55 protein-coding genes and 1 pseudogene (1 of these 56 running past the window's edge) are annotated in these 56,246 nt (G+C 63.9%); 28 read left to right on the top strand and 28 right to left on the bottom strand.

Translation table 11 applies throughout. From position 1 onward, the window contains the following. Positions 1–484: ArdC-like ssDNA-binding domain-containing protein (locus EN850_RS25695; RefSeq protein WP_135916899.1), on the bottom strand; the 484-nt coding region annotated here is incomplete at its 3' end. 494 nt (positions 485–978) lie between these two features. Here EN850_RS25695 and EN850_RS25700 point away from each other — a divergent pair. The 3 genes from EN850_RS25700 to EN850_RS25710 all read left to right on the top strand — a co-directional run bounded on the left by EN850_RS25700 (position 979) and on the right by EN850_RS25710 (position 3,191). After that, on the top strand, positions 979–1,266 hold the full coding sequence (locus EN850_RS25700) for an AlpA family phage regulatory protein (protein WP_135880922.1): 288 nt from the start codon (positions 979–981) through the stop codon (positions 1,264–1,266). A gap of 199 nt (positions 1,267–1,465) precedes the next feature. Further along, positions 1,466–1,954, top strand: coding sequence for a helix-turn-helix domain-containing protein (locus EN850_RS25705; RefSeq protein WP_135916900.1), 489 nt, complete (start codon positions 1,466–1,468; stop codon positions 1,952–1,954). Further along, the gene (locus EN850_RS25710; RefSeq protein ID WP_135916901.1) at positions 1,932–3,191 is read left to right on the top strand and encodes a type II toxin-antitoxin system HipA family toxin; all 1,260 of its coding nucleotides are present in this window, start codon (positions 1,932–1,934) and stop codon (positions 3,189–3,191) included. The genes EN850_RS25705 and EN850_RS25710 overlap by 23 nt, the downstream gene beginning before the upstream one ends. 144 nt (positions 3,192–3,335) lie before the next feature. Here the strand turns inward: EN850_RS25710 and EN850_RS25715 are convergent, their stop codons facing one another. The 4 genes from EN850_RS25715 to EN850_RS25730 form a co-directional block, all read right to left on the bottom strand. Further along, positions 3,336–4,592 carry a tyrosine-type recombinase/integrase gene (locus EN850_RS25715; RefSeq protein WP_135906793.1) on the bottom strand — a complete coding sequence of 419 codons (1,257 nt, stop codon included), beginning with the start codon at positions 4,590–4,592 and terminating at the stop codon, positions 3,336–3,338. Positions 4,593–4,884: 292 nt separating this feature from the next. Next, complete coding sequence (gene guaA, locus EN850_RS25720) at positions 4,885–6,447, bottom strand: glutamine-hydrolyzing GMP synthase (RefSeq protein ID WP_136092545.1); 1,563 nt, start codon at positions 6,445–6,447, stop codon at positions 4,885–4,887. 55 nt (positions 6,448–6,502) lie between these two features. Continuing rightward, on the bottom strand, positions 6,503–7,168 hold the full coding sequence (locus EN850_RS25725; RefSeq protein ID WP_135880927.1) for a 5'-methylthioadenosine/S-adenosylhomocysteine nucleosidase: 666 nt from the start codon (positions 7,166–7,168) through the stop codon (positions 6,503–6,505). A gap of 4 nt (positions 7,169–7,172) precedes the next feature. Continuing rightward, on the bottom strand, positions 7,173–7,631 hold the full coding sequence (locus EN850_RS25730) for a PaaI family thioesterase (protein ID WP_023686843.1): 459 nt from the start codon (positions 7,629–7,631) through the stop codon (positions 7,173–7,175). A 275-nt stretch (positions 7,632–7,906) separates the two neighbouring features. Here EN850_RS25730 and EN850_RS25735 point away from each other — a divergent pair, with 275 nt between their 5' ends. Further along, on the top strand, positions 7,907–8,305 hold the full coding sequence (locus EN850_RS25735; RefSeq protein ID WP_127277875.1) for a GFA family protein: 399 nt from the start codon (positions 7,907–7,909) through the stop codon (positions 8,303–8,305). On the opposite strand, the pseudogene EN850_RS25740 reads toward EN850_RS25735, so the two are convergent. Next, positions 8,302–8,391: pseudogene (locus EN850_RS25740) on the bottom strand (tryptophan-rich sensory protein); the annotation flags it as partial. The gene EN850_RS25735 and the pseudogene EN850_RS25740 overlap by 4 nt on opposite strands. A gap of 83 nt (positions 8,392–8,474) precedes the next feature. Further along, positions 8,475–9,764: an RsmB/NOP family class I SAM-dependent RNA methyltransferase gene (locus tag EN850_RS25745; protein WP_136092546.1), complete on the bottom strand. Its 1,290-nt coding sequence runs from the start codon at positions 9,762–9,764 to the stop codon at positions 8,475–8,477. 323 nt (positions 9,765–10,087) lie between these two features. Between EN850_RS25745 and EN850_RS25750 the strand changes: the two genes are divergently transcribed. Beyond that, positions 10,088–10,765, top strand: coding sequence for an MIP family channel protein (locus EN850_RS25750; protein ID WP_136092547.1), 678 nt, complete (start codon positions 10,088–10,090; stop codon positions 10,763–10,765). A 69-nt stretch (positions 10,766–10,834) separates the two neighbouring features. Here EN850_RS25750 and katG read toward each other — a convergent pair whose 3' ends face one another. Then, positions 10,835–13,036 carry a catalase/peroxidase HPI gene (gene katG / locus EN850_RS25755; protein ID WP_136092548.1) on the bottom strand — a complete coding sequence of 734 codons (2,202 nt, stop codon included), beginning with the start codon at positions 13,034–13,036 and terminating at the stop codon, positions 10,835–10,837. A gap of 179 nt (positions 13,037–13,215) precedes the next feature. Between katG and EN850_RS25760 the strand changes: the two genes are divergently transcribed. After that, complete coding sequence (locus EN850_RS25760) at positions 13,216–14,124, top strand: hydrogen peroxide-inducible genes activator (protein ID WP_136092549.1); 909 nt, start codon at positions 13,216–13,218, stop codon at positions 14,122–14,124. A gap of 18 nt (positions 14,125–14,142) precedes the next feature. Here the strand turns inward: EN850_RS25760 and EN850_RS25765 are convergent, their stop codons facing one another. The 4 genes from EN850_RS25765 to EN850_RS25780 all read right to left on the bottom strand — a co-directional run bounded on the left by EN850_RS25765 (position 14,143) and on the right by EN850_RS25780 (position 17,887). After that, complete coding sequence (locus tag EN850_RS25765) at positions 14,143–14,949, bottom strand: amino acid ABC transporter ATP-binding protein (protein WP_136092550.1); 807 nt, start codon at positions 14,947–14,949, stop codon at positions 14,143–14,145. Beyond that, positions 14,946–15,887 (bottom strand): amino acid ABC transporter permease, encoded by a 942-nt coding sequence (locus tag EN850_RS25770; RefSeq protein ID WP_135930061.1) that lies wholly within the window; start codon positions 15,885–15,887, stop codon positions 14,946–14,948. The genes EN850_RS25765 and EN850_RS25770 overlap by 4 nt, the downstream gene beginning before the upstream one ends. Positions 15,888–15,943: 56 nt before the next feature. Then, complete coding sequence (locus EN850_RS25775) at positions 15,944–16,801, bottom strand: ABC transporter substrate-binding protein (RefSeq protein ID WP_127277882.1); 858 nt, start codon at positions 16,799–16,801, stop codon at positions 15,944–15,946. A 72-nt stretch (positions 16,802–16,873) separates the two neighbouring features. Beyond that, positions 16,874–17,887: a 2OG-Fe(II) oxygenase family protein gene (locus tag EN850_RS25780; RefSeq protein ID WP_135916902.1), complete on the bottom strand. Its 1,014-nt coding sequence runs from the start codon at positions 17,885–17,887 to the stop codon at positions 16,874–16,876. A gap of 103 nt (positions 17,888–17,990) precedes the next feature. Between EN850_RS25780 and EN850_RS25785 the strand changes: the two genes are divergently transcribed. Beyond that, the gene (locus EN850_RS25785; protein WP_136092551.1) at positions 17,991–18,935 is read left to right on the top strand and encodes a nucleoside hydrolase; all 945 of its coding nucleotides are present in this window, start codon (positions 17,991–17,993) and stop codon (positions 18,933–18,935) included. Positions 18,936–19,038: 103 nt separating this feature from the next. Then, positions 19,039–19,713: a TetR/AcrR family transcriptional regulator gene (locus tag EN850_RS25790; RefSeq protein ID WP_136092552.1), complete on the top strand. Its 675-nt coding sequence runs from the start codon at positions 19,039–19,041 to the stop codon at positions 19,711–19,713. A 15-nt stretch (positions 19,714–19,728) separates the two neighbouring features. Here the strand turns inward: EN850_RS25790 and EN850_RS25795 are convergent, their stop codons facing one another. Next, entirely contained in the window at positions 19,729–20,370 is a 642-nt protein-coding gene (locus EN850_RS25795) for a class I SAM-dependent methyltransferase (RefSeq protein WP_127280896.1), read from the bottom strand. 192 nt (positions 20,371–20,562) lie between these two features. Between EN850_RS25795 and EN850_RS25800 the strand changes: the two genes are divergently transcribed. Further along, on the top strand, positions 20,563–22,125 hold the full coding sequence (locus EN850_RS25800) for an alpha/beta hydrolase (protein WP_245511971.1): 1,563 nt from the start codon (positions 20,563–20,565) through the stop codon (positions 22,123–22,125). 7 nt (positions 22,126–22,132) lie between these two features. On the opposite strand, the gene EN850_RS25805 is transcribed toward EN850_RS25800, so the two are convergent. The 4 genes from EN850_RS25805 to hisS all read right to left on the bottom strand — a co-directional run bounded on the left by EN850_RS25805 (position 22,133) and on the right by hisS (position 27,497). Further along, positions 22,133–23,905, bottom strand: a complete 1,773-nt coding sequence (locus EN850_RS25805; protein ID WP_127280716.1) for an AMP-binding protein — start codon at positions 23,903–23,905, stop codon at positions 22,133–22,135. Positions 23,906–24,002: 97 nt separating this feature from the next. Then, the gene (gene hisG / locus EN850_RS25810; RefSeq protein ID WP_127280715.1) at positions 24,003–24,701 is read right to left on the bottom strand and encodes an ATP phosphoribosyltransferase; all 699 of its coding nucleotides are present in this window, start codon (positions 24,699–24,701) and stop codon (positions 24,003–24,005) included. Next, positions 24,698–25,819, bottom strand: coding sequence for an ATP phosphoribosyltransferase regulatory subunit (locus tag EN850_RS25815; RefSeq protein WP_135861804.1), 1,122 nt, complete (start codon positions 25,817–25,819; stop codon positions 24,698–24,700). The genes hisG and EN850_RS25815 overlap by 4 nt, the downstream gene beginning before the upstream one ends. 181 nt (positions 25,820–26,000) lie before the next feature. Continuing rightward, entirely contained in the window at positions 26,001–27,497 is a 1,497-nt protein-coding gene (hisS, locus tag EN850_RS25820; protein WP_136092553.1) for a histidine--tRNA ligase, read from the bottom strand. Between the two features lie 251 nt (positions 27,498–27,748). Between hisS and EN850_RS25825 the strand changes: the two genes are divergently transcribed. After that, positions 27,749–28,000: a hypothetical protein gene (locus EN850_RS25825; RefSeq protein WP_127278595.1), complete on the top strand. Its 252-nt coding sequence runs from the start codon at positions 27,749–27,751 to the stop codon at positions 27,998–28,000. Between the two features lie 51 nt (positions 28,001–28,051). After that, positions 28,052–28,441: a hypothetical protein gene (locus EN850_RS25830; RefSeq protein WP_127278594.1), complete on the top strand. Its 390-nt coding sequence runs from the start codon at positions 28,052–28,054 to the stop codon at positions 28,439–28,441. Positions 28,442–28,530: 89 nt separating this feature from the next. Here the strand turns inward: EN850_RS25830 and EN850_RS25835 are convergent, their stop codons facing one another. Further along, positions 28,531–29,169 (bottom strand): DNA-3-methyladenine glycosylase I, encoded by a 639-nt coding sequence (locus EN850_RS25835; protein WP_127278593.1) that lies wholly within the window; start codon positions 29,167–29,169, stop codon positions 28,531–28,533. Between the two features lie 212 nt (positions 29,170–29,381). Between EN850_RS25835 and EN850_RS25840 the strand changes: the two genes are divergently transcribed. Then, positions 29,382–30,110, top strand: a complete 729-nt coding sequence (locus tag EN850_RS25840; RefSeq protein WP_127278592.1) for a L,D-transpeptidase — start codon at positions 29,382–29,384, stop codon at positions 30,108–30,110. A gap of 289 nt (positions 30,111–30,399) precedes the next feature. Further along, positions 30,400–31,320, top strand: a complete 921-nt coding sequence (locus EN850_RS25845; protein WP_127278591.1) for a bifunctional 5,10-methylenetetrahydrofolate dehydrogenase/5,10-methenyltetrahydrofolate cyclohydrolase — start codon at positions 30,400–30,402, stop codon at positions 31,318–31,320. Positions 31,321–31,496: 176 nt separating this feature from the next. Here the strand turns inward: EN850_RS25845 and glcF are convergent, their stop codons facing one another. From glcF to EN850_RS25870, 4 genes are all read right to left on the bottom strand, one after another. Further along, complete coding sequence (glcF, locus tag EN850_RS25850; protein WP_136092554.1) at positions 31,497–32,822, bottom strand: glycolate oxidase subunit GlcF; 1,326 nt, start codon at positions 32,820–32,822, stop codon at positions 31,497–31,499. A gap of 10 nt (positions 32,823–32,832) precedes the next feature. Next, positions 32,833–34,038, bottom strand: coding sequence for an FAD-binding protein (locus EN850_RS25855; RefSeq protein WP_136092555.1), 1,206 nt, complete (start codon positions 34,036–34,038; stop codon positions 32,833–32,835). Positions 34,039–34,277: 239 nt separating this feature from the next. Next, positions 34,278–35,774, bottom strand: coding sequence for an FAD-linked oxidase C-terminal domain-containing protein (locus EN850_RS25865; protein WP_135930446.1), 1,497 nt, complete (start codon positions 35,772–35,774; stop codon positions 34,278–34,280). A 156-nt stretch (positions 35,775–35,930) separates the two neighbouring features. Further along, on the bottom strand, positions 35,931–37,253 hold the full coding sequence (locus tag EN850_RS25870; protein WP_135861811.1) for a DUF3422 family protein: 1,323 nt from the start codon (positions 37,251–37,253) through the stop codon (positions 35,931–35,933). A gap of 207 nt (positions 37,254–37,460) precedes the next feature. On the opposite strand from EN850_RS25870, the gene EN850_RS25875 reads away from it, so the two are divergent. The 3 genes from EN850_RS25875 to EN850_RS25885 are packed head-to-tail and all read left to right on the top strand — an operon-like array spanning position 37,461 to position 40,234. Continuing rightward, entirely contained in the window at positions 37,461–38,264 is an 804-nt protein-coding gene (locus EN850_RS25875) for an FCD domain-containing protein (RefSeq protein ID WP_127870930.1), read from the top strand. Positions 38,265–38,289: 25 nt separating this feature from the next. Then, positions 38,290–39,426 carry an alpha-hydroxy acid oxidase gene (locus EN850_RS25880; RefSeq protein ID WP_127279737.1) on the top strand — a complete coding sequence of 379 codons (1,137 nt, stop codon included), beginning with the start codon at positions 38,290–38,292 and terminating at the stop codon, positions 39,424–39,426. A 34-nt stretch (positions 39,427–39,460) separates the two neighbouring features. Then, the gene (locus EN850_RS25885) at positions 39,461–40,234 is read left to right on the top strand and encodes a metallophosphoesterase (RefSeq protein ID WP_136092556.1); all 774 of its coding nucleotides are present in this window, start codon (positions 39,461–39,463) and stop codon (positions 40,232–40,234) included. 52 nt (positions 40,235–40,286) lie between these two features. On the opposite strand, the gene EN850_RS25890 is transcribed toward EN850_RS25885, so the two are convergent. Together EN850_RS25890 and EN850_RS25900 are read right to left on the bottom strand one after the other, a co-directional pair. Continuing rightward, positions 40,287–40,427, bottom strand: coding sequence for a hypothetical protein (locus EN850_RS25890; RefSeq protein WP_023782442.1), 141 nt, complete (start codon positions 40,425–40,427; stop codon positions 40,287–40,289). A gap of 404 nt (positions 40,428–40,831) precedes the next feature. Beyond that, positions 40,832–41,530, bottom strand: coding sequence for a type 1 glutamine amidotransferase (locus EN850_RS25900; protein WP_136092557.1), 699 nt, complete (start codon positions 41,528–41,530; stop codon positions 40,832–40,834). Between the two features lie 88 nt (positions 41,531–41,618). Here EN850_RS25900 and EN850_RS25905 point away from each other — a divergent pair, with 88 nt between their 5' ends. From EN850_RS25905 to EN850_RS25920, 4 genes are all read left to right on the top strand, one after another. After that, the gene (locus EN850_RS25905; protein WP_135920410.1) at positions 41,619–42,266 is read left to right on the top strand and encodes a hypothetical protein; all 648 of its coding nucleotides are present in this window, start codon (positions 41,619–41,621) and stop codon (positions 42,264–42,266) included. Between the two features lie 31 nt (positions 42,267–42,297). Further along, on the top strand, positions 42,298–43,032 hold the full coding sequence (locus EN850_RS25910; RefSeq protein WP_135920412.1) for a 16S rRNA (uracil(1498)-N(3))-methyltransferase: 735 nt from the start codon (positions 42,298–42,300) through the stop codon (positions 43,030–43,032). Between the two features lie 145 nt (positions 43,033–43,177). Further along, a complete protein-coding gene (locus EN850_RS25915) occupies positions 43,178–44,551 on the top strand; it encodes a glutamate--cysteine ligase (RefSeq protein ID WP_135920415.1) in 1,374 nt (457 codons plus the stop codon). Positions 44,552–44,641: 90 nt separating this feature from the next. Then, positions 44,642–45,673 carry a DUF937 domain-containing protein gene (locus tag EN850_RS25920; RefSeq protein WP_135880948.1) on the top strand — a complete coding sequence of 344 codons (1,032 nt, stop codon included), beginning with the start codon at positions 44,642–44,644 and terminating at the stop codon, positions 45,671–45,673. A 171-nt stretch (positions 45,674–45,844) separates the two neighbouring features. On the opposite strand, the gene EN850_RS25925 is transcribed toward EN850_RS25920, so the two are convergent. Next, positions 45,845–46,135, bottom strand: a complete 291-nt coding sequence (locus EN850_RS25925; protein WP_127280520.1) for a DUF1127 domain-containing protein — start codon at positions 46,133–46,135, stop codon at positions 45,845–45,847. A gap of 177 nt (positions 46,136–46,312) precedes the next feature. On the opposite strand from EN850_RS25925, the gene EN850_RS25930 reads away from it, so the two are divergent. The 3 genes from EN850_RS25930 to EN850_RS25940 all read left to right on the top strand — a co-directional run bounded on the left by EN850_RS25930 (position 46,313) and on the right by EN850_RS25940 (position 50,111). After that, complete coding sequence (locus EN850_RS25930) at positions 46,313–47,269, top strand: LysR substrate-binding domain-containing protein (protein WP_127280522.1); 957 nt, start codon at positions 46,313–46,315, stop codon at positions 47,267–47,269. Positions 47,270–47,341: 72 nt separating this feature from the next. After that, positions 47,342–48,988: an exodeoxyribonuclease VII large subunit gene (xseA, locus tag EN850_RS25935; RefSeq protein ID WP_136092558.1), complete on the top strand. Its 1,647-nt coding sequence runs from the start codon at positions 47,342–47,344 to the stop codon at positions 48,986–48,988. Between the two features lie 4 nt (positions 48,989–48,992). Beyond that, positions 48,993–50,111 carry a P1 family peptidase gene (locus EN850_RS25940; protein WP_136092559.1) on the top strand — a complete coding sequence of 373 codons (1,119 nt, stop codon included), beginning with the start codon at positions 48,993–48,995 and terminating at the stop codon, positions 50,109–50,111. 55 nt (positions 50,112–50,166) lie between these two features. Here the strand turns inward: EN850_RS25940 and EN850_RS25945 are convergent, their stop codons facing one another. Both EN850_RS25945 and EN850_RS25950 read right to left on the bottom strand, forming a co-directional pair. Next, on the bottom strand, positions 50,167–50,418 hold the full coding sequence (locus EN850_RS25945) for a DUF768 domain-containing protein (protein ID WP_015316487.1): 252 nt from the start codon (positions 50,416–50,418) through the stop codon (positions 50,167–50,169). Between the two features lie 400 nt (positions 50,419–50,818). Next, a complete protein-coding gene (locus tag EN850_RS25950; RefSeq protein ID WP_136092560.1) occupies positions 50,819–51,508 on the bottom strand; it encodes an SDR family NAD(P)-dependent oxidoreductase in 690 nt (229 codons plus the stop codon). A gap of 32 nt (positions 51,509–51,540) precedes the next feature. Here EN850_RS25950 and EN850_RS36485 point away from each other — a divergent pair, with 32 nt between their 5' ends. Further along, complete coding sequence (locus tag EN850_RS36485; protein WP_167531258.1) at positions 51,541–51,708, top strand: hypothetical protein; 168 nt, start codon at positions 51,541–51,543, stop codon at positions 51,706–51,708. Positions 51,709–51,792: 84 nt separating this feature from the next. On the opposite strand, the gene EN850_RS25955 is transcribed toward EN850_RS36485, so the two are convergent. Beyond that, entirely contained in the window at positions 51,793–52,794 is a 1,002-nt protein-coding gene (locus tag EN850_RS25955) for an isopenicillin N synthase family oxygenase (protein WP_246689275.1), read from the bottom strand. Between EN850_RS25955 and EN850_RS37260 the strand changes: the two genes are divergently transcribed. The 4 genes from EN850_RS37260 to EN850_RS25975 form a co-directional block, all read left to right on the top strand. Beyond that, positions 52,687–53,163 (top strand): hypothetical protein, encoded by a 477-nt coding sequence (locus EN850_RS37260; RefSeq protein ID WP_246689282.1) that lies wholly within the window; start codon positions 52,687–52,689, stop codon positions 53,161–53,163. The two genes, EN850_RS25955 and EN850_RS37260, sit on opposite strands and share 108 nt — an antisense overlap. 189 nt (positions 53,164–53,352) lie before the next feature. Then, the gene (locus EN850_RS25965; RefSeq protein ID WP_135861824.1) at positions 53,353–54,414 is read left to right on the top strand and encodes a hypothetical protein; all 1,062 of its coding nucleotides are present in this window, start codon (positions 53,353–53,355) and stop codon (positions 54,412–54,414) included. 33 nt (positions 54,415–54,447) lie between these two features. Continuing rightward, on the top strand, positions 54,448–55,740 hold the full coding sequence (locus EN850_RS25970) for a hypothetical protein (RefSeq protein WP_136092562.1): 1,293 nt from the start codon (positions 54,448–54,450) through the stop codon (positions 55,738–55,740). Between the two features lie 11 nt (positions 55,741–55,751). Beyond that, positions 55,752–56,246: the start of a hypothetical protein gene (locus EN850_RS25975; RefSeq protein WP_246689276.1), read on the top strand. Its footprint extends 1,266 nt past the window's final position; the window shows 495 of its 1,761 coding nt (coding positions 1–495); it begins with the start codon at positions 55,752–55,754; the stop codon falls past the right edge of the window.

Raw genomic sequence — 56,246 nt, forward strand, 5'->3', positions numbered from 1 at the left:
AGCTAGCCACCGGCAGCGGAGCCGAAACCGCGACTTCATCAGGCAGTCCTTCACATTGCTCGATATTGAAAACGGTGAAGCGCTTGAGGAAAGGGATCGCCTGGGCATCCTCGCCTGTCTCGCGAGCGCGCTTCCTCTCATGATCCGGGACAAAACGATCGGCATAAACGACCGTTGTCCCACGTTCGCCTTTGCGGACGTTCCCGCCGAGCGCGACAGACTGTCGATAGGTTAGCCAACTCTGCGTTGGGAACCCGCGTTCGACGACGGCACCCCAGAGGATAAGCACGTTGATCCCGCTGTACGTACGATGCGTGCTGGCATTCTTAGGCAAGGAAAGCGACGCTTTTGCCGCGGAAGTCCCCCATGGCTGAACCCAAGGAAAACGACCCGCTTCCAGTTCGGCAATTATCTTGCCAGTGATGTCGTCGTAGAGATTGGACCGGTCGGCGACGGCATGGTTTCGATTGTTCCGGACAGACATCGCGGTTCTCCGCGACGGGCGCCGAAGGCCTTTCCTTCCGCTTTTAACCCGTCGTGAAAACCCGACCCTCCTCTCACTCTCCGTCGGGAGAGCCCTCTGCTCTCCCGACCAAATGCGAAAAAGGGCGTACAAGGCGGAAGCCCCGAAATGTCCGTGAGCGGGAATAAGTCAGTTCGGTGCTGGAGCAGGTTCGTGGGCCTGAGACCGGTTCAACAGGGCGGCCGAAGGAGCATCAGCATAGCGCCGCCGTGAGGCGGGATGCGGGACCGACAGCCCCCGGCGAAGGGCGCCATATGAAACTTTGCTCGCTAACTTCAGCGCAGATCAGGAAGCGAGCCGTCGGGCATGACGCATGGTCGATCCGGGCCACAGCTACTCCTCACCGGCCGATATCCACGAAATCACCGCCCGGCATACGCTTGCCGGCTTTCGCCCTTTCCACCCGTGAAGGCTATCGGCTTCAATTGTCTGCTTAGCGAAGGAGGAATGGCGTCATGACAGGTCCCAGGGAAAGTGAACTAAAGCGGACGATCCGCCGCAAGCAGCTGCGCGAAATCGTACCTCTGGCCGACAGCACAATCTATGAAATGGAACAACGCGGGCAATTTCCACGACGTTTCGCTCTCACTCCTCGGTGCGTGGTTTGGGATCTCGCCGAAGTAGAAGCCTGGCTCAAGGCCCGCAGGGCAGTTCCGATCTCCCGTGCGAGTCCTCCTGATGTGCGTTTACGGAAAACCTCTCCTGTCAGAGCGCGAGATCGGGCACAAATGCCGCAAGCATAGTGGGACGAGCGCCACGGTGAGGTCGATGATCAATCCGTTCGGGTAAATTTGCCGCTGCCGCGGACACATGGCGCCGCAAAGCCCCCTGGCCACGTCACTCCAATGCCTGAATGCAGCTCCCGGGTACGCGTCCAAGAAACCAGATTGAGCGGTCGCGAACGTCGAAAGCGCTGCTCACCCGACATCTGAGACATCTGTCATGACCATCCATCCTGCCGAAGATCAGCGATGGTCATGCCGGCACGATCACGTCGTCCCCATGATGCCGATGATGATCAGGATCAATAGCGCGTTCGGCTTGCTGCTTACGATCGGCATGATGCCGTCTCAAGTTACGAAGCGTCACACTCTTGAAAACAGCCATTATATGAGCTATTTTTTTCACAATGGCTCTAAACAGCTAATTTGTGAGGCGAAAATGATCGACCTGAACGATCTTGGCAATGAGATCAAGAATGCCAGAAAGCAGCGTAAGCTGACACGCGAAAAGCTCTCTGAACTCTCCGGCGTCAGTCGGGCGAGGATCGAAGCGCTTGAGAACGGCAGGGTATCCGACATGGGTTTCAAAGGCGTGCTCACGCTCATGAACATTGTAGGGCTCGATTTCCGACTGACGACCTTCAACAACAAGCGGCCCACACTCGAAGACATCTTGGAGGAAGACGATGCTGCGCGTTTGGGTGGGTAGCAAGCCAGTCGGCGTCCTGGACAGATCCGGCAAGCGTGGTTCGACTTTCGTGTACGATGTGAAGACCGATGGTCCTGACGCCGTGTCGCTCACAATGCCCAAGCGGACCGAATCATGGAATTCGGAGTTCGGGCTCCTTCCCATTTTCGACATGAACCTTCCCGAGGGGGCACTTGAAGGGAAGATCAGGGCGGCCTTCGCGAAGGCATTGGGCCGGTTCGATGACATCGACCTGCTGGCCGTTGTCGGCCGGTCGCAGATCGGCCGTATCCGCTTCACTGGAATGGAAGAGGAACTGGTGGAGGACGTCCCTTTCCGAAGCATTGACGACTTGCTGCGCGCTCGTCGGGCCGGCGATCTCTATAACGAGCTCCTGGAAACATACGCAGTCCATTCAGGGGTCGCCGGAGTGCAGCCGAAGGTCCTGGTGCGAGCCAGGGAGGATAGTCCGTTGGACGGACGCCAGTCGCTCAACGTCCGCGGAGCTACCCACATCGTCAAAATGTGGGATCCCGACGAGTATCCCGAATTGGCAGCAAATGAGTTCTTCTGCCTTATGGCAGCTCGGGAAGTTGGCCTCGAAGTGCCGGACTTCCGGCTATCCGAGGATGGTCTTGCCCTGGTGGTCGAGAGATTCGACCTGACCGACAGCTCGTACCTCGGATATGAGGACTTCTGTGTGCTGAACGGCGTGACCAGCAAGGACAAGTACAACGGAGGGTATGAAACAAAGCTCTTTAGGCGGATCAAGGAATTCGTCTCTCCCGAAAATGCCGTCGGGTCATTGGAAGCCGCTTTCCGCCTGTTTGTGATCAACTGCGCCATCCGCAATGGCGATGCACACCTGAAGAATTTCGGCGTCGTCTACAAAGACGCGGAAAGTCCGGTACGGCTGGCTCCCGTGTATGACCTCATCACGACTAGGGCCTACATCAAGAACGATGCCATGGCGCTTACGCTCGACGGCACCACTGCCTGGCCCGACCGAAAGAGGCTTGACCGGTTGGGCGTCACCCGCGCGAACCTCCGACCGGGGCGCGTAGCAGAGATCGTGGAGCAGACCTGCGACTCGCTCTCAGACGTTTCGGGAAGGGTGAAGGCCTATTTTGAAGGATCCCGCTTCCCTGAGGTCGGCGAAGACATGCTTAGGGAATGGCAGGCCGGAGTGCGCTCGCTTTGCGAGGGAAAGACGATCCACCTGATGGGGGTTTTGGACGAAACACGAGCAAACGACTAAAATATCAGCTCTTTCAGGGAAATCAGAATATAATAGCTAGTATTTAAGCTGTTCAGACCGAGGTGCGCTAGATTCCACCGCTGGCTTGCAGTCCATCGCCAAAACCAATTCTCCGCGCGTTCAGACCGGCACGGGCTCGTTCAGTCAAAGCGCCGGATCGGGCGCCAGGATCGGCAGCGACGGCGGAACGAGCGTCGGCAGGTACCTCTTGCCATCCACCCAGGCATCAATGATGTCCGACCATTCCTGCATCATATGGCGGCGCTGCACCTCATATTCGGCTTTGTTGTAAACGCCACGCGACGAGCGTCCGTCTTCGTGCGCCAAGCACTTTTCTATCCAGTCGCTGTTGAAACCAAGTTCGTTCAGCAGCGTCGAACCTGTCCGCCGCAGGTCGTGAACCGTAAACGGCTCAAGGGGCAGCCCCTCCATCTTGGCCCGTTCGACGACAGCATAGGTCACGCGGTTGAAGGTCGCGCGCGACATCGATGCATCCGCGTCATATCGAGACGGCAGCAGATATCTTGAATTGCCTGCACAGGTCTTCAAGGCGATCATGATGTCGAGCGTCTGGCGCGACAGATAGACGTTGTGCGCCTTCGAACGCTTCATCCTCTCCTTCGGGATCGTCCAGACTGCGTTCTCAAAATCGACTTCGTCCCAGACGGCGTCCTGCAGCTCGCTCTTGCGCACCATGGTCAGGAGGTAGAGGCGCATCCCCAAGCGGATGGTCGGAAGCGTTGCGACATGCTCGAGTTGCTTCAGCATCACTCGAATTTCTGAAGGGGTGAGTGAGCGATCCCGTGGAACGAAGTTGGCGATGGAGGCCGGCCCTACGTCGTCAGCCGGATTGGCGACCTTCTCGCCATGAAGAACCGCGAAGCTGTAGATCTGCTTGAGGATATCGCGCACGTGGATCGCTGTGGCAGGAGCACCACGATCAACGATCTTGCCGCAAAGTACCCTGAGGTCGTCAGGCGTGATTTCCGTCAGAAGGCGGTTCCTCCAGACCGGGAGCAGTTCACGTTCGAAGATTGAACGCCGCATCGCGCGAGTGCTGTCGGCCATGGGTCCGGCAGTCAACCACTTTTCACCGAACTCGCCGAAGCTCTTTGCCTCCTTGATACGGCGCTTCTCCCGCTGCTTCTCAATCGCAGGAGATCGGCCGTCGCGAATGTCTCGTCTTGCATCGAGGCACCGCTCTCGCGCCAGGGCAAGTGAGATGCCGTCGCGTCCGTATTTGCCCAGGTAGACAGTCTCCCGACGGCCGTTGAGCCTGTAATCCAGCCGGAATGAGATCGCGCCACTCGGCATGACGCGAATGTACATGCCATCGCGGTCCGCAATCTTGTAGATTTTATCTTTTGGTTTCAATGCCTTGAGGGCTGTGTCCGTCAGCATTCCTGCTGCCTCCTGAAAAGTACCGTCAGCGCAATTTCGGGGGCTCCTGGCAGGGATTTCCTATTGTCTTCAATAGGTTAAAACGAAAAAAGTACCGTCACGAGCCTCATTGGTCGTGACGGTACTTTGAAAAATTGGTGGGAGCAATATGGGCGAGGTCCGTCAGGCGGACCGCCAGCGCCAAAACCTGCCTGCCGATAGATGCCGAATGTCTTAGAGAGGATTTATTTTTGATTTCAATGGCTTGCGTCGAACTACAGCGTATTTTCGGCGGCGTTCGGATAGGCCTGAATCATTCCCACTCGATCGTCCCAGGCGGCTTTGAGGTGACGTCATAAACCACGCGGTTGATGCCGCGCACTTCGTTGATGATGCGGGTTGCGGCGGCACCCAGGAAGGCCATGTCGTAGTGGTAGAAATCGGCCGTCATGCCGTCGACCGAGGTGACGGCGCGCAGCGCACAGACGAATTCGTAGGTGCGGCCGTCGCCCATCACGCCGACGGTCTGCACCGGCAACAACACGGCGAAGGCTTGCCAGATGGCGTCATAGAGGCCGGCCTTGCGGATCTCGTCGAGATAGATGGCGTCGGCCTCGCGCAGGATCTCCAGCTTCTCGCGCGTGATGCCACCGGGACAGCGTATGGCAAGACCGGGGCCTGGAAACGGATGGCGGCCGATGAAGCTTTCGGGCAGGCCGAGCTCCTTGCCCAGCGCCCTCACCTCGTCCTTGAACAGTTCGCGCAGCGGCTCGACCAGTTGCATGTTCATGCGCTCGGGCAGGCCGCCGACATTGTGGTGCGACTTGATCGTCACCGACGGGCCGCCGGTGAAGGAGACGCTCTCGATGACGTCGGGATAGAGCGTGCCCTGTGCCAGGAAATCGGCACCGCCGAGCTTTTTCGCCTCTTCCTCGAACACCTCGATGAACAGCCGACCGATAGTCTTGCGCTTCTTTTCCGGATCCGACTCGCCCTCCAGCGCCGAGATGAATTTTTCCGAGGCGTCGACCAGGATCAGCGGCAGATTGTAGTGCTGGCGGAACATCGCCACCACACCGGCGGCCTCGTCCTTGCGCATCAGGCCGTGGTCGACGAGGATGCAGGTGAGCTGGTCGCCGATCGCCTCGTGGATCAGAAGGGCGGCGACCGAGGAATCCACGCCGCCCGACAGCGCGCAGATGACCTTGCCCTTGCCGACCTGCTTGCGGATCGCCTCGACCGCGTGCTCGCGGTAGGCGCGCATCGTCCAGTCGCCTTCGATGCCGGCGATGTTGTGGACGAAATTCCTCAGCAGCCTCGCGCCGTCCGGCGTGTGCACCACCTCCGGATGGAACATGATGCCGTACATCCTGCGCTCGACATTGCCGAAGATGGCGAAGGGCGAGCTTTCCGATTTGCCGAACACTTCGAAGCCCGGTGGCAGGGCGATGACGCGGTCGCCATGGCTCATCCATACCTGATGGCGCTGGCCGGTGGCCCACAGCCCCTCGAACAGCGGGCTGTCCTTCTCGATCTCGACGAAGGCGCGGCCGAATTCGCGATGGTTGGAGCTTTCTGCGACGCCGCCCATCTGCACGCACATGGCCATCTGGCCGTAGCAGATGCCAAGCACCGGAACGCCGGCGTCGAAGACGATCTGGGGCGCGCGCGGGCTGCCGATATCGGATGTCGAGGCCGGTCCGCCGGACAGGATCACCGCTTTCGGATTGATGCGCTTGAAGGCCGCCTCGGCCGACTGGAACGGCACGATCTCGGAAAACACGCCGGCCTCGCGGATGCGGCGGGCGATGAGCTGCGTAAACTGGCTGCCGAAATCGACAATCAGGACGGTGTCGGGGTGATTGGCTGTTGTCATGGCGAGCGTTTAGAGAAAGAAACGAGTCTGCGCAATGGGTTGCGTAGCCTGACTTTCAGACTGGTCTGGGCTGATCGTCGGATGAAGCCGCCCGCAGCAAACCCGAACCGATCGCCTGTTCGAGGCGCATGACGGCGTCGGCCAGCTTCTCGTCGATGACATGGAGATATTCGGTCCAGTCGCCGACGTGCCTCAGATCAGCCGCACCGTCGGAAATGCCGCGCAGCCCGATGAGAGGGATGTCGAACAGCTGGCAGGCACGCAAGCAGGCGAAGGTTTCCATGTCGACCATGTCGGCGGCGATCGCTTCGTACGCCGAGCCGGTAATGATGGCGCCGCCGGTCGACAGTGTCGCCTGCTTGATTTCGGGAATACGCAGCGGCAGCGGTACGGTCACCGGCAGGTCGAGAAACGGCGTGGCGCCCTTCTCGAAGCCCAGCGGCGAGGCATCGATGTCGCGATAGGCGGCCGAGACCGCCTGGTAGATTTCCGTCTGTTCCAGGGTCCGGCTGCCGGCCGAGCCGAGCGATACGACAAGGTCCGGCAATGCTTTTGCGGATTTCAACCAGGAAAGCTCGGCACCCAGCCGTACGCCGGCTTCGACCGGCCCGACACCCGTCATCAGCGGGGTGAACAGCCGCTGCAAATGCGGGCCGTATTCGGCCTTCGCCGCCATGACGAAGAGGACATCCTTGCCACCAATTCGCACGACGTTGCTCATCGGATCAGCCAGCTATCCCGTCACGCCCAACCACCGTCATCATCGTCCCGGTCATGGTGGCGATCAGCTTGGCCTCACCGTCGGCGGCGAAGGCATAGGCCTGGCCGTCGGCAACGATGATGGTGCGGCCCGGTTTGGTCACCGACCCGCGGAACAGAAAGCGCTCGCCCCGGCCCGGCGCCAAAAGGTTGACCTTGAACTCGATGGTCAGCACGCCGGAATTTTCCGGCATCAGCGAGAACGCCGCATAGCCGCAGGCCGAGTCCAGGGCCGTCGAGATGACCCCCGCATGCAGGAAGCCATGCTGCTGGGTCAGCGCCGCCGAATAGGGCATCTCGATCTCGATGATGCCGGGCGTCACCAATGTCAGTTCGGCGCCGATCGTCGCCATCGCCTGCTGGCGCGCGAAGGACGCCCTGACGCGATCCTCATAGTCCGGAGCCGGTACGATCTTCGCTGCCATCGCCATTGCCTTCACGTTTGCCGGGAAAGCTTATCGCAGAGGCATAAGCGGCAGGCAAATGCTTTTGCTGCACTGCAACAAAACGACATCGAGGCGTCCTGGGCTACGGACTCGTAAAAGCGAAGCTGATGGCCGCCAAGGCCATGCTCGCGCACGCGAGCACAATCGCTAACGCCGAATGTCGCATTTGAGCGCCAGCTCGGCGCATCTCATGGCGACCTCTCGCTACGCCCGGTACAAATTATTGGTCAGGTCAGTTGGCAGGGAGACCTTGCATGCGTGGTCATTGCTTATGTGGCGCTATTGCTTTTGAAGTCGACGGCCCGGCACAAGCATGCGTGGTCTGTCATTGTGAAAGTTGTCGGCGGCAATGTTCCGCGCCGATGACCGCCTACATTGGCGTCCTGGAAGGCCAATGGCGATGGCTAAGCAAGCCGCCAAAGGTGTTCAACTCTTCTCCCGGTGTGGAAAGAACATTTTGCGATCACTGTGGTACGCCGCTGTCCTTCCGCTCGAAGAAGATGTCCAATGTCATGCATTTTTTCTCGGCAGCGATGGAGGAGCCGGAAAAATTCGCACCGACGCTGCATGTCGCTTTTGAGGAGAAGCTCCCTTGGTTGAAACTCGCCGACGGCCTGCCGACACGGTTTGGGCCTGACTATACGAAAAACTAGTTCAACCAGAGAAGCGAAGCGTTGAGCAGAGTGGCGAACGCCACCCATGCCGCATACGGCGCGAACAGCCAGCCGGAAAGCCGATCGCCGTTGCTGGGCGCCCCAGATCTTCATCGCGATGCCCGCCGGGTCACGCAACCAGGGGCGTTGCCGGCACCTGTCAACGGCGTCAGTTCACCCGGCGCATGGCGCAGAAGTAAAATCCGTCAGTGCCACTCAGCGCCGGCGAGAGCGAAATGCCACCCAGGGCACCGATCCGCATCGCGGCGGCATGGCCTGGAAAGTGGCTGTCCCAAAGCTGGCGATGATCGACCGAGGCAAAGCCGCCGTGCCGCTCGCGAAACGCGGCGACCTGTTCGCCATTTTCCTCGTCGAACACGGAACAGGTGATGTAGACCAGCAGGCCGCCGGGTTTGACATAGGTTCTGGCGGCATCGAGGATCGTCGACTGCTCGCCTTTGCGGGCGTCGAGCTGTCTCTGCGTCAGCCGCCATTTGGCGTCGGGACGCCGCCGCCAGGTGCCGCTGCCGGTGCAGGGCGCGTCGACCAGAACGATGTCCATATGATTGGCGAGCGGGGCAAGCTCGGCCGGCTTGGTGGCGACCTGCACATTGCGGTTTTCCGAGCGGCGGATACGGTCGAAGATCGGCGCCAGCCGCGCCTTTTCGGCATCGTGAGCGAAGATCTGACCGTGATTGCCCATCGCAGCCGACAGCGCCAGCGTCTTGCCGCCGGCGCCGGCGCAAAAGTCGAGCACCTGCATGCCGGCCGTCGCGCCGGCAAGCGCTGCCGCAATCTGCGACCCCTCGTCCTGGACCTCGAACCAGCCCTTCTGGAAAGCTGGCTCGGCCTGCACGTTCGGATGCCTGCCGTCGCCGTCGATGGGCGGGATGCGGATGCCGCAGGGTGCGATCCGCGAGGCGCTGGCACCGGTCTGCGCCAGTTCGGCCAAGACTTTGGCGCGATCGGCCTGCAGCGTGTTGACCCGGATGTCGAGCGGCGGACGCGTGGCAAGTGCTGCGCCCTCCTTGACCCATGTCTCGCCGAAGGCCCGTTCGAAAAGCGGTTCGCACCAGTCGGGGATGTCGGCGCGAACCGCAGGCGGCGCATCGGCAAGCCGGCGGTCTGCGATTGCCTGGAGTTCCGTTGCGCTGAGCAGCGGCGGCGCGAACTTGTCACCTTCGAGCGCAGCGTTGAGCGACTGCCCCGTCTGGCTCCATTCGAGCAGCAGCGCCCCGAAGCCGATGGCGCGCGGCGTGTCTTCGCCCAGCAACCAGCCGGCGGAGCGTTTGTGGCGCAGCGCGTCGTAGACGATGTTGCCGATCGCGGCGCGATCACCACCGCCGGCGAAGCGATGTGACAGGCCCCAATCCTTCAGCGCATCGGCCACCGGCCGGTGACGCCGACCAATGTCCTCCAGCACTTCGATGGCCGCAGCCAGCCGTCCGCCCAGTCGCATTCGTCATTCCATCAAATCGAGCACATGAATCCCAGGGCCTGCTCTTAGAGCCTTTCACGTCCGGATTGAACCCCGCTCCATCGAGCACCGCCGAGACACTGCCGACCAGGCCCAGCGGATCTAGCCGACCAATAAATCTCCCCGGCCCGCGAAAGCAGATCGATCAATAGATGAAAGGTCTCTAATGTTCGCAACTGGCGACTGCAAGCACGGCTTGTGGCGCAACCGCTCTGCTTTCCAAGTTTTTCGGTTGGGAATACTCTTGCCGCCATGATTCGCGGCGCGGAAACCGTGGACCGGCGGATCGTCACGAGGAGAGGGCAATGAAGACTTATCTGGCGGAAGTTCTAGGCACATTTCTGTTGGTGTTCATCGGTACGGCGTCCGTGGTGACGGGCGGCTTCGGCGGCGCGCTGCCGCTTGGTCAGGAGGGCATCGGCCTGGCATTCGGCATCGGCCTCATCGCAGCGGCCTATGCGATCGGCCCGATTTCGGGCGCGCATCTCAATCCGGCGGTGACGCTCGGGGTCTTCCTTGCCGGCCGGCTGCCCGCCAAGGACGTCATCCCCTATTGGATCGCGCAGATCATCGGGGCCATCATCGCCTCGCTGGCGTTGTGGATCATCGTTTCCGGCCAGACCGGCGGCCACACCGGCGGCTTCGGCGCCAATGGCTGGGACGAGACGAAATGGGGCATGAGCTCGGCGTTCCTGTGGGAGCTGATCGGCACCTTCACCTTCGTCACGGTGATCCTCGGCGTCACCGCTGAAAAGCACTCGACGGCTTTTGCCGGTCTGGTCATCGGCCTGACGCTGGCGGGCATTCACTTCGCCATGATCCCGGTCACCGGCACCTCGGTCAATCCGGCGCGCTCGATCGGCCCGGCGCTGTTTACCGGCGGTGCCGCGCTCAGCCAGCTCTGGCTGTTCATCGTCGCGCCGTTGATCGGTGGCGCCATTGCCGGCTTCGTCGCCAAGGCGCGTGTCTTCGAGAAGGATTGATTTCCAAAGCCCGAATGCAAAAGGCGCGGGCCATGGCCCGCGCCTTTTTTGTAGGTCCTTAAGTTCGGATCAGGCAGCGATATCAAAGCGATCGGCGTTCATCACCTTGGTCCATGCCGCAACGAAATCCCGGGCGAATTTCTGCCCGGCATCCCCGGATCCATAGACTTCGGCCAATGCACGCAATTGTGCGTGCGAGCCGAAGATCAGATCGGCACGGGTGCCGGTCCACCTGACCGCCTTGGTCTTGCGGTCGCGCGCCTCGTAGACCTCTTCCGAGCCCGGCTCGGAGCCGGCAGCCGGATCCCACACCGTGCTCATGCTGAGCAGGTTGACGAAGAAGTCGTTGGTCAGCGTACCCGGCCTGTCGGTGAACACGCCGTGCTTTGACTGCCCGGTGTTGGCACCAAGCACCCTCAGACCGCCGACAAGCACCGTCAGCTCCGGCGCCGTCAGGCCCAGCAACTGCGCCCGGTCGACCAGCATGGCTTCGACCGACATGGGCTGCTTGCCCCTGACATAGTTGCGGAAGCCGTCGACTTTCGGCTCCAGCGGGGCAAAGGAGTGGACGTCCGTCTGCTCCTGCGAGGCATCCATGCGGCCTGGCGTGAACGGCACCTTCACGTCGTTGCCGCCATCCTTCGCGGCCTTCTCGACCGCGGCAACGCCACCGAGCACGATCAGGTCGGCCAGCGAGACCTTCTTGCCACCGGCATTGAACTCCTTCTGGATGGCTTCGAGCTTGGCCAGCACCTTCGACAATTGGGCCGGCTCATTGACGGCCCAGTCCTTCTGCGGTGCCAACCGGATGCGGGCGCCGTTGGCGCCGCCGCGCTTGTCGGAGTTGCGGAAGGTCGAAGCCGAGGCCCAGGCTGTCGAGACCAGTTCGGAAACCGACAGGCCGGAGGCCAGGATCTTGGCCTTCAGCGATGCGATGTCCTGGTCGCTGACCAGTTCATGATCGATCGCGGGGATCGGGTCCTGCCAGATCAGCTCTTCCTTCGGCACCAACGGGCCGAGATAGCGCACGACCGGACCCATGTCGCGGTGGGTCAGCTTGAACCAGGCGCGGGCGAAGGCATCGGCGAACTGGTCCGGATGCTCGTGGAAACGACGCGAGATCTTCTCGTAGGCCGGGTCCGCCCGCAGCGCGAGGTCGGTGGTCAGCATGGCCGGCGCGTGACGCTTCGAGGGATTGTGCGCATCCGGCACCGTGCCGGCACCGGCGCCAGCCTTCGGCGTCCACTGATGGGCGCCGGCCGGACTCTTGGTCAGTTCCCATTCATAGTTGAACAAATTGTCGAAGAAGTTGTTGCTCCACTTGGTCGGCGTCGTCGTCCAGGTGACTTCGAGGCCCGAGGTGATGGCGTCGCCGGCAATGCCTGAGGCATGCTTGCTCGACCAGCCGAGACCCTGCGCCTCGATGCCGGCGCCTTCGGGTTCGGCACCGACCAGCGAGGCGTCGCCGGCGCCATGGGTCTTGCCGAAAGTGTGACCGCCGGCGATCAGCGCCACGGTTTCCTCGTCGTTCATGGCCATGCGCGCGAAGGTTTCCCGGATGTCGCGGGCCGAGGCCAGCGGATCGGGCTTGCCGTTCGGGCCTTCCGGATTGACGTAGATCAGGCCCATCTGCACGGCGCCGAGATGGCCGCGAAGCTCACGGTCGCCCGAATAGCGCTCGTCGCCGAGCCACTTGGTTTCGGAACCCCAGTCCACGTCCTGCTCTGGCTCCCAGACATCGGCGCGGCCGCCGGCGAAGCCGAAGGTCTTGAAGCCCATCGATTCCAGGGCGACGTTGCCGGTGAGGATCAACAGGTCGGCCCAGGAAATCTTGCGGCCATATTTCTGCTTGACCGGCCAGAGCAGGCGGCGCGCCTTGTCGAGATTGGCATTATCCGGCCAGCTGTTGAGCGGCGCGAAACGCTGCTGGCCCGCTCCGGCGCCGCCGCGGCCGTCGCCAATGCGGTAGGTTCCGGCGCTGTGCCAGGCCATGCGGATGAACAGCGGCCCGTAATGGCCAAAGTCAGCCGGCCACCAATCCTGCGAGTCCGTCATCACATGGTGCAGATCCTTGATGACCGCATCGAGATCGAGGCTTGCGAATTCCTTGGCATAGTCGAAGTCCTCGCCCATCGGGTCGGACAGGTTCGACTGCTGGTGGAGAACGCCGAGGTCAAGCTGGTTCGGCCACCAGTCACGGTTGGTCCGGCCGGAGGATCCATGCGCCACGGGGCATTTGCCCGCGCTGTTATCGTCGGTTTTCGCGTCCATCTCTCACTCCAATTTTGCCGAGGTTTGATTTTGCCGAGGTTGATTTTTGCCGAGATTTTGGGGGCGGCCGGCGGCCCGCGCCAATCTGGAACGGTTCCAGACTAGGCCACACTGGCGATAAAAACAAATTGCCTTTCCTGTTTATTTCGATAGGATTTTCTTATGACAGGCTTGACTGCATGATCGGATTGACAGTTCGCCAGATGCACTATTTCGACGCGCTGGCGCAAACGCTGCATTTCGGGCGCGCGGCGAAACTTGCCGGCGTCAGCCAGCCGGCGCTGTCTTCCCAGATCGCCGAAATGGAGCAACGGCTGAACTGCCGGCTGTTCGAACGCGGGGGCAGGTCGGTGCGCATGACGGACGAAGCGATCACTCTGTTGCCGCGCATCGAGCGCATCCTGGCTGACATACGTGACGTGGAAACGACGGCCCGGCGCGGCCGCACGGCGATGGAGGGACGCTTCCGGCTGGGCATCATCCCGACCGTCGCGCCCTATCTTCTGCCGCGCGCCCTGCCCGAACTGAAGAAACATTTCCCGGCCTTGCTGCTCGAATTGCGCGAGGCGGTCACCACCTCCCTGGTCGAGGACACCGCATCGCGAAAACTCGATGCCTTCATCGCCGCACTTCCGCTCGACCATCCTGGGCTGATCACCGAGGCGCTGTTTCCCGACCGGTTCTTCCTGGCCGTGCCATCAGGCGATCCAGCCTTTGCCTCGCCGCCGGTTCCACCCGAGAGCCCGGCGCTGGAGAGACTGATGCTGCTGGAAGAAGGCCATTGCCTGCGCGAACAGGCGCTGGCCGTCTGCGGCAATGTGCGGCCGGTGGCGATGGCAAGCTACGGCGCCACCAGCCTGACGACGCTCCTGCAGATGGTGGCGCACGGGCTCGGCGTCACACTCATCCCCGAAATGGCGGTCGGCCCCGCCGGCACTATCCCCGACCTCAAGATCGTGCCGTTCCAGGAGCCGATGCCGCAGCGCATGATCTGCCTTGTCTGGCGGCGCAACAATGCGCGGCATGGCGAATGCGTCGAGCTGGCGAAGATCATCCGGGGCCTCGGCGCGGCGGTGCTGGCTGGCTGAGAGCCGGTCTAACCGGCGCTACAGAACCCTGGACAGGAACTCGCGGGTGCGCGGCGATGTCGGATTGGCGATCATCTCGCGCGGCGCGCCGCGTTCGACGATCACGCCGCCGTCCATGAAAACGAGCTGGTCGCCGATCTCACGGGCGAAGCCGATCTCATGGGTGACGACGACCATCGTCATGCCGCTCTCGGCAAGGTCGCGCATGACCTGCAGAACTTCGCCGACCAGTTCCGGATCGAGCGCCGAGGTCGGCTCGTCGAAGAGCAGCACCTTGGGCTTCATCGCCATGGCGCGCGCGATCGCGACACGCTGCTGCTGACCGCCGGACAGTTCGCGCGGATAGCGGTCGACCTTGTCGGCGAGGCCGACACGCCGCAGCAGCACCTCCGCCTCGGCCTTCGCCTGGTCCAGCGAGATTCGCCGCACCTGCGTCGGCGCCTCGATCAGGTTCTCCATCACGGTCATGTGCGAGAACAGGTTCAACGACTGGAACAGCATGCCGATCTCGGCGCGGCGCCGGCACAGAAGATCGTCCTTCACCTCATAGAGCTTGTCGCCCTGGAGGTCGTAGCCGACGAACTGGCTGTCGACGAGCAGGATGCCGCCGCTGAGCTTTTCCAAATGGTTGATGCAGCGCAGGAACGTGCTCTTGCCGGATCCCGACGGGCCGATGATGCAGGCGACCGAACCCTCCGGCACATCGAGGTCGACGCCTTTGAGAACTTCAAGCTGGCCATAGGTTTTGCGCACGCCGCGCGCGAACACCATGGAATCGGCCGGCACGCCGAAGCGGGCACGATTTTCGGATTTCACATCGCTCATCGGGCAAGGCCGCGCAGGCTGATGGCGTTGAGCAAGGCGCGCATCGTCAGGGGGTCGCGGCGGATATCGCTGCGGCCGAAATGGCGCTCCAGGAAATGCTGCCCGACCGACATGATGCTGACCACGGCGAGATACCAGAAGGCGACCACGATCAGCAGCGGGATCGTCTCGAAGGTGCGCGCGTAGATGCTCTGCGCGGTGTAGAACAGGTCATCGACGGCGATGAACGTCACCAGCGAGGTCATCTTCAGGAGGTTGATCGCTTCATTGCCGGTCGGCGGCAGCACGAAGCGCATGGCTTGCGGCAAGGTGATGCGCTTCAGGATCATGCGATAAGGCATGCCGAGCGCGCTCGCCGCTTCCGACTGGCCGGACGGGACCGACTTGATGCCGGCGCGGATGATCTCGGCCATGTAGCCGGCCTCGCACAGCGAAAGCGCGACGACGGCAGAGAAGAACGGGGTCATGAAATCATTGGTGCGCACGGAAAACAGCGTGCCCAGGAACGGCAGCGTCAGCGAGATCTCGCGCACCAGCAGCGACAGGTTGAACCAGAAGATCAGCTGGATCAGCGCGGGCACGCCGCGGAAGAACCAGACATAGACGCCGGAAAAGGCGCGCAGCACCGGGCTCGGCGACACCCGCATGATGGCGATGACGGTGCCGACCACGATCGCCAGCACCATGATGATGACGGTAAGCATCAGCGTGTTGCCGAGGCCGCGCATGATCGAGGGATGGAACAGGTAGCCGGCTGCCGTGCCCCAGGCAAAGGCCGGGTTGCTGGCGAAAGCGCGAATGATCAGGAAGGCCAGCAGCAGGGCGAACGCCGTGCCGATCCAGATGCCATAGCGGCGCTGCGGCACGACGATCAGCCGTGACACGGCGGCGGCGGCGCCCGGCTCGATGCCGATCTCGGTCGGGTGGGCCACGCCCATCGGATGTCTCCAGGTTGCGGGCCGGCGCCTGATGAAGCATCAGACGCCGGTAGTCTCTATTCGGCGCGAAGCGCGTCCATGGAGCCAACGAAATACGGTTCCTTGATCGCGTAGGCACCCATGCCGTACTTCTCCAGGATAGCCTTGTACGTGCCGTTCTTGAACAGCTCGGCAAGTGCCGCCACCATCATGCCGGCGGTCTCCTTGTCGTCCTTGGCGATCGCCATGCCGAGTGGCGCGACTTCATAAAGCGTCGGCAGGACCACCAGTTGCCCTTTGCTCGTCACCTCGAAATAGCTCGATGCCGTGGCATCGTCCATACGCCCGTCGACGCGGTCCGAAAGCACAGCCTGGACGATATCGGTAGAGGAATTGAACACCGACTTTTCGATCGCCTTCTGGCCCTTGTCGGTGCATTCCTTGCCGAGCTTGTCGACCAGGAAATCCGAAGCACTGCCGGCCGAGACGCCTATGCGCTTGCCACAAAGCGGCGTGTCGCCGCTGAAGCTCGCCTTCTTGTCGGGTGACGTCGATACGGCGAGGCCCGCTTTCAGGAACATGACGAAATCGACCTGCTTCAGGCGCTCCGGCGTGGCCGAGAAGGTCTCCCAGGCGATCTTGAAGCGGCCGGCCGCGAGGCCCGGGATCATCGACGGGAACGGCGTGCGCTGGATATCGAGCCTGGCGTCGACGAGCTTGGCCACCTCGCCGGCGAGTTCGATGATGATGCCGGTCTGCTTGCCGTCGGCGTCGAGATATTCGAACGGCGCGAAGTCCAGCGTGTTGGCGACGGCGAGCGTTCCGCTCTGCTTCACCTCAGCCGATTTCGGCACATCGGCGGCTTTGGAAACCCCGCCCCAGACGGTGGCGGAGACCGCCAGCGCGAGACTGGTCATTCGCAGATATCTGTTCATTGCTGTTCCCCTTTCTTGTGCTTGTTTACGATCTTTGTGGCAGAGCCCGGGCCGGCGCGGGCTCGGCATTCCTTACGAAGCAGCGGCTTCGGCCGCCTTCTTCTTGCGGTAGTGATAATTCTTGTCGATGCGCTCCATCAGGTAATCGCCATAGAGCACCGGCTCGTATTTCGGCCGTGTGCCGGCCGGCACGCAGACCGGAAGTGCGGCGATCGTTTCATCCATGGACGGATCGAAGAAGAAGGGCTGCGAATAGCGCTCGCGTCCGGAGCGGTTGATGACGCGGTGCGGCGTCGAGACGAACTGGTCGTTGGACCAGCGCGCCAGGATGTCGCCGACATTCATGACGAAGGAATCCGGAACCGGAGGTGCTGGAACCCAGTCACCGGCCTTGTTCTTGACCTCGAGGCCGCCGACATTGTCCTGCGCCAACAGGGTGATGAAGCCATAGTCGGTGTGGGGGGCCGAGCCGAACAGGCCCTCTTCCTGGGGCTGCGTCGGATAGTGCAGCAGCCGCAGGAAGGTCGTCGGCTGCTCGAAATAGCGGTCGAGGCTGTCGGAGGGCAGCCCGAGCGAGAGCGCGATGGCACGCACCATCTTGCGGGCGAGCGTGCCCATCTCCTGGACATAGCGCTCGATGGTCTCCCTGAAGCCGGCAAGAGCGGCCTCGTCAGGCCACTGGTTGGGGCCTTGCAGCGGCTTGCCGGCCAAAGCCCGGGGATCGTCGGCGCCGACCTCGTGCATGAAGAAGATCGATTCGCTCTGGTTCGGCTTGCTGACCGCCGCCACGGACGAGGTCACGATGGTCGAGCCGGCAAAGGGCAGGAAGCCGCGGAAATTCTTGTCGATCTTCAGCTTGGCCTTCTCCTCCTCGGGCAAGGCGAAGAAACGCTTGGAGGCCTCGCGGACCGCTTCGACATCGGCGCGCGGAATGGGGTGGCCGGTGACATAGAGGAAGCCGATCGTCTCGAGATAGCGGCGCAGTGTCGCTGCCGTCGCCCGGATCGCCGCTTCGTCGTCGCCATAGAGCGCCGAGACGTCGAGGATCGGAATTTCGGAAAAATCGCCGCGCTCTTGTCCATCCATTTTCGAACACCCTGTCTTGAACATAAGATACAGTACTGTATTTCTACACATCCGAACGGCCTCATCAATAGGCTTTCGATCGCAAAACGAAGGACGCGGCATCATGGCACCACGCAAGATCATCATCGACACCGATCCCGGCCAGGATGACGCCTTCGCCATCCTCTTCGCACTGGGGTCGCCCGATGAACTCGACGTGGTCGGCATCACCACGGTCGGCGGCAACGTGCCGCTTGCACTGACCTCGAAGAATGCGCTCAAGGTCGTCGAGCTTTCTGGGCGGCCCGATGTGCCCGTTTATGCCGGCTGCCCGGCGCCGATGGTGCGCAAGTTGATCACCGCCGAATATGTCCACGGCGAAACCGGCCTCGACGGCGCCGACCTTCCCGAGCCAGTGACGCCGCTGCAGGACGAACATGCGGTCAACTACATGGTGCGCGCGATCATGGACGCGCCTGAAGGCGAATTGACCGTCTGCACGCTCGGGCCGATGACCAATCTGGCCATGGCGATGACCATGGAGCCGAGGATCGTGCCTCGGCTGCGCGAAGTGGTGCTGATGGGCGGCGGCTTCTTCCAGGGCGGCAACGCCACGCCGGCCGCCGAGTTCAACATCTTCGTCGACCCGCACGCCGCGCACAAGGTGTTCGACAGCGGCGTGCCGGTGACCATGGCGGGCATCGACTGCACCTACACAGCGCTGATGACGCCCGAATGGCTGGACCGCCTGCGCGCCACCGGCAGCCGCGCCGCGATCGAGGCCGCGAACCTGGCCGACTTCTACCGCCAGTACGGCACCCACAAATTCGAGACGCCGGCGCGCCCCATCCACGATGCCTGCGTGACAGGTTATCTCCTGGCGCCGCAAATCTATGAACAGCGCCAGTGCGCGGTGACGGTCGACATCGTTTCGCCGGAGACGATCGGCATGACCGTCGTCGACTGGTGGCACGTCACCGGCCGGCGCAAGAACTGCAATGTGCTGCGGCGCATCGATCCGGCGCCGTTCTTCGAACTCATGCTGGAGCGGATAAGCGCATTGCCCTGAGTTGCGCCTTCCGCGATAGATGGACACTTGTTGAGTCGCCAAGCGCATCGGAGCCGGCAAACGGATTGCAGGCGTTGAGCATGGCGATGAAGGTCTTGACCACATGAAAGCCGACAGCGCCCGGACCACAGGCAAGAGACCGCCCAAAGCCGCCGCGCCCGCGAAGGCGGCGCGGCAGACGTTGAGCCGCGAGGCATGGATATCGGCGGCGCGCAAGGTGCTGGAGAAGCACGGCATCGGCGAGGTCAAGATCGACCGCCTCGCCAAGCAGTTCAAGGTGACTCGCGGCAGCTTTTATTTCCATTTCACCAGCCTGGCCGATCTTCGCGACGGACTGCTGCAAGAATGGCGGGACATCAATTGCCAGCCCTTCTGGGCGATGCGCGAGCTACGCGACATAGACGGCCTGCAGTTCTTCACCGACATCGTGCATGTCTGGGTCGACGAGGCCCCCTTCAGCCCCCTGCTCGACCTCGCCGTGCGCGACTGGTCGCGAACTTCGAAAAAGCTGGCGCGGGAAGTCAAGGATATCGACGACCTGCGCATCGAGCTCCTGATCCGCTCCTTCCGCGCCATGGGTTATCCCGAGGACGAGAGCCTGGTCAGGGCCCGCATCACCTATTTCCACCAGATCGGCCAATACGCTCTGTCCTTCAAGGAGGACCCGGCGGTGCGCCGGAGCTACCAGCCGCTGTTCGGCGAAGTGCTGCTCGGCCCGCTGGTCCAGGAGCCGGGTTCGGCGCCGAGGCCGGTGGAAATACGTGGTGGGCGGCGATAGCAGGGCGAAGGCGCATCAGCCCGTTGGGGGTATCGCGATGCCGGCATGGTGACTTCCCAACTGCCAGAAGGGTAGCCGGAACCGTTCACGCTCCGCTTCGACGACATGGAAGCCCGCCGCCCGGATCAGGTGCAATGGATCGCGGTTGAGGTGGCAGCCGCCGGCGAGTCGGCCCCAGGACCGGTTCAGACGCTCCTGCCATTTGCGGCAGCGCGGCCCCTCGGCCTGGCCATGCTCTATGAAGATCAGCCGGCCCGTGGGCTTCAGGATGCGCCGGATCTCGGTCAGCGCCGCCTCGGGATCCGGAATGGTGCAGAAGGCGTAGGTGACGACGACCGTGTCGGCGAAGCTGTCGATCAACGGCAGTCTTTCACCGCTGGCCCGGATACAGTCGACCTTGAATGGCAAGGAACGGCTCTTCGGTTCGGCCAGGCCGAGCATCGTGCCGTCGGGATCGACGCCGACCAGCCGCTTCACCCTGCCGGCGTCGTAATAGGGAAGGTTCAGGCCGGACCCGAAACCGACCTCGACGACAACGCCATCTGCCCGTGGGATCAGGCGCCGTCGCATATGCGTGAAAGTGCGGGCTGAACAGCCGACGTGGACGAAGTAGGGAGCCATGCAGCGCGCGTACCAGGAGAGACAGGATTGGCACATGTCTCAGCCTCCCTGCCCTGCGCCGGCAGCGCCAACAGGGGCGCCACCGCCGGCAACAGGCCCTGCTGTGCAATGGTGGATGAGAGTATTGACCAGTGACATTTCTCGCTCCAAGGGAGTCTCATGATCGGGCCCGATCGGCCCGATGTCGTGGGAATGGATAGAAGGCCGGCGTCCCCTCAGCGTCCCCGCATGGCCGTGGTCGGATCGATGGAGCGATTGGAATTCCGATTTCTGGGTTTTCCGGAGTTCCGCTTGAGCGGCCGGCGGGTGGAACTTGCCTTGCGCAAGGCGGCGGCGCTCCTCATCTACCTGGCCGAGGCCGGCGGACCGGTGGCGCGCGATGTCGTCGCCACGCTTCTGTGGCCCGAGACCGACGAACAGCTCGCTCGCGCCCGCCTTCGGCGGACACTCTATAAAATCCGCATCGCGTTCGACAGAGAGATCATCGCCGCCACAGGCGCCTCGCTGAGCCTGCACCCGGCCTTGTCCGCCGAGATCGACACCAGGGTTTTCGAGCAGGCCTGCAATTCCCGCTCTCTCGACGAGGCAGCCGACATCTACAACGACGATTATCTCGCCGGCTTCTCGCTGCCGGACAGTCCGGAATTCGAGGAATGGATCTTCTTCCGGCGAGAGACCTTGCGCGGCCGGCTGGTGCAGGCGCTGGAGCGGCTCGTCGAAGCCAAGATCGCCGGCGGCGAGCCGCGCGGCGCGGTCGTTCATGCGACACGGTTGACGGCGCTCGACCCTTTGAGCGAAAGCGCGCACCGCCACCTGATCCATGTCCACCTGGCCGCCGGGGACAGGGCCGCGGCCGAGCGCAAGATTGAGACGTGCATCCGGCTCTTGCGGGACGAACTCGGCGTAGCGCCGGACCCCGCCACGCTAGCCATGCTGCGCGAGCCAACTCAGGACGCTACCGTGGACGTGCCCAGGACGTGCTACGTCGCAGTGGACGGCATTCACATCGCGTACCAGATCGTCGGTAGCGGCCCGACGGACATCGTGCTTGTTCCCGGCTTCATTTCGCATGTCGAGCGTATCTGGGAAGACCCGGGCTGCCGCGCCTGGCTGACCGCGGTTTCGCGCCTGGGTCGCCTGATCCTCTTCGACCGGCGCGGCATGGGGCTTTCAGACCGCGTCGGCGCCCGCCCCACGGTCGAGGCGACGGCGCAGGATATTCTGGCGGTCATGAACGCGGCCGGCAGCGGCCGGGCCTTGCTGGTCGGTGCGTCGGAGGGCGGGCCGGGCTGCATCCGTTTTGCAGTCGAGCATAGCGACCGGCTGAGCGGCCTTGTTCTCTGGGGCTCGCTGGCGAAGGGCAGCCGCGCCCCCGACTATCCCTACGCCTTGACCGTCGCGCAGTATGATCTGTGGAAGCAACGCCTGCTCGCGGGTTGGGGTGGCCCAGCGGAAATCGAAACCTTCGCCCCAAGCCTCACTGGCGACCGTCAGGCGAGGACCTGGTGGGCCGGATTGCTCAGGGCAGCCTCCAGCCCGGGCGCGGTCGCGGGCCTGCTCGAGGCATTACGGGATGCAGATGTCCGTCACCTCCTGGCAAAAGTCTCCGCCCCGACGATGGTCCTCCACCGTTCAGGCGACCGCGCCGTGCGCATCGAGGCCGGGCGGTTCCTCGCGTCCAGGATTCCGGGCGCCCGGTTCATCGAGGTCGACGGCGACGACCACTGGTTCTGGGTCGGCGACCGGCAGTCCCTGCTCGACAGCATCAGTGCCTTCGTACGACGCGGCTGATCCCGCCTCACGCCGTTTTCTGCGCCTCCAGCCCCAACTCTTCCACCATCGCCTGACGCATCAGGAATTTCTGCGGCTTGCCGGTCACCGTCATCGGCAATTCGGTGCGGAAGCGAATGTGGCGCGGTATCTTGTAATGGGCGATCTGGCCCGCACAGAAGGCCTTGATTTCCTGTTCGGTGGCGACCTGGCCGGGTTTGAGCACGATCCAGGCGCACAACTCCTCGCCATATTTGGCATCCGGGATGCCGAAGACCTGCACTTCCCGCACCTTGGGATGACGGTAGAGGAATTCCTCGACCTCCCTGGGATAGACGTTCTCACCGCCGCGGATGACCATGTCCTTGACGCGGCCGACAATGTTGCAATAGCCCTCGGCGTCGATGGTGGCGAGGTCGCCAGTGTGCATCCAGCCGTCGGTGTCGATTGCCTCACGGGTCTTTTCGTCGTCGTCCCAATAGCCTTTCATCACCGAGTAGCCGCGCGTGCAAAGCTCGCCCGGCGCGCCGACGGCAACGGTGGCGCCATCGGCATCGACCGCCTTGACCTCGACATGCGGATGGATGCGCCCGACGGTCGACACGCGCTTTTCCAGCGGATCGTCGGTGCTGCTCTGGAACGAGACCGGACTGGTCTCGGTCATGCCGTAGGCGATGGTCACCTCCGACATATGCATCAGCGACACCACCTTCTTCATCACCTCGATCGGGCATGGCGAGCCGGCCATGATGCCGGTGCGCAGGCTGGAGAGATCGAAGGATGAGAAATCCGGATGGTCGAGCATGCCGACGAACATGGTCGGAACGCCGTAGAGGCCCGTGCAGCGCTCCTGCGCGATCGCTTTCAGCGTCAGGCCGGGATCAAAACCCTCGCAAGGGAAAACCATGGTCGCGCCTTTCGACACACAACCCATCGTGCCCATCGACATGCCGAAGCAATGATAGAGCGGCACCGGGATGCAGAGCCGGTCGTCGACAGTGAGCTTGATGGCCGAAGTGACGAAGTTGCCGTTGTTGACGATGTTCAGATGAGTGAGCGTCGCGCCCTTGGGAGCGCCTGTCGTGCCTGAGGTGAACTGGATGTTGATCGCGTCGCCCGGCTTCAGACCCTCGGAGATGCGGTCGAGGCTGTCATGCTCGTCGCGGCCGGCCATGGCCAGCACGTCGCCGAAATTGAACATGCCTGGCGAGTTCTCCTCGCCCATGCGGATGACGATCCTCAGCGCCGGCAATTTGGCGGCCTTCAGCTTGCCCGGCGTCGCCGTGGCGATTTCCGGCGCCAGCGTCTCGATCATGCCGAGATAGTCCGAGGTCTTGAAGCTCGCCGCCGTCACCAGAGCCTTGCAGCTGACCTTGTTCAGGGCATATTCCAGCTCGGTCAGCCGATAGGCCGGGTTGATGTTGACCAGAATCAGGCCGATGCGGGCGGTGGCGAATTGCGTCACCAGCCATTCCCAGCGGTTGGGCGACCAGATGCCGACGCGATCGCCCTTGCGCAGGCCGAGCGCCAGGAAGCCGGCGGCCAGCGCATCGACGGTGTCCGACAGTTCGCTCCAGGTGAAGCGCTTGTCCTGGCCGACGAAGATTGCGGCATCGAGCGTGCCGTATTTGCTGACGGTATCGGAGAACAGGGCCGGAATGGTCTCCTCCAGCAACGGCACCTTGCGCTCGCCCGAGACATGCGCCTTGCCGTCGACGGGCGCGACAAAGACAATGCCGGAGCGCGCGCCGCGTCCGCGCAGATTGGTGGCGTTCTTCAGCTCGTCGAGATTGACCGGCATCGCTCTCTCCTCCCAGCACGGACCGAGCCTATCAGCCTGCCGGAACGGTGGAAATCCCGCCGATGGTAGTGACACCCCTCCCGCCAGGGAAAGCAGGCTATCCGACCGTCGCCGTCATTTTCGCGGCTATATCCCGGAAGATGGCCTCATCGGCGGCGGAACGATCTTTCTTCGAGGCCACCAGGCAGGCCTGCGACTTCAGCAGGACGCCATCGCCCAGCACCTTGAGATGGTTGGCGCGCAGCGTCGAGCCCGTGGTGGTTATGTCGACGATGACGTCGGCAAGGCCGGCCGCCGGCGCGCCTTCGGTGGCGCCGAGGCTTTCGACGATGCGATAGACCTGGATGCCGTGCTTGAGCGAAAAGAACTGCTGCGTCAGCCGCCAGTATTTGGTGGCGATCCTGAGCCGCCGGCCATGGCGCTGGCGGAAATCTGCGGCGACGTCATCGAGATCGGCCATGGTGTCGACATCGAGCCAGATCTCGGGCACCGCGACCACGACATCGGCATGGCCGAAGCCGAGACGGGCGACGATCTCGGCCCGCGCTTCCCAGTCGGCGAGATTTTCCCGCACAAGGTCCTCGCCGGTGATGCCGAGATCGACCGCGCCCTGCCCTATTTCGCCCGATATTTCGGAAGCCGACAGGAAGACCACTTCGACATTGTCCAGGCCCTCGACGCGGGCGTGATATTTGCGCTCGTCGCCGGGCAGGCTGACGGCGAGGCCGGCCTTGGCCAGCACCTCCAGCGCCTGCTCCTTGAGCCGGCCCTTGGACGGGATCGCCAGCGTGATCATGGTGCCGTCTCCCGCAACGCCTCGATGCGGTCGAGCCACACCGAGAAGCCGACACCGGGGATCGCGGTCTTGGCGCCGAGCAGCGTCAGCAATCTGTCATAGCGGCCGCCACCGGCCAGGGGACGCTCGCCACTTGCGGCCGCGACTTCGAAGACCACACCGGTGTAATAATCGAGCGGACGGCCGAAGGCGGCGTCGTAGCGGATTTTTCCCGACGGCAAGCCATGCGCCTCGATCGCCTTGGCGCGGGCCGCGAATTTTTCCAGCGCCGCACCCAATGAAAGTCCGGCGCCGGCGGCGAAGGTTTCCAATGCCTGGGCCGCGCCATCGAGCGGCACGTCGATGGCCAGAAAACCTTTCAGCGCCGCGAAGGCCTCGTTCGACAGCCGCACGCTGCGCAACTCGGCCTTCTCGATGAGCCGCCGCGCGATGTCCGACGGCGCGCGGCCGGCCGATGCCGAGAGGCCGGCCTCCTCCATGCCGCCGGCAATGTGCTGGGAAAGGCCGTCCAGATCACCGTCGAGGACAAGCGCTGCGACCGGGCCGGAGAGCTGGCCGTTGCGCGGCGGGTTGGCGAGATCGGCGAGTGCCGCCTCCAGCATCGGCGCCGAGCCGAAGGCGCGCGCCAGCCGCATGCGCCAGCCGCGCGGCAGGCCGAGTGCCGCCAGCACCGCCTCGAAGATGCCCTGATCACCGAGCGTGACCACCAGCGGCCTGCCGGGCAGCACCAGCGAAAGCAGTGCGTGCGCGTCAGCGACAGAGCGGGCATCCGCTTCAGCCGTGTCGCGGTCGCCGAGATCCTCGATGCCGGCCTGAAAGAACTCGTTGCCGCCCTCGCGGCGCTGGCGAAACACCTCGCCGAGATAGGAATAGCGGCGCGGCGTGCCGGCCTGGCTGGTTATGTGGTCGAGACAGACCGGAATGGTGAATTCGGGCCGCAGGCAGAGCGTCTGCCCAGTCTCGCTCTCCGTAAGGAAAATGCGCCGGCGCAGATCCTCGCCGGCCATGTCGAGGAACGGATCGGCCGGCTGCAGCACGGCAACTTCCACCGCATGCGTGTTGCGGGTTGCGAAGAGCGCGATGATGTCGGCTGATATGGCGGGGTAGCGGGAGGTCATATGCCGCGCCCTTCCCTTCTCCCCCTGTGGGAGAAGGTGGATCGGCGCGCAGCGCCGAGACGGTTGAGGGGTGCGTGTCGGAATGAAGCGTTTGCGTTCCCTGGAACACCCCTCATCCGACCTCGCTTCGCGAGGCCACCTTCTCCCACAAGGGGAGAAGGACAAGAGCGCGCGGCGCTCGTCACTTGGTCCGCTCCTGGGCCTGCGCCGCCAAGATCTTCTTCACTTCGGCGACCAGCTCGCTTTCCGCCACCGTCACCTGCGCCGGGCGCGCGGCGCGCCATTCGGCATTGTCGGTGATTTTGGCGGACATGCGCGCGCCTTCGATCAGGTCCTTGATCTGCAGTTCACCCTTGGCGCGCTCGTCGCCGCCCTGAATGATGGCGACCGGACAGCCGCGACGGTCGGCATATTTGAGCTGCGCCTTCATGCCGGCGCCGCCGAGGTACATTTCGGAGCGGATGCCGGCGGCGCGCAGTTCCGCCACCATCTTCTGGTAGCGGCCGAGGCTTTCCGTGTCCTTGTCCATGACCAGCACGACAACCGGCGCGATCACGTCGGCGCTTCCGAGCTTGCCAAGGTTCTTCAGCGCCGTCATCAGCCTGGAGACGCCGATGGAAAAGCCCGTCGCCGGCACCGGCTCACCGCGGAAGCGTGAGACCAATCCGTCATAGCGGCCGCCGCCACCGACCGAGCCGAAGCGTACGATCTGGCCGTCCTCATTGGGGATCTCGGCCAGCAGTTCGGCCTCGAAGACGGGACCCGTGTAATATTCCAGGCCGCGCACGACGGAACGGTCCATGGCGATGCGGTCCTCGCCGTATCCGGCGGCCCTGACCAAGGCTTCGATCGTCGCGAGTTCGCCGACGCCCTCCTGGTAGACCGTGTTGCCGCTGACGCTGGCATCCTGGCCGGCCTGCGCATTGCGCGCCGTCGCCAGAAGGACGGCTTGGGCTTGAGTATCGTTCAGCCCGGCGCCCTTGGCGAAGTCGCCCTCGCCTTCCTTGCCGCCATCCCAACGCCCTGGGCCAAGCAGAAGCCGGACACCTTCCGCGCCGAGCTTGTCCAGCTTGTCGATGGCACGCAGCACGGTCAGCCGACGACCGGCATTCTCCTCGCCGCCAAGGCCGATTGCTTCCAGCACGCCGTCCAGCACCTTGCGGTTGTTGACGCGGATGACATAGTCGCCGCGCTTGATGCCGAGCGCTTCCATGACGTCGGCCATCATCATCGCCATCTCTGCATCCGCCGCAACGCCCGGCGTGCCGATCGTATCGGCGTCGAACTGCATGAACTGGCGGAAGCGGCCGGGGCCGGGCTTTTCGTTGCGGAACACCCAGCCGGACCGGTAGCTGCGGTATGGCTTGGGCAGGCGTTCGAAATTCTCGGCGACGAAGCGTGCCGTCGGCGCTGTTAGGTCGTAGCGCAGCGACAGCCACTGGTCGTCATCGTCCTGGAAGGAGAACACGCCTTCGTTCGGCCGGTCCTGGTCGGGCAGGAATTTGCCGAGCGCATCGGTGTATTCGATCAGCGGCTGGTCGGCCGGCTCGAAGCCATAGAGCTCATAGACCGAGCGGATCGTCGCCATCATCTTCTCGACGGCGCGGATGTCCTCGGCGCCGCGGTCGGCAAACCCGCGCGGCAGCCGCGCTTTCGTCTTTTCCGATTTGTCGGCCATAATCTGGGCACCCGATGGTTCATGACTTCGTGGCGCGGTAAATCTACCGCGTTCCACAGCGCGCGTTTCCTAACCGATGAAGCCGGGAGCGGCAAGGGTTGGCGCCCCGCGGCGCACCCGACGAGATCAGGAAAAATCGAAACCCTCTGAAACAAAAACACGCCAGAAGTGAAACAATGCCGCCATGAGCGCGGCATCGTGCCGACACAATCGCGGCCGATACAGCGCATCGAAACGAAGGGGTTCAGGACATGACCAGTGCAACGGAATTCCAGGCCAACGGCGAGGCCGGTGAACTGCCCACACGCTTGCGCCCTGCGGGCACCCATGCACCGAAAATGGCTGGCCAGGCGGCCGGGCCGTTCGATGTACCCGCCGACACCGGCAAGGGATCTTCCCTGCGCGACGCCCTGGTGACCGGCCTGCTGGTGATCTATCCGACAGTGGCCACCGTGGCGGCAATCGTCGCCGGGCTGTTCCTGGCCGGCGCCAACGGCACCTGAAACCGTCCGTTTCGCTGGATGCGATTTTCATTCTTGATCAGGGGATTGAGCATGCGACTGGGCTACGCATACGCGCTTGGCTGCGCGTTTTTACTTGGGGCGGCCAATCCGGCCAGCGCCGCAGGCTGCAAGCCGGGGGACGCGGGCCTTGCCGGCCATTACTACCTGCGCGGCGTCATGGAGGTCGGCTCCGAACTGCTGCTGAAGAAGGACGGCAGCTTCGAGTTCATGCTCGCCTATGGCGCCAATGACCAGTACGGTAAGGGCTGTTGGGTGAAAAAGGGCTCGACGGTCGAGGTCATCCCCGCCGGACGCAGTTCGGCATCGACGCATCATACGCCCGACGACAGCGGTTTCAGCGGCCTTGTGCTGAGCATTTCAGGCCGCAGCCTGGTGTGGGACATCAATGGCAGCGGGCACAAGGGACGTTTCGAGAAGTGAGGGCAGTGCGACACCTGGCAAGGTCGGCGCCGCCCCTCATCCGGCCTTCGGCCACCTTCTCCCCGTGAACGGGGAGAAGGAAAAAGCAGCTATTTCGGCCGCTTGAAAGCCTTCCGCTGCTTCTCGACCTGCTTGCGGCATACACAGCCTTCGAGATGGTCGTTGACCAGCCCCATGGCCTGCATGAAGGCGTAGACCGTGGTCGGGCCGACGAAGCTCCAGCCTCGCTTCTTCAGGTCCTTCGAAATCCGCACGGAAACCGCGGTGGTCGGGTTGGCGCGCAGATGGGCGAGATCGACGGTTTGCGGCCGTTCCTCCTTGCCGGGTTCGAACCTCCAGAACCAGGCGGCCAGCGAGCCGAACTCGTCGACCATTTCGCGGGCGCGTTTGGCGTTGTTGATGGTCGAGACGATCTTGCCGCGATGGCGGATGATACCGGCATTGCCGAGCAGGCGTTCCACATCCTTGTCGGTGAAGGCGGCGACCTTGTCGAAGTCGAAGCCGGCGAAGGCCTCGCGAAAATTCTCCCGCTTGCGCAAAATGGTCAGCCATGAGAGGCCCGACTGAAACCCTTCGAGGCAGATCTTCTCGAACAGCCTACGGTCGTCGGCCACCGGCCGGCCCCATTCATGGTCGTGGTAGTGCAGATAGTCGGGCAGATTGCCATGCCAGAAGCAGCGCACGACACCGTCAGGACCGGCAAGCAGGCCGGTGTTTTCATTGCTCATCTCAAGAGATCCATCCGTTAACGCGCTTCCGCGCTGCTTTTACCGTGGCTTTACCAGATTCCTGAACCCGGCGGTAACCACACCAAAAGGTTTACTGACAGAACCGCATTTTACGCATTCCGATTCATGTTTCGGTTGCTGCTCGCCGCCAATGATCGCGCAAACCGGGAGCGTTCTTGCCCGGCGTATCAGGCTATCAAGGTGCGTTCCCGATGAAATTCCTGCTTCCGTTGTTCAGCGCGGCGGTGCTTGCCGCAAGCGTCATGCCCTCCCTTGCCGACGACCGCTATGCCGACAGGCCGCCGGTGATGGTGAGCCCCGACCTTTCCGCGCCCTGGGTGCTGCAGCTTGGCCATGCGCCGGGCATCGTGCGGCAGAACCGACAGGCCGTGCAGCAGCCGCGCCAGCGCACCGCGCAGCCCGACCGTGTGCAGACGGCGGGCGTGCAGGCGCCGGCCAAGCGCATGGTCATGCGCCCGCAGATCAACCCGGTCTACCTGCCGCAGGAAGTCGCTTATGACGGAGGCCAGAAGCCAGGCACCATCGTCATCGATACCACGCAGAATTTCCTCTATCTGGTCGAGAAGAACGGCAAGGCGCGGCGTTACGGCGTCGGCACCGGCAAGCCCGGCTTCGAATGGTCGGGCACCCACAAGATCACCAACAAGCGCGTCTGGCCGGACTGGCGTCCGCCTGCGGAGATGATCAAGCGCGAGGCGGCCAAGGGCCGCTACCTGCCGACTTATCTGGCCGGCGGGATGGAAAACCCGCTCGGCGCGCGCGCGCTCTATATCGGCACGACGGAGTACCGCATCCACGGCACCAACCAGCCCTGGACGATCGGCGGCGCGGTGTCGTCGGGCTGCATCCGCATGCGCAACGAGGACGTGGTCGACCTTTATGAGCGGGTCAATGTCGGAACCACGGTCGAGGTGATATAATGATAGCGAATCAGCCGGTTAAGCAGTGCTGAGCAGGTTTTTGCGCGCTGTTGCCCTCAAGCCATAGCGCGCTTCTGGAAGACGTGCTTAGACTGGCGGCGAGTTAACGGGGGACGGGCCGTGTGGGGATACGGCCAGTCACGAGAGGGCAGCACGGGTAACCGGGCTGCCCTTTTCGTTTCACGGTGCGACAGGTCGCCCCGGAGGCACGGTGTTTCGCTTTCAGGGCTGATTTCCGGGCCATGCTCTGCTATTGCAGTGCACAATCTTCCCACCAAAGGTTCGAGCTATGTCCCTCTCCGACGACAGCCGCTATCTCAAGGGCGGCCCGGTCGCCCAGCGCATCATCGCCGCCGTGCGCGAGGACGCGGCCATTGCCAAAGCCGAGGGTTTCCCGCCCAAGCTGATCTCGATCACCGTCGGCGATACCGACGCGGTCGATGTCTATGTACGCAACCAGCGCGCCAAGGCTCAGCTCGCCGGCATCGATTTCGAGGAGCGGCGCTTTCCCGCCACCATCACCTCGGGTGAGCTGGAAGCAGCCATCCACGGGCTGAACGCCGATCCGCGCGTCACCGGCATCATCATCCAGCGGCCGGTTCCCGCGCATATCCCGGTCAAGACGCTGCAGGCAGCGGTGCATCCGCTGAAGGATGTCGAGGGCATGCACCCGGCCTCGATCGGCAACATCGTCTACAACCAGCTCGACCTCGCGCCCTGCACGGCCGCGGCCTCGGTCGAACTGCTCAAGGAAACCGGCCTCGACCTCAAGGGACTGGAAGTGGTCGTCGTCGGCCATTCGGAAATCGTCGGCAAGCCGATCGCCTTCCTGTTGATGAGCGAAGGCGCGACCGTGACGGTCTGCCATCACATGACCCGGTCGGTCGCCGCCCATGCGCGGCGCGCCGACGCGCTGTTCGTCGCCGTCGGCAAGCCAAGGCTGATCAAGGCCGACATGGTGAAGCCAGGTGCGGCCGTCATCGACATCGGCATCAATTCCGAAATCGGGCCTGATGGCACCAGCCGCGTCGTCGGCGACGTCGACACCGACAGCGTCAAGCACGTGGCCTCCTGGATCACCCCGGTTCCAGGCGGCGTCGGCCCGATCACGGTGGCCATCTTGCTGCGCAACACGATGGTCGCGCTCAGCCGCCAGCGCGCGCTCTACGAGGCGACCTACGGCACGGCCGACAGGCTGGCGGCGGAATAAGACAGGGCGGCGTCACCCCCCTCACCCAGCCTCCGCTTTGCTCGGCTGACCTCTCCCCGAGGGGAGAGGAGACTATCACCGCCGGCGTCAACCTCTTCTCCCCGACGGGGAGAAGGTGGCCGCGAAGCGGCCGGATGAGGGGGATTTGCCGTAACTCTGACAGGGGCAACGCCGCGCTACTCAGCCGCAACCAGCCTTTCCTCGGAGACGCCTTCCGGTCGCGGCCCGCCATAGGCCCAGTCGAGCAGCTTGACCGTGTGCACCACCGGCATCCTGGCAGCGGACGCGATCTGCGTGATGCAGCCGATATTGCCCGTGGCGACGATCGCGGCGCCCGTCGCCTCGATGTTTTTCACCTTGCGGTCGCGCAGCCTGGCCGAAATCTCGGGCTGCAGAATGTTGTAGGTGCCGGCCGAGCCACAACAGAGATGGCCCTCGCGCGGCTCGCGCACGATGAAACCGGCCCTGGCGAGCAGTTCCTTCGGCTGACGCGTGATCTTCTGGCCGTGCTGCATCGAGCAGGCCGAGTGATAGGCGACGACCGCGCCCGGCTTGCGCACCGGTTCGGGCAGATCGATGGCGGACAGATACTCGGTGATGTCCTTGGCCAGCGCCGACACGCGCGCGGCCTTGTCGGCATAGGCCGGATCGAGCCGCAGCATGAAGCCGTAATCCTTGATCGTCGTGCCGCAGCCCGACGCGGTGATGATGATGGCGTCGAGCCCGCCCTCATCGATGGCACGGGTCCAGGCATCGACATTCTGCCTGGCCGAAGCAAGAGCGGCTTCCTCCCGTCCCATATGATGAACCAGTGCGCCGCAGCAGCCCTCGCCCGGCGGCACCACAACCTCGACGCCGAGCCGTGTCAGCAGCGAGATGGCCGTATCGTTGATGCCGGGATCCAGCACCGATTGCGCGCAGCCGGTCAGGATGGCCACGCGTCCTCTTTTCGCTAACTGTACGGCATGGATGCCCGGCAAGGCCATCGGCGAGGCCGCCGGGATTGATGCCGGCGCAAGCCTGAGCATCGCGCCGAGCGGCTTCAGCGCCGGGATTTTTTCGAACAGGCCGATGAACGGCTTGCCTAGCTTCGCCAGCTTGAGCGCCGCGCGGAAGCGACGGGGATAGGGCAGCACGAAGGCGAGCATGGCGCGGGTCAACCGGTCGAGCAGCGGCCGCTTGTAGGTTTGCTGGATATGGGCGCGGGCATGGTCGACCAGATGCATATAATTGACGCCCGATGGGCAGGTGGTCATGCAGGCGAGGCACGACAGGCAGCGGTCGATATGGGTGACGATTTCCTTGTCGGCGGGACGGCCGTTCTCCAGCATGTCCTTGATCAGGTAGATGCGCCCGCGCGGCGAATCGAGCTCGTTGCCAAGCGTCACATAGGTCGGGCAGGTGGCGGTGCAGAAGCCGCAATGCACGCATTTGCGCAGGATCTTTTCCGATTCCGCGACATGCGGATCGGCAAGCTGTGCGGGCGAAAAATTGGTCTGCATCTCTGATGTCCTAGGCCATGCGGCCGGGATTGAGGATGTTCTTCGGGTCGAATTCCTGCCTCAGCCGCTGGCTGAGCGCCGCCAGCGCCGGCGGCTGAGGCTCGAACACCGGCAGCGCGGCGCGATGGGCAGGCGCGGCGCGCACCAGCGTCGCGTGGCCGCCGCCATGTTTTCTCAAGAGGCCGCGCAGCAAAGCGGGTTCCGGATCGCCCTCCTCCATGCGCAGCCAAACCAGCCCACCTTGCCAGTCATAGAAGGCGCTGACGGCGGCCTGCATGCGCAGCGTCAGGACCATCTGGTGGCCCTGGGCAGGCGTCATCGAGACCCGCCAGACCGGCTTCCCGCTGCCGTTCGCGAAGGGCCTGATATCCCTGATATCACGCCAGATAGCCTTGGAGGTCTCACCGGCAATCTCCTCCAGTGGCCCAGCCTTGCCGAGCAGTGTTTTCAGCGCTGCAATGCGATAGTCAACGGACGGGCCAAAGCCTTCGACGCGCAGCAGCGTGGCGGCTTCAGTGCCGAGCGCTCCGCCCGCGACGCGCGCGGCAATGCGCTCCGGCAAATGGGCGGCACTCGATACTTCGGCGCTGGAGCCGAGCGCCAGGGCCATGGCGGCGCAGGCGGCATCGTCGAGCAGGCCACGGACGGCGAGCGTGACTTCGGTCTCGGCGGCTGGCAGCACCTTGAAGGTGACGTCGGTGAACACGGCCAATGTACCCCAGCTGTTGGCCATCAGCTTCGACAGATCGTAGCCGGTGACGTTCTTGACCACGCGGCCGCCCGACTTGAACGCTTCGCCCCGACCGGAGACGACGTTGATGCCGAGAATATGATCGCGCGCGGCGCCCGCCTTCAGCCGGCGCGGACCGGAAAGGTTGGCTCCGAGCACGCCGCCAATGGTGCCTTTGCCTGGCTCGCCGCCAAGCAGCGGACCATAGTCCATCGGCTCGAAAGCGAACTGCTGACCGTTGTCCGCCAGCAGCCTTTCGATATCGGCCAGCGGCGTGCCGGCCTTTGCCGACAGCACCAGTTCGGCAGGTTCGTAGAGGGTCACGCCCGAGAGTTTCGACAGGTCGAGCGTGTGCTCGGTCTGCAGCGGACGGCCGATGCCGCGCTTGGAGCCGTGGCCGAGGATTTCGAGCGACGTTTCCTCCGCCGCCGCCCAGGCAATGGTGGAGAGGACTTCGGCTGGGGTAAGTGGGGTGAAGGTGGTCATGAGTTCGCGCCTTTCCTCGCCCCCGCGAAGCGGGGGAGACAGGATAGGCCGAGTTCCGTCGCGCCCCCCTCTGTCCTGCCGGACATCTCCCCCTCAAGGGGGGCGATCAGATGTCGCGCAGGGTTTCGCCAATCTTCTGCGTTGAAGAAAAGCCGAAGCGCACAAACAGCCAATCTCCCCCCTTGAGGGGGAGATGTCCGGCAGGACAGAGGGGGGTGTTCGCGCGCCGACATATCCGCTCAAAACCTCGGAATGTCCGGGAACGCCACTTGGCCCCGATGCACGTGCATGCGGCCCAGTTCGGCGCAGCGGCGCAGCTGCGGGAAGACCTTGCCGGGATTGAGAAGATGGTTGGGGTCGAAAGCGCATTTGACGCGCATTTGCTGGTCGAGGTCGACCTGGTTGAACATTTCCGGCATCAGGTCGCGCTTCTCGACCCCCACGCCATGCTCGCCGGTGAGCACGCCACCGACCTTGACGCAGAGCCGCAAAATGTCGGCGCCGAAGCTTTCGGCCTTGTCGAGTTCGCCCGGCACGTTGGCATCGTAGAGAATGAGCGGATGCAGATTGCCGTCGCCGGCGTGGAAAACATTGGCGACGCCGAGACCGTATTTTTCCGACAGCTCGCGCATGCCGGCCAACACGCGCGGCAGTTCCTTGCGCGGGATGGTGCCGTCCATGCAGTAGTAATCGGGCGAGATGCGGCCAACGGCGGGGAAGGCCGCCTTGCGACCGGCCCAGAAACTCAGCCGCTCCTGCTCGGACTGCGAGATGCGGCACGTGGTCGAGCCGTTGGCGATGGCGATCGCCTCGACCGCCGTGATCAGATGATCGACCTCGACGCCGGGGCCATCGAGCTCGACGATCAGCAGCGCCTCGACGTCGAGGGGATAGCCGGCATGGACGAAATCCTCGGCGGCATGGATCGCCGGCCGGTCCATCATTTCCATGCCGCCCGGAATGATGCCGGCGCCGATGATGTCGGCGACGCACTGGCCGCCCTGCTCGCTGGTCGGAAAGCCGATCAGCAGGGCGCGCGCCGTCTCCGGCTTCTTCAGGATGCGCACGGTGACCTCGGTGACGACGCCGAGCAGACCTTCCGAGCCGGTCATGACGCCGAGCAGGTCATAGCCCTCCGCGTCGAGGTGACCGCCGCCGAGCCGCACCACCTCGCCATTCATCAGAACCATCTCGATGCCGAGCACATTGTTGGCGGTGAGGCCGTATTTCAGGCAGTGCACGCCGCCGGAGTTCTCCGCCACGTTGCCGCCGATCGAGCAGGCGATCTGGGAGGATGGATCGGGGGCGTAGTAAAACCCCTCCTGCTCGACGGCTGACGTGATGCCGAGATTGGTGACGCCGGGCTGGACGACGACGATGCGGTCGGGAAAATCGATCTCGAGGATGCGGTTGAACCGGCTCATGACGAGCAGCACCGCGTCCTCCAGCGGCAGCGCGCCGCCCGACAGCGAGGTGCCCGATCCGCGCGGCACGACGCGGATGTTGCGGTCGTTGCAGTATCTCAGCACGCGCGAAACCTGCGCCACCGTCTCGGGCAGCACCACGACCAGCGGCAGTTGCCGGTAGGCGGTCAGGCCATCGCTTTCGAAGGCACGCATTTCATTGGCCGCGTCGACCACGCCCTCGCCCGGCACGATGATGCGCATGTCGGCGACGATTTCGCTGCGCCGGCGCAGCGTCTCTGCGTCTGGCTTGGGCATGGCAAGGCCGGACATCGGCGCTTCCTCCACTCGACTGGTAAAAATGATTTACCAGCTAGCGGCATTTGTTGCAAATCTTGCTTTGGTGGCGTCAGGGCGGCGGATGCAGGCAAAGCTTCCGCAGCGGCAATCTGCCGCTGCACATCCGTTGCGTCCGAAGCATGGCGCGGACTATTCGCCCGGATGTTTCGCCGGCTCGGAATGCATCCGTCGCACGCGGCGCACGCCCCACCAGACCAGCAGGATGGCGAACGGCACCGAGGCGGCGGTGACGACCTCGGGCGCGAAGGCGTGGCCAAAGACCGACGCGCCCTTGGCGACATAGCCGATGAGGCCGACAACGTAATAGGAGACGGCGGCGACCGAAAGGCCTTCGACGGTCTGCTGCAGCCGCAGTTGCAGGCGGGCGCGGTTGTTCATCGAGGCGAGCAGGTCGCGGTTCTGCTTCTCGACCTCGACGTCGACCCAGGTCCGCAGCAGCGTGGTGGCACGGGTCAGCTTGCGCGACAAATTGGCCTGGCGCTCCTCGACCGAGCGGCAGGTGCGCATGGCTGGTGCCATGCGCCGCAGCAGAAAGCCCGCCCAGGTGTCGTAGCCCTGCACGGGCTCCTCATCCAGCGCCTCCAGTCTTTCTGTGACGATGCCGTCATAGGCGCGGCTGGCGCCGAAGCGGTAGAGGCTGGAAGCGGCATCGGCCTCCAGTTCGGCGGCAAGCTCCGTCAGACCGGCGAGCAGCGTCTGGTTGTCGCGGGTCTCGGCGACCTTCATTTCCAGCGTCGTCTGCGCCAAGCGGTCCTCGATGCGGCGGGCGCGGCCGGACAAGGTGAGCGCCAGCGGCAGGCCGAGCATGGCAAGCGTGCGGTAGGTCTCGATATCGATCAGCCGCTGCGACAGCGCGCCGGTGCTGGCCGGGGTCAGGCCGCGGTCGAGCACCAGCATGCGGGTCATGCCGTCGCCGTCCTGGCGGAAGTCGGTGACGATGGCCGCGCTGCCACGCTCGACAAGCGAGTAACAGAGGCTGGTCGGGTCGAAGCCGGCGACCTGCCTCTCGCTCGCCTGCGTCCATTTGCGGATCTCGAGCCGGATGCCCGAGATGACGGTTCCCGGCGGCGAAAAGCCATTGCCAAAGGGCGAATCCTCTTGCCCCCGGCCATTCTCGGCCAGCGGCCCTTCCCAGAGATAGGTCGAGAATTCCGTGTGCCGCTCCCAGCGCAGCGTCCCCTTGCCCCATTTCATGGCGTGGTGGCGGGCGTGACGCTCGGGAGCGGCGATGCCGAGACGGCGCGACAGTTCCGAAAGCACGGCGTGGTCGACCGCTGAGCCGCCTTCGGTCATGAAGGAGAGTTGGACAAGCACGCGCGGCTTCTCGACCAGCGGATGGGGGCGGGCGTGAACCTCGCCGAGCGCGCCGGGCCGGCCTTCATGCGCCGGAAAGCCCATGACGCTGCCCTGGCTGCGCGGCTGGAATTCAAGATTGGACGTCTCGTCCGACACGTCTGGTCCCCCTGGTTTCGACCCTTCGTGCAATGGCGTCGTCTTGCGGCAATCGGCAAGGGACGTAAACAGCAAAATTTAGCGCGAGGCGATATGCCGGCGCGGCGCGAAAATCGACCGAACGAGACGAATTGGATAAATAATTTGACCAGTTGGCGACAGAGGCTCTAATCTGCGCGACATCATTCCCTTCTCCAGGCGCTTCCTTTGAGCGACATTTTCTCCAGGATCGAGCATTCGCGCACCGCCGACGAGGTGGTGCAGCAGATCGAAAGCCTCATCCTCGAAGGCGTGCTGCGCACCGGCGACCGGCTGCCGGGCGAGCGCGAACTGGCACGCCAGTTCGATGTGTCGCGGCCCATCCTGCGCGACGCGCTGAAGGCGCTCGAAGCGCGCGGCCTGCTGTCGACCCGTCCGGGCGGCGGCACGCACGTCGCCGACATTATCGGCCAGTTGTTCACCAAGCCGGTGGCGGACCTGATCTCGACGCATCGCAAGGCGGTGGCCGACTATCTGGAATACCGCCGCGAGATCGAAGGCATAGCCGCCGAATACGCGGCGCGGCGCGCCACACCGGAGGACCTTGCCTTGCTCGATCGCATCATGGCGCGCATGGACGAGGCGCATCGTACCGGCGATTTCGACGACGAGGCCGAGATCGACGTCGAATTCCATCATGCGATCTGCGAATGCGCGCACAACATCCTGCTTCTGCACACACTGCGCTCCTGCTACCGGCTGCTGTCGGAAGGCGTGTTCCAGAACCGGCTCCTGGTGTTCACCGTGCCCGGCGCGCGCGAGGCGCTGCTGGCGCAGCACCGGGCGATCCACACCGCGGTCAAGGCCGGCGATCCGGCCGGCGCCCGCCAGGCGGCGATGGACCACATGACCTATGTCGAGCGTTCGATGGCGGAAGCCGAACGCAGCGGCGACTGGCAACGCGTGTCGCGGCTGAGGCTGAGGCAGCGTTCGGAAGCCGGCGACGGCGAACCAGCGCGCAGACGCTCCTAATCAATTCGATCAAGCGGGGACCACCATGAGCGACATTCTGACCATCGCAGACCTCAAGGATCTCGCGCGCCGGCGCGTGCCCAAGATGTTCTTCGACTATGCCGACTCGGGCGCCTGGACCGAGAGCACCTACCGGGCGAACGAGGAAGACTTTCAGAAGATCAAGTTCCGCCAGCGCGTGCTGGTCGACATGAGCAACCGCTCGCTGGAATCGACCATGATCGGCCAGAAAGTGTCGATGCCGGTGGCGCTGGCGCCGACCGGCATGACCGGCATGCAGCATGCCGACGGCGAGATGCTGGCAGCGCAGGCGGCAGAGGAATTCGGCGTGCCGTTCACGCTCTCGACGATGAGCATCTGTTCGATCGAGGATGTCGCCTCGGTGACGAAGAAACCGTTCTGGTTCCAGCTCTATGTGCTGCGCGACAAGGATTTCGTGCTCGATTTGATCGACCGGGCGAAGGCGGCGAAGTGCTCGGCGCTGGTGCTGACGCTCGACCTGCAGGTCCTCGGCCAGCGCCACAAGGATGTCCGCAACGGGCTTTCGGCGCCGCCCAAGATGACGTTGGCCAACATCATCGACCTGGCCTCAAAGCCGCGCTGGTGCCTGGGCATAGCCGGCACCAAGCGCCGCACCTTCCGCAACATCGTCGGCCACGCCAAGGGCGTCGGCGACGTCTCTTCGCTGTCGTCCTGGACGACGGAGCAGTTCGATCCGCAGCTGTCGTGGAAGGACGTCGCCTGGATCAAGGAGCGCTGGGGCGGCAAGCTGATCCTCAAGGGCATCCTCGACAAGGAAGATGCGCTGATGGCGGCCAAGACCGGCGCCGATGCCATCATCGTTTCCAACCATGGCGGGCGCCAGCTCGATGGCGCGTCGTCGTCGATCATGGTTCTGGAAGAAATCGCCGATGCGGTCGGCGACAGAATAGAAGTGCATATGGACGGCGGCATCCGCTCCGGCCAGGACGTGTTGAAAGCGCTCTGCCTGGGCGCCAAGGGCACCTATATCGGCCGGCCATTTCTTTACGGCCTGGGCGCGCTCGGCAAGGAAGGGGTTACCAAAGCGTTGGAAATCATCCGCAAGGAGATGGACATCACGCTGGCGCTGTGCGGAAAGCGTCTGGTCACCGACATGGGCAAGGAGCAGCTCCGACGCTAAGTCAGTGACATCTGACCACGGAGATACCCAGACCTTGGCGGAACCCGGCATCCATTTCCTCGACGCACACGGGCCGGACGGCGTGCGTCTGTACGCGATCGGCGACGTGCATGGCCGGGTCGACCTGCTGGCCGCCATGCATGGCCAGATCGAGGCCGAGATTGCGAGGGACAGGGTCGCCGACTGGCGCATCATCCATCTTGGCGACTATGTCGATCGCGGACCGGACTCCAAGGGCGTCGTCGACTTCCTGATCGAGGCACGCGAACGCGATCCGCGAAACCTGATGCTGGCCGGCAATCACGACATCGGCTTTCTCGACTTTCTCAAGACACCCGACCCGGAAGGGCTCTTCATCCGTTTTGGCGGCATCCAGACCGCGCAATCCTACGGAGTGACGATCAACAGCGGCAACGGCGCCTGGTTCGGCAAGGCGGAATCAGCCATGCGCAAGGGTCATCAAGCCCTGCTCGAAGCGGTGCCGCAAAGCCATGTCGACTTCCTGCGGTCGCTGCCACTCTCGGTGACATCAGGCGACTTCTTCTTCTGCCACGCCGGCATCAGGCCGGGTATTCCCCTGGAGCAGCAAAGCCCGCAGGACCTGATCTGGATCCGTGACGTTTTCCACGATCATACCGGCCTCTTCCCGAAGATCGTGGTGCACGGCCACACACCGGTCCCCGAGGCGGAAGTGATGGCCAACCGCGTCAATGTCGACACGCTTGCCTGGCAGTCAGGCATGCTTACCGCGCTCGTCGTTGACGGCGCGGACAAACGCATCCTGGAAATATCGATAAGGGAGCCTTAACGGCCCCGGTGCCCAAGGGCGCGAGGGATCCGGGCGCGAGGGATGCCCTGGCTTAGCGCAGGGAGGCGGTGACGCCGTAGCCGTCAACCGCATTGTGGTTGTTGGCGGCATCGGCGGCATAAATACCAAGACCGCAAAGTACGATGGCGGACAGCATGGCAAAGGACAGAAGCGCTGCTTTCACGGAGGTCATCTCTTGTTGAGCTTCCTGCATCTGTGCACGAGGCGGTTACCAATGCGTTGAAACGGAAAATACGTGTCAAAGTTTCGACGATTTCGCGCTTCTAGGTGTGTTCTGTATCGATGGTGTGTCGCACGGGTCACACAAAAGGTTCATCCCGGTTGCACAGCCGACATAGGGCGCGCGCCTTCTAGGATGGCGGGCGGACACAAGCCAAGGATGAAAGGGGTTTTCCCCAACCGGTTTCATGGTCGCGTGCCAATTATGTCACGCGGAGCATGAACGGTCGTTTAGAGCGGATCAGAGTTTGATAGAATCTCTGACCCGCTCTAACTTCTTGTTTTTACGCAATTCCCAAGGGGAAGCGCTGCGCGCTTCTCCCGGGAAAACCGCTACACACTTTTCCTGGAATTGCTCTAGATCGTCGCCACCCAGGCACGGGCGATGGCCAGACCAGCGGCATCGGCGTCAGGACCGTTGCGGGCCATTTCGCCGTCGAGCTTGCCGGCCCAGTCGGGATGGCGCGCGGCGATGGTCGGCGCGAAGGAGGAGCTCCAGTCCTTCACCATGGGCCGGTCGGCCTCGAAATGGAACTGGAAGCCGTAGACGGCGCGGCCGACGCGAAACGCCTGGTTTTCGGCGACATCGTTGCCGGCGAGCCGCACAGCGTCTTCCGGCAGTTCGAACGTGTCGTCGTGCCACTGGAAGATCGGGAACTTTTCCGGCAGCTCAGCCAACACCGCATCGGCCTTGGCATCGGCCGTCAGCGACACGCCGCGCCAGCCGAATTCGTTGGCGCCGCCGATGCGGTTCGCGCCGCCAAAGGCGCGGGCGACGAGTTGACTGCCGAGACAGATACCGAGCACGGCGCGGTCCTTGCCAGCGAAATCGCGGGTCAGTTCGAGCAGCGCCGGGAAATAGGGATATTCTTCGTCGGCCAGCGCATTCTGGCCGCCGCCGAGCACCACCATGGCATCGTGGCCGGTTGCGTCCCGTGGCAGCGCATCACCCTTGTAGGGAAGCCGCACATCAAGATCGGCACCCGCTTCGGCCAGTGCCGCACCGACTTGGCCGAGGCCGGTATTGTCGTAGTTCTGGACTACCAGCACCCGCATCGAAAAACCCTGCTGACATGAAAATGCTGTCGCGAGCGATATCATGGCGCCGGCGTTTCAGCCAAGATGCGTATCCCAGGAGAAAACTATGCCACTGCAGAACCGGGTCGATCCGTTCGGCGCCATTCACGCCGTGCCGGAGCGCGGCCTATTCACCGGCAATCGCGGCATCATCCACGCCCCCGCGACAAAGACGCTCCTGAAAAAGCGCTGGGCGCTTCCGGCCTGGATCATCTGCGTGTGCCAATTCCGCAATGTGCAGCGCGAGCCGATGGGCCGCAACCGGCCCGGTGGCAAGGCCGGCTGGACCGAATTGTTCTTTCTCGACGAGGTGACGGCGCTCGCCGCCGGGCATCGCCCCTGCTTCTTTTGCCAGCGTGAACGGGCCAAGGATTTTGTCGGTCGCTTCGGCCAAGCCTTCGGTATTGCCGAGCCGCGCGCCCCGCAGGTCGACAAGCGACTGCATAAGGAGCGGCTGGCGTCGGGCGGCAAGCGGCCTGCGGTCGCGATGGATGCGCTTGCCGGCCTGCCCGACGGCGCGATGATCGCAGCTGGCGGCAGCGCCTATGCCTTGCGCCACGGCAAGATATTGCCATGGACTTTTGCCGGATACGGCCCGCCAACCAGCCCTGATCATTTCGGGGACGAGACGCTTGTGCTGCTGACCCCGGAAACGACGCTTGCCGTGCTGCGCCATGGCTTTCAACCCGTGTGGCATCCTTCCGCCAAGGCTTGACGCAGGCGGCCGTCTCGCTCATTCCTCGGCCATGCGCGCCAACTACAAGATGCAACGTCTGTTCGTGCCCGACGACCTCGGACCAGACATCGAGTTCGAACCCGGCCAGCAGCAGAGCCATTATCTCCTGCATGTGCTGCGGCTCGCCGAAGGCGCCGAGATCCTTGTCTTCAATGGCCGCGACGGCGAGTGGTCGGCGGCGATATCAGCGAAATCCAAGCGGTCGGTGCGGCTGAAAGTACTGGCGCCGCAAAGACCGCAACCGCCCTTGCCCGACCTCATCTATTGCTTCGCGCCGCTGAAGCAGGGCCGGCTCGACTATCTGGTGCAAAAGGCGGTCGAGATGGGCGCCGGCATCCTGCAACCGGTCATCACCCAGCACACGCAGGTGGCAAAGCCTTCCATCGATCGCCTGCGCGCCAATGTCGTCGAGGCCGCCGAGCAATGCGGCATCCTGGCTGTGCCGGAAGTTCGCGAGGCGGAAAAATTCGAGCGCCTGCTGACCGGGTGGGACAAGGAAAGGCGGCTGATCTTCTGCGACGAGGACGCCTCGACCAACAACCCACTGCCTGCCTTGCAGGCGGTAGAGGAGAAGAAGCTCGCCCTGCTGGTCGGGCCCGAGGGCGGCTTTTCCGACGAGGAGCGCAAGATGCTCCGCGCCCTCCCCTTCGTGACCGCCATTCCGCTCGGGCCACGTATCCTGCGCGCAGACACGGCGGCCGTGGCCGCGCTCGCGGCGATGCAGGCGACAATTGGCGACTGGTAGGACGTTGTCTGTTGCAAGAGGTGCTCGCGGGCCGAGGTCTTCAATTCCTCTTGACCTGTGGCTCAGGATTTTTCGCTTGATCGGCTACTGACATTTCGTCCATTTAGCGCCGGCGGTGGGTCCAACCGCCTTTGAGGGCTTGAAAATGGCGCGCGACACAACCGATTTCCGGCCAATCGAAGGCGTAGACGAGCTTGTCGAGCATCTAGCCGAAGGCAACAAGCCGCGCGAAAAATGGCGCATCGGCACCGAGCACGAGAAATTCCCGTTCTATGTCGATGGCAACGCACCGGTGCCTTACGGCGGCGAGCGCGGCATCCGCGCCATCCTCGAAGGCATGCAGAACAAGCTGGGCTGGGATCCCATCATCGATGACGGCCGCATCATCGGCCTGGTCGAGCCGACAGGCCAGGGCGCGATCTCGCTTGAGCCTGGCGGCCAGTTCGAACTCTCCGGCGCGCCGCTGGAAACGATCCACCAGACCTGCCGCGAAGGCAATGCACACCTGGCGCAGGTGCGCGAGATCGCCGAGCCGATGGGCATCCGCTTCCTCGGCCTCGGCGGCAGCCCGAAATGGTCGCTGGCCGAAACGCCGAAAATGCCGAAGTCGCGTTATGAAATCATGACGCGTTACATGCCCAAGGTCGGCACCAAGGGTCTCGACATGATGTATCGCACCTGTACGATCCAGGTTAACCTCGACTTCGAGAGCGAAGCCGACATGCGCCGCAAGATGCAGGTGTCGCTGAAGCTGCAGCCGCTGTCGACGGCGCTGTTCGCCAATTCGCCCTTCACCGACAGCCGGCCGAACGGGCTGCAGAGCTGGCGCGGCGACATCTGGCGCGACACCGACAACCAACGCTCCGGCCTGCTCGAATTCTGCTTCTCGCCCGATTTCGGCTTCGCCGACTATGTCGAATGGGCGCTCGACGTGCCGATGTATTTCGTCATCCGCGACGGCCACTATCACGACATGACGCATATCACCTTCCGCCAGTTCATGGCCGGGGCCGCGCGCAACGAAGTGCCGGACGGGCTGCCGACGATGGGCGACTGGGCGAACCACCTGTCGACCTTGTTCCCCGACGTGCGGCTGAAGCGTTTCCTGGAAATGCGCGGCGCCGATGGCGGCCCCTGGCGGCGCATCTGCGCGCTGCCGGCTTTCTGGGTCGGCCTGCTTTACGACGAGGCGGCGCTCGATGCCGCCGAGGCGTTGACGTCGAGCTGGACCTACAAGGAAGTGCTGGCCATGCGCAATGCCGTGCCTGAACTCGGCATTTCCGCACCCTTCCGCAACACCACGCTGCGCGAGGTCGCCCGCGACGTCATGGCCATTTCGCGCACCGGGCTGAAGAACCGCGGCAAGAAGAACCGCGACGGCTACGACGAAACCTCGTTCCTGAACACGCTCGACGAGGTCGTGGCGCGCGGCACCACCAGCGCCGAGGAGATGCTGTCGGCCTATCACACGCGCTGGGGCGGCTCGATCGAGCCTGTGTTCATGGAATATGCCTATTAACCCCCGCACGCTGACGGGCGGCAAAAGCCGCTTCAATCGGGCGTTGAAACGAATTAGGCTCTCTTCGAGGATTTCCCGGAGGAGAAGCCGATGCCTACCTTGTTCGACATGCTGACGCAGGCCCAGAACGGCAACGGCATGCAGGCGCTTGCCCAACAATACGGGCTTTCGCTGCAGCAGACACAGGCGGCGGTCGCCGCACTGCTGCCGGCCTTTTCACAAGGGTTGCAGCGCAACACCGCCGATCCCTATGGGCTCGGCGCCTTCATGACGGCGATGGCAAGCGGCCAGCACGCCAAGTATTTCGAGGACGCGACGCGCGCCTTCTCACCGCAAGGCGTCGACGAGGGCAACGGCATTCTGGGCCATCTGTTCGGCTCGAAGGATTTGTCGCGTGCCGTGGCCAGCCAGGCGGCGCAGGCGAGCGGCGTCAGCCAGCAGGTGCTGCAACAGATGCTGCCCGCGATCGCGTCGATGGTAATGGGCGGACTGTTCAAGCAGACGACAAGCCAGATGCAGGCAGCGGCTGGTCTGGGTGGCGGCGGCAACAATCCACTGGGGGAGATCATCGAGCAGATGATGCGGCAGGGCGGCATGCAGGCGCCGGCGCCACAACAGCGCCAGGCGCCGTCCCCTCAGAACCCCATGGACAACCCGCTCGGCAAGGTCTTGCAGGACATGTTCGGCGGCGGCTCACCGCAACCACAAAGCCAGCCGCAGCCGGCGCCAAATCCCTATGGCGACAATCCGCTCGGCAAGGTGCTGCAGGATATGTTCGGCGGCGGCGCGCCACAGCAACCACAAAGCCGACCCCAGCCCCAGCAGACGCAGAGCCCATACGGCGACAACCCGCTTGGGAAAATCTTCGAGGAGATGCTGCGGCAAGGCGGAGGCGGAGGCTTCGGCCTGCCCGGCGGGCAGCCGGGGCCACAGCCTCAAGCGCCGCAGCCGCAGCCGCGCCAGGCACCACAGCCGCAGGTCAATCCAAGCGGCCGGCCTCGGAACCCGTTCGACGACATTTTCGGCAAGATGTTCGAGACCGGCGCCCAGCAGCGTGACGACTACCAGAAGGGCGTGGAAACGATCTTCGACCAGTTCAAGCGAGACATGGACCGGCGATAGGCGTCAGGCCAAAGCCATTTCCCGGCAAGCTAGAAAAGAAAAGCCCGATCCTTGGGAGGACCGGGCAGCGTGCAGGCAGGCCGGCGGGGAACCGGCAGGGAGTGGGGAGCCTGCATGAAACTTGGTCGCGCTGAACCGCAGAAAGGTTCAACAAGACCGAAACTGAACCAATCAGGCTACCTTGCGGGCGATATCCTCGATCGTTTCCACGCGGTCGCTGGCGATCTCACGCAGGATTGCCGTCGGATCGCGGCCGAACGGCACGTCGATCGCGACATGCAGGTCGGCGCGCGTCAGGCCGATATCGGCAAGCTCGGCATCCGACATCTCGCCCAGGCGGTAGAAAGCACGGCGGTTTTTCCAGGCGCGGTAGATATTGAAGGCCGTGTTGACCACGCGCGCCGCAACGGACGGACGCGAAGTGATGCGCGAGGTCTCGGTGGCGAAATCGATCGTGGTCATGTCGGTCTCCTTCAGACTCGAACAGACGAAACCCGACGATCGGCGCTGGCGACAGCGGCCGTTCCGGCTTCGATTCACATGCCTTCATGTGGACAATGCGAATTTGCCATCGACCGATTGATTAATCCAACGAATGTTTTTAATCTTTGGCATCAACACTAGTGATGGATCATGTCGATGAAAGCGCCGCTCGATCTCGATCAATTGCAGACCTTCATCTCGATCGCCGACACTGGCAGCTTCACGCGCGCAGCGGAAGAAGTGCACCGAACCCAGTCGGCGGTGTCGATGCAGATGCGCCGGCTGGAGGAGCGGATCGGCAAGCCGCTGTTCGAGAAGGAAGGGCGCACCAACCGGCTGACGGAGGAAGGCGACAAGCTGCTCTCCTATGCAAGGCGGCTGCTCTATCTCAATCGCGAGACGCTCGCCGCCTTCGACGACCAGCGGCTCGAAGGCACGATCCGCATCGGCACGCCGGACGACTATGCAGATCGTTTCCTGCCGGAAATCATGGCACGTTTCACCCGCTCCAATCCGCGCGTCGAACTGACCGTCATCTGCGAGCCGACGCCGGGACTGGTTGAACACATCAAGCGCGGCAATCTCGACCTGGCGCTGGTGACGCACAATGATGTGCGCGGCCAGTCGGAAGTCGTGCGACGTGAGCCGCTGCTGTGGGTATCCTCGGCCAACCACGCGACGCACGAGCAGGAAATCCTGCCGATGGCCTTCGGCCGGCCGAACTGCATCTGGCGGCGCGCCGCCGTCGACGTGCTGGACCAGCAGAACCGCGACTACCGCATCCTGTTCACCAGCTTCTCGGCGACCGTGATCACCGCGGCCGTGCTGTCCGGCCTGGCGGTCTCGGTGCTGCCGGAATGCGCGCTCAGGCCTGGCATGCGGGTGCTGGGCGAAGCCGATGGCTTCGGCGCCCTGCCGGACTGCCGCATCGGCATCATGCGCGGCCAGACCTCGCGGCCGGAGATTGTCGATGCGCTTGCCCGCCATATTTCGGAAAGCCTGGACAACATCTCGATCCCGCTTGGCGAGGAAACGGGAACGTTCGACTTCGCGGCCCTCGCCTTCGCCAAGATGAAGCGGAGCAAGCCGAACCAGATCCTGCCGGGCTGGTAGGATGCAGGTCATCAATATCGGGGCTGACATGGCTGCCTTGACGTGGGACGCCAACCAGCCCTCAATCGGCCGATGAGCGAAGCAGCATCCGAATCACGCACCAACGCCACCGAATACACGGTGAGCGAGATATCGGGCGCGCTGAAGCGCACGGTCGAGGACGTCTTCGGCAATGTGCGGGTGCGCGGCGAAATTTCGGGCTATCGCGGGCCGCATTCCTCGGGTCACGCCTATTTCGCGCTGAAGGACGACCGCGCCCGGCTCGACGCCGTGGTGTGGAAAGGCACGATGAGCCGGCTGAAATTCCGTCCCGAGGAAGGGATGGAGGTGATCGCCACCGGCAAACTCACCACCTATCCCGGCAAGTCCAACTACCAGATCGTCATCGATAATCTGGAGCCGGCCGGCGCCGGGGCGCTGATGGCGCTGCTCGAGGAGCGCAAGCGCCGGCTGCAGGCGGAAGGGCTTTTCGATGCGGGCCGCAAACGCCGGCTGCCGTTCATGCCCCGCGTCATCGGCGTCGTCACCTCGCCGACCGGCTCGGTCATCCGCGACATCATCCACCGCATCAAGGACCGCTTTCCGCTGCATGTGCTGGTCTGGCCGGTGCGCGTGCAGGGCGACACGGCGAGTGCGGAAGTGACCAATGCCGTGACCGGTTTCAACGCGCTGGCATGGGACAGCCCTATCCAGCGTCCCGATCTCTTGATCGTCGCGCGCGGTGGCGGCAGCCTGGAAGATCTGTGGGGCTTCAACGACGAGGCACTCGCCCGCGCCGTCGCCGCCTCGGGCATTCCGGTGATCTCGGCGGTCGGCCACGAGACCGACTGGACGCTGATCGACCTCGTCGCCGATGTGCGGGCGCCAACACCGACGGGCGCGGCCGAAATCGCGGTGCCGGTGAAGGCGGACCTCGAAGCGACGCTGGCCAGCCTCGGCGCACGGCTCAAGGCAGCCGTCCTGCGCAATTTCGAGCGCAAGCGGCAAGCAACACGTGCAGCAGCGCGTGCGCTGCCCTCGCCTGATCAATTGCTGGCGCTGCCGCGCCGGCGCCTCGACGAAGCGACATCGAGGCTCGGCCGTGGCCTGATGGTTTCCACCGAGCGTAAGCGGGCGCGATTCTTCGCCGTAAAATTGACGCCGGCGATGCTGTCGCAGCGGATTGCCGAGGCGCGGCGCACCAACGACCGTAATCTTTTGCGTGCGCAAGGGGCGCTGCGTACTCTGGCGAGAAGCCGGCGGGCGGAACTCAATCGTGCAGCGGATCAGTTGCCAAAATGCGCCAAGGCATCGCTGCAACGGCACAGGCAGCAACTGGCTTTGCTGCAGGGCCGCATCACGATCGAGCCGACAGCACGGCGGCAACGTGTTCATAGAGATTTGCTGACCGCTTTGACGCGACGCGGCGGCCAGGCGATGCTGCTTAGGCTGGAGCGGTTGCGCGGCCGCATCATCCAGGCCGACCGGCTGATGGCGACGTTGTCGCACAAGGCCGTCCTGGCGCGCGGCTTCGTGCTGGTGAAGGACGCCGACGGCGCCGTCATCAAGCAGGCCGCGGACGTGGCGTCGGGTATGGCGCTTTCGCTGGAGTTCGCCGACGGCACTGCCGATGCGGTGGCAACCAGCGGCGCGGCGCGGCCAAAGCCCGCCGCCAGGCCCGCGGCCAAGGCCCCAGTTGCCAAGACGAGAGAACCCGGCAATCAGGGATCCTTGTTCTAAGAGCATGACCGACAATCCGCACCATCTGGCAACACCGTCGGGCAAGCCGCGCGCGCGAAGCTTCAATATCGACTTCGACGCAACGCCTGGGCCGTTCAATGCGATCACCGACGTGCCAGGGGTCGCGGTCGGCTATACGACGCTGATTTCAGGCGATGGTGCGCTTGTCGTCGGCAAGGGACCGGTGCGCACCGGCGTGACCGCCATCCTGCCCAGGCCTCGCGCCGAGCTGGCCACGCCGGTCTTTGCCGGCATCTTCAGCCAAAACGGCAATGGCGAGCTGACCGGCTCGCACATCATCGAGGAAACCGGTGCTTTCAACTTCCCGATCACCATCACCAACACGCATTCCTGCGGTGTTTCGCGTGACGGCACGCTGCGCTGGATGAACCGGGTGCTGCCGGCCGCGATCGACAGCGCCTGGGGTTTGCCGGTGGCGGCGGAGACCTATGACGGGTTTCTCAACGACATAAACGGCCACCATCTGACATCGGAGCATGTCACCGAGGCGCTCGACGGCGCGGCCGGCGGACCGGTCGAGGAAGGCAGCGTCGGCGGCGGCACCGGCATGATCACCTTCGGCTTCAAGGCAGGCTCGGGCACGGCATCGCGCATCGTCGCATGGCAAGGGCGCACCTACACGGTTGGCGCTTTCGTGCAGTCGAATTTCGGCAAGCGGCACAATTTCACGATGCGTGGCCGGCGCGCCGATCCCGAACTCACCGAACCAGCGATCCGCGAAGCCACGTCGCGCGCGGAAAAGGGTTCGATCATCGCCGTCATCGCCACCGACGCGCCGTTCCTGCCGCACCAGATGAAGCGGCTGGCACGGCGTGTGCCGCTCGGCGTCGCCATGACCGGCGGCTTCGGCTATCACAGTTCGGGCGACATCTTCCTCGCCTTCTCGACAGCCAACCCCGCCGCGGCGCTGGGGCTGTCTGGCCGCATCGCCAGCGCCGATTTCATTCCCGACGCAGACATCGACCCGTTCTTCGACGCGGTGATCCAGGCGGTGGAGGAATCGATCCTCAACGCCCTGGTCGCCAATGACGACATGACCGGCCGCGACGGCAATTTCGTGCCGGCGCTGCCAAAGGCGTGGCTGAAAGAAAAGTTCGGCTGAGACGAAAACGCGGGCCGAACGGCCCGCGCTTTCAGACAGGGTTGTCCCTGAAAATCTATTCCGCGGCCTTGCTGGAAGCCTGCTGGTTTTCGTCCGCCTCGGCCGCTTCCTCGAGCCGGGAAGCGATCAATTCCTGGATGTCGCCGACTTCCTCCTGGATGTCCTCCAGCGGTATGCCGACCTCGGCTGCCTTGGCGGCGCATTCGCGGGCCAATGTCTCGGCCTGTTTCTCGATCCTGGCGTGGGACTGGCAATGGACCTTTTCACCGATCCATCCCCGCAAGAACTCGATCGCATGTTCACTCATACTGCTTTTCCCTGGCGGCAAAGCCGGTTGGTAATCATAAACGTCGGCATCCCGCAAAGGATGCATGCTCCCATTCCAGCCGAGTCGCGGCCAGCCGGCAAGCCAATGCCGTCCAGGGTCCACAGAGCCGAAGGAAATCGAGGGGTGAAGAACATTTTCTGATTCTGAAGGACTGTACCGTTGGCGGGATCTGCCCGCTCCGAGCAATTGCTTCTACCTTTTACGGCTTCCAGTCCGTTTCGTATCTCAATGGCTGTCGCTGCAGCCGCCTTATGACGTTACGCTTCAAGGCGCGAGCCATCGAAGCCGCCGCTATATAGTGACATCCTCATGCGATGTCGACTCTCCTCAAGGCCTGTGCACACGAGCCATGCAAAGGTCGCATGGATCGCTGATGCGGTCAGAAGTTTTCGACCCATGGCCTGAGCTCCATTTCCCAGGTCCAGGCGCTGCGGTGCTGGCGGTGGATGGAGAGATAGGCCGCGGCGATCGCATCCGGCGACAGCCGGCGGTCCTGCGGCTCGGACTCCTGTCCGGACGCGGCCGAGGCGATGGCCCCGTCGATGATGAAATGCGCGACGTGAATGTTCTTGGGCGCCAGTTCACGGGCCATGGATTGCGCCAGCCCGCGCAATCCGAATTTGGGCATGGCAAAGCCGGCAGAGCCGGCGAACCCCTTCACGCTTGCCGTCGCGCCGGTGAAAAGGATCGACCCCGAGCCCAAGGCCAGCATCCGGCGGGCCGCCTGCTGAGCCACCAAGAACCCACCATAGGCCCCGACCAGGAGCGCCTGACGGACCGCCTCGGGATCGAGCTCTGCTATCGGGCCGCGAGCGCGGCCGCTGGCGTTGAAAACCACGAGGGAAAGCGGGCCAGCCTTGTCGGCGACATCAAACAGCTGCTCCACCGAGGCCGGATCCGAGACATCCGTCGCCACGGCTTGCGCGCCGGCTTGCGCCTGCAATGCACCGAGCTTCTCGATATTTCGAGCGGCCAGGACGATTTGGAACCCTTCCCTGGCGAGAAGACGCGCCAGCGATGCGCTCAATCCAGAACCCGCTCCGGCAATGACGGCGACATTGGATGTCATGTGACCTCTCCTTCTTCCACTGATTGCAACGGTTGGCGCATGCCGAAGTCTGCCGGATCAACGCCGCACCGGCAACGCGCAAGGCGGAAAGAAAAATGGCCGGGCGCGAAACGCCCGGCCAAAAGAAGGTCACAACCTTCAGAGGGGAACACCGTTCAGCGAAATGGGAGGAGAACACCGAACGGATTTTTCTCTTTTGAACCGATCTTCACGCAGATGCGACGAACGATTTTCCAAAATCAGCCGGGACTGCAAAAAATCCATTCGTTCTTGTGGCAACAGGCTCAACCCGCTCCGGTTTCCGGCTCAAGCAGGTCGGCGTAATGGCGGCGCGCGACGTCGGGATGCGAGCGCAGCCGGCTTTTCAGCACATTGGTTCCGACATCGCGAAACAGCGGATTGTCCGGATCGCTGGCCGGCCCGCGCGCCTGCGTCGCCAATTCCTCGGGGAGTTCGAGCAGCGGTATCGTCGCATCGAGTTTGGCGCTGAAGAAGAACGGCACCGAAATGCGTTCAATGCCGGCGGGCGGCGTCACGACGCGATGCACGGTCGCACGCAAATAGCCGTTCGAGGCCAGCTCGAGCAATTCACCGATGTTGACGACGAGCGTGCCGGGAATGGGGTCCACATCCACCCAGCTGCCATCATAGTCGACCTGCAGCCCCTTATTGTCATCCTGAAGCAACAGCGTCAGGAAACCGCCATCCTTGTGGGCGCCGACACCTTGATCACCGCCGGTCGCCTCACGGCCCGGATAGCGCACGATCTTCATGCGGTGGTTTGGCTGCTCACGGTAGATCGGGTCGAAGGCATCCTCTGGCTGGTCGAGCGACAGCGCGAAGGCTTTCAAGAGCCTGATGGCCACCCCTGTCGCCTTGGCCTGCCATGCCAGCAGGGCGGGTTTGAGTTCCGGCAACGCAGCCGGCCACTGGTTCGGCCCCTGCAGCCGCGTCCAGGCGGGAATTCCGGGGCCTTGCACTATGGGCTGGCGCTCGACGCCGATATCGAGCTGTTCGCGCCAGTCGGCCTTGCCCTTGGTCAGCTCGCCGCCGGCGCGCGTATAGCCGCGGAACTGCGAGGACTTGACCATCTCGATCGCGAGCTTGTCGGCCTCGGCCAAGGCAAAGAAGCGGCGGGACGCGGTGAGCACCTCGCTGATCTCGGCCCAGGAGATCCCGTGTCCGGCCAGGTAGAAAAAGCCGATGTCACGCGAGGCGGAGCGGAGATCCGCCAGAAATGTCCGACGTTCCGATGCGCCTTGCTCAAAGCGGCTCAAATCGAGCACGGGTACTATTCTGGGCATATCAGGCTCATTTACCGGTTTCTTTCCGCCGCCAATGCCTACAAGTCTCATCGACTCCCCCTTGCCCGGAAAGAAACGATTGGCCCTTCAAAAGCCATCGCGACGAATAATTTTCCACGCCGCGCAGGCGATATGATGATGATCGTGATCACGGCAGGAGATATGGCCGAACTGAGAAGGGTGTTGCGTTGCGGTAAAGACGAGGAAGACTTCCCAACCTTATGGCGAGCCTGGCCGGCGACGGCGGCTTTCAGCATGCCGCGAAGTATTTATGGGCCTTTCTCCAATTTTTGGCGCTTCACGTCAGATATCAGCCGTAAATCCGTTTATAATAAAATTATAGTAAAATAATACTCGCAATATATTTGTTTTAAGCACAAAATTCCGCACCTGAATAGTCGCCGATACTGGCGACCATCTTCGAGCTACCCAGTCCTGCCGACTTGAGGGCGATCACTTCAGGGGGGACTATCCCAACCGGCGTTAATCGCTTTGGTCCCGCTCTCCTGAGGGGCCGATCGCTCAAGAGGAGATCTCGAGATGGACGGGTATGACGAATCGATGTTCGACGACCTAGCCTTTGATGAAGCGGAAGGCCCCGCCGACAGCTATGACGAATTCGACGAAATGGACGAAGGCGACGGCTTCGAAGGTGCCGATGAAGGCGACGAAGGCGACGAGTATGACGCGGGCGACGAGTACGAGGCTTCGAGCTTCGACGAGATGGACGCCGGCGACGAATTCGATGAAGGCGACGACTTCGACGAAGGCGACGATTTCGACGAGGGCGATGATGACGGCTGGGACCAGGCGCTGGGCTTCGCGCTCGCGGCTGAAGACAGCGACGAGTTCTTCCGGCGCATCGCCCGCGGCATACGCGGCGCCGTGCGCACCGTGCGGCGTGCCGCTCCCACCATCGGCCGCATCGCCCGCGCCGTGGCGCCGGTCGCCAGCCTCATCCCAGGCTACGGCACCGCAATTGGCGGCGTTGCCAATGTCATCGGCCAGCTGATGGCGGACGAAGCCTCCGAGGACGAAGCGCTCGACGCCTTCGCCGAGCTCGCGGTGCGCAATCGCGCCGCCATCCCGCTGGTCGCGGGGCTCGCCGCCAGACGCGTGCTCGGCCCCGCCGCCGCCCGCATGCCGGCGGCCGCCCGCGTCCAGGCGGTGCGCACCGTGCGCCGCGCCGCCACCCAGCTCGTCAACCGTGGCGGGCCGACCGCGATCCGCGCCTTGCCGCGCATTGCCAACAGCGTGCGCCGCACCGCGGTCACCCGCCGCACCCCGGCTTCCGTCCGGCCAATGGTGCTGGCGCGTACCGCGCGCCGTGTCGCGGCACGCGGGCATGGCCTGCGCCGGCAGCTGACGCAGCCCTTGCAGAGAGGGCGGCGGATCGTGCGCCGCACGGCCGCGGCGGTCCGCTCCGGCATGTCTCCGGCACGCAACCTGGCGCGCGCCGCCGGGCGGGCGCTCGGGGGAATGGGCGGCATTGGCGGTTGGACCGGTGGGTATGCACCTGGCTATGGCCATGGCCAGGGGTCCGGGCGCCGGCGGCGTATCGTCATCCGTGGTCCGGTCAGCATCACCATCCGGCCCAACTGAAACCCTCTCGGTGCAACCAGAAGGATCGTGGCGATGCGCACGGGTTCTTCGACCAGGCGGTTCCTGGACACCAAGCTGCGGGCGCTGAAGGCGCGCGCGCAGCGCCTGAACCGGCTGACGCCGCGGCGCATCGGGCTGCGTCCCGAAGACCTGCCCTATGCGCCGTCGCGGGCCCATTTCCACGCCGCCAACCGGCGGCTGGCCGCCATCGGCAACGCCATCAACCGGCAGATCGCCGTGATCGAACGCGGCTGGCCGCCGGCGACGGCGCAGGCGGCTCTCACCCAGATGGCGTTGCTCGACCGCAGCATCGACCGGCTGCGCCGCAGCTTCGGCATGTTCTTCGAGGTGATGTCGCAGCGCGGCTCGGGCTTCGCGCCGGCGCTGGCCGCCCATGACGCGATCGCGATGGACTGTTATACCGTCGTCCGCGCGGCCTTGCCCGGCGTCTTCGCCGGCCCGCTGCTGAAGCCGCTGACCTATATGGAACACGGCTATTCGCCGGCGACGCAGCGTCGTGGCGTGGCGCTGGCGCGGCTGCTCGGCGACAGCAATCCGTTCCCGGTGATCCGCGTCCCCTGGGACCGCGACAATCCCTGGCAGTCGGTATTCCTGCACGAGGTCGCGCATAATCTGCAGGCCGATATGGGCCTGTGGCAGGAAAACGCGCAGGCGGTCGGCAACCGTCTGGCCTCGATGCGCTTCGATCCGCTCGTGGTGACCATTCTGCGCCGCTGGCACAAGGAGATCTTCGCGGACCTCGCGGCGCTGCTGCTCGGTGGCACGGCGTCGGTCTGGGGCATGATGGAGTTCCTCGCCCATCCCGGCGCGCGCGCCTTGACCTATCGCCCGGGCGGCGCGCATCCGACCGGCTGGATCCGGGTTTTGATCCTGACCGAAATGCTGCGGCGCATGGGTTTTGCCGCAGAGGCGGCGCGCGCCGAACGCGTCTGGCGCGCGCTCTACAATCCGGCGCGCGGCCACAGGCTGCCTCCCGTCCTGCTTGCGTCGGTGCCGCGCCTCATCCCGGCGGTGGTCGACGAAATCGCCTACCAGCCTCGGCGGGGGCTGGGCCAGCACGCGCTGGCCGATGCCATTCCATTCACGCGCGCCGACGAAGCCCGCATCCGGCGCGGCGGAATCCAGATCGCGGCGGGGCACGTACCCGACCTGCCGCCACGCTTTCTTGTGTCGGCCAGCCGTTTCGCGCTGGAGGCCGGCGCCGAACCGGACGCCATTGCCAAGCTAGTCATCAGGAACCTGGCCCAGCGCCAGGCAAGCCGACGGCCCGCCGCGCAACCGTCCCCAGCCGCACTCGTTGCATGAGGTGAGATGTCATGGCCGACCTGTTTACAACCGCCGCCAGCCCGGTCTCGAAATTTCGGTCGCCCGCCACGGTCGCCGTCGACAATCTGCTGCGCAAGACGCTGCGCGTCAGTGATCCGCGCGATCCCGACCAGATGGCCAACGCGCTGCTGAACTTCTACCCGCAGGAAGCGGACAGGGACCGCCGCGAACGCGCCGGCCTGCCGTATTCGAGCGTGCCCGATTATGTGCCGCAGGTGCGGAACACCGGCCCGTCCTCGGTCGAAATGGCCCAGGCGCAGGACGATCTCGAGCGCGACCTGCAGACGCTTTCGACCTCCTCGCCACTGAAGGACATCCGCATCGAGATGATTGGCTGGGGCCGCTCGATCCGGCAGCTCGCCAATGACGGGCTGGCCGCCGCGCGCCTTTCGCTGGATTCGGTCAACCACGACCGCGCCATGTCGGCGCGCCGCCAGCTCGGCGAGTATTCGCGCCTGGCACGCTATGTCGGCACGCTGACCGAT

Source organism: Mesorhizobium sp. M8A.F.Ca.ET.207.01.1.1, from assembly GCF_004794715.1.
Taxonomy (GTDB): domain Bacteria; phylum Pseudomonadota; class Alphaproteobacteria; order Rhizobiales; family Rhizobiaceae; genus Mesorhizobium.

Coding starts and splice junctions, on each gene's coding strand:
- EN850_RS25730 (WP_023686843.1), bottom strand. CDS start 7,631: ATGGCAGCGAAGATCGTACCGGCTCCGGACTATGAGGATCGCGTCAGG.
- xseA (WP_136092558.1), top strand. CDS start 47,342: ATGAGCGAAGCAGCATCCGAATCACGCACCAACGCCACCGAATACACG.
- EN850_RS25775 (WP_127277882.1), bottom strand. CDS start 16,801: ATGAACAGATATCTGCGAATGACCAGTCTCGCGCTGGCGGTCTCCGCC.
- EN850_RS25805 (WP_127280716.1), bottom strand. CDS start 23,905: ATGCCGGTCAATCTCGACGAGCTGAAGAACGCCACCAATCTGCGCGGA.
- EN850_RS25970 (WP_136092562.1), top strand. CDS start 54,448: ATGCGCACGGGTTCTTCGACCAGGCGGTTCCTGGACACCAAGCTGCGG.
- EN850_RS25790 (WP_136092552.1), top strand. CDS start 19,039: ATGAAAGCCGACAGCGCCCGGACCACAGGCAAGAGACCGCCCAAAGCC.
- EN850_RS25920 (WP_135880948.1), top strand. CDS start 44,642: ATGCCTACCTTGTTCGACATGCTGACGCAGGCCCAGAACGGCAACGGC.
- EN850_RS25765 (WP_136092550.1), bottom strand. CDS start 14,949: ATGAGCGATGTGAAATCCGAAAATCGTGCCCGCTTCGGCGTGCCGGCC.
- EN850_RS25825 (WP_127278595.1), top strand. CDS start 27,749: ATGACCAGTGCAACGGAATTCCAGGCCAACGGCGAGGCCGGTGAACTG.
- EN850_RS25930 (WP_127280522.1), top strand. CDS start 46,313: ATGAAAGCGCCGCTCGATCTCGATCAATTGCAGACCTTCATCTCGATC.
- EN850_RS25725 (WP_135880927.1), bottom strand. CDS start 7,168: ATGAGCAACGTCGTGCGAATTGGTGGCAAGGATGTCCTCTTCGTCATG.
- EN850_RS25900 (WP_136092557.1), bottom strand. CDS start 41,530: ATGCGGGTGCTGGTAGTCCAGAACTACGACAATACCGGCCTCGGCCAA.
- EN850_RS25890 (WP_023782442.1), bottom strand. CDS start 40,427: ATGACCTCCGTGAAAGCAGCGCTTCTGTCCTTTGCCATGCTGTCCGCC.
- EN850_RS25830 (WP_127278594.1), top strand. CDS start 28,052: ATGCGACTGGGCTACGCATACGCGCTTGGCTGCGCGTTTTTACTTGGG.
- EN850_RS25925 (WP_127280520.1), bottom strand. CDS start 46,135: ATGACCACGATCGATTTCGCCACCGAGACCTCGCGCATCACTTCGCGT.
- hisG (WP_127280715.1), bottom strand. CDS start 24,701: ATGATCACGCTGGCGATCCCGTCCAAGGGCCGGCTCAAGGAGCAGGCG.
- EN850_RS25770 (WP_135930061.1), bottom strand. CDS start 15,887: ATGGGCGTGGCCCACCCGACCGAGATCGGCATCGAGCCGGGCGCCGCC.
- katG (WP_136092548.1), bottom strand. CDS start 13,036: ATGGACGCGAAAACCGACGATAACAGCGCGGGCAAATGCCCCGTGGCG.
- EN850_RS25840 (WP_127278592.1), top strand. CDS start 29,382: ATGAAATTCCTGCTTCCGTTGTTCAGCGCGGCGGTGCTTGCCGCAAGC.
- EN850_RS25710 (WP_135916901.1), top strand. CDS start 1,932: ATGCTGCGCGTTTGGGTGGGTAGCAAGCCAGTCGGCGTCCTGGACAGA.
- EN850_RS25845 (WP_127278591.1), top strand. CDS start 30,400: ATGTCCCTCTCCGACGACAGCCGCTATCTCAAGGGCGGCCCGGTCGCC.
- EN850_RS25795 (WP_127280896.1), bottom strand. CDS start 20,370: ATGTGCCAATCCTGTCTCTCCTGGTACGCGCGCTGCATGGCTCCCTAC.
- EN850_RS25940 (WP_136092559.1), top strand. CDS start 48,993: ATGACCGACAATCCGCACCATCTGGCAACACCGTCGGGCAAGCCGCGC.
- EN850_RS25715 (WP_135906793.1), bottom strand. CDS start 4,592: ATGCTGACGGACACAGCCCTCAAGGCATTGAAACCAAAAGATAAAATC.
- EN850_RS25945 (WP_015316487.1), bottom strand. CDS start 50,418: ATGAGTGAACATGCGATCGAGTTCTTGCGGGGATGGATCGGTGAAAAG.
- EN850_RS25750 (WP_136092547.1), top strand. CDS start 10,088: ATGAAGACTTATCTGGCGGAAGTTCTAGGCACATTTCTGTTGGTGTTC.
- EN850_RS25785 (WP_136092551.1), top strand. CDS start 17,991: ATGGCACCACGCAAGATCATCATCGACACCGATCCCGGCCAGGATGAC.
- glcF (WP_136092554.1), bottom strand. CDS start 32,822: ATGCAGACCAATTTTTCGCCCGCACAGCTTGCCGATCCGCATGTCGCG.
- EN850_RS25700 (WP_135880922.1), top strand. CDS start 979: ATGACAGGTCCCAGGGAAAGTGAACTAAAGCGGACGATCCGCCGCAAG.
- EN850_RS25905 (WP_135920410.1), top strand. CDS start 41,619: ATGCCACTGCAGAACCGGGTCGATCCGTTCGGCGCCATTCACGCCGTG.
- EN850_RS25915 (WP_135920415.1), top strand. CDS start 43,178: ATGGCGCGCGACACAACCGATTTCCGGCCAATCGAAGGCGTAGACGAG.
- EN850_RS25880 (WP_127279737.1), top strand. CDS start 38,290: ATGAGCGACATTCTGACCATCGCAGACCTCAAGGATCTCGCGCGCCGG.
- EN850_RS25780 (WP_135916902.1), bottom strand. CDS start 17,887: ATGGATGGACAAGAGCGCGGCGATTTTTCCGAAATTCCGATCCTCGAC.
- EN850_RS25950 (WP_136092560.1), bottom strand. CDS start 51,508: ATGACATCCAATGTCGCCGTCATTGCCGGAGCGGGTTCTGGATTGAGC.
- EN850_RS25760 (WP_136092549.1), top strand. CDS start 13,216: ATGATCGGATTGACAGTTCGCCAGATGCACTATTTCGACGCGCTGGCG.
- EN850_RS25745 (WP_136092546.1), bottom strand. CDS start 9,764: ATGCGACTGGGCGGACGGCTGGCTGCGGCCATCGAAGTGCTGGAGGAC.
- EN850_RS25705 (WP_135916900.1), top strand. CDS start 1,466: ATGACCATCCATCCTGCCGAAGATCAGCGATGGTCATGCCGGCACGAT.
- hisS (WP_136092553.1), bottom strand. CDS start 27,497: ATGGCCGACAAATCGGAAAAGACGAAAGCGCGGCTGCCGCGCGGGTTT.
- EN850_RS25835 (WP_127278593.1), bottom strand. CDS start 29,169: ATGAGCAATGAAAACACCGGCCTGCTTGCCGGTCCTGACGGTGTCGTG.
- EN850_RS25865 (WP_135930446.1), bottom strand. CDS start 35,774: ATGTCCGGCCTTGCCATGCCCAAGCCAGACGCAGAGACGCTGCGCCGG.
- EN850_RS25910 (WP_135920412.1), top strand. CDS start 42,298: ATGCGCGCCAACTACAAGATGCAACGTCTGTTCGTGCCCGACGACCTC.
- EN850_RS25855 (WP_136092555.1), bottom strand. CDS start 34,038: ATGACCACCTTCACCCCACTTACCCCAGCCGAAGTCCTCTCCACCATT.
- guaA (WP_136092545.1), bottom strand. CDS start 6,447: ATGACAACAGCCAATCACCCCGACACCGTCCTGATTGTCGATTTCGGC.
- EN850_RS25735 (WP_127277875.1), top strand. CDS start 7,907: ATGCGTGGTCATTGCTTATGTGGCGCTATTGCTTTTGAAGTCGACGGC.
- EN850_RS25815 (WP_135861804.1), bottom strand. CDS start 25,819: ATGACCTCCCGCTACCCCGCCATATCAGCCGACATCATCGCGCTCTTC.
- EN850_RS25965 (WP_135861824.1), top strand. CDS start 53,353: ATGGACGGGTATGACGAATCGATGTTCGACGACCTAGCCTTTGATGAA.
- EN850_RS25800 (WP_245511971.1), top strand. CDS start 20,563: ATGGCCGTGGTCGGATCGATGGAGCGATTGGAATTCCGATTTCTGGGT.